General features: G+C 71.7%; 50 protein-coding genes and 1 pseudogene (2 of these 51 only partly in view). 31 read left to right on the top strand and 20 right to left on the bottom strand.

Annotated elements, in window-relative coordinates; translation table 11 throughout:
* The 3 genes from ACIRR9_RS28675 to ACIRR9_RS28665 form a co-directional block, all read right to left on the bottom strand.
* Positions 1 to 826, bottom strand: partial view of a carbohydrate ABC transporter permease gene (locus ACIRR9_RS28675; RefSeq protein ID WP_403757442.1) — the 5' portion only. Its footprint begins 59 nt before the window's first position; only the first 826 of its 885 coding nucleotides appear in the window; its start codon is at positions 824 to 826; its stop codon lies beyond the left edge, outside the window.
* A 1-nt stretch (position 827) separates the two neighbouring features.
* Positions 828 to 2219 (bottom strand): ABC transporter substrate-binding protein, encoded by a 1392-nt coding sequence (locus ACIRR9_RS28670; protein WP_403757439.1) that lies wholly within the window; start codon positions 2217 to 2219, stop codon positions 828 to 830.
* A 266-nt stretch (positions 2220 to 2485) separates the two neighbouring features.
* Entirely contained in the window at positions 2486 to 3595 is a 1110-nt protein-coding gene (locus ACIRR9_RS28665; protein WP_403757436.1) for a LacI family DNA-binding transcriptional regulator, read from the bottom strand.
* Positions 3596 to 4051: 456 nt separating this feature from the next.
* Here ACIRR9_RS28665 and ACIRR9_RS28660 point away from each other — a divergent pair, with 456 nt between their 5' ends.
* The 5 genes from ACIRR9_RS28660 (at position 4052) to ACIRR9_RS28640 (ending at position 9819) form a co-directional block, all read left to right on the top strand.
* Positions 4052 to 4861: an SGNH/GDSL hydrolase family protein gene (locus ACIRR9_RS28660; protein WP_403757433.1), complete on the top strand. Its 810-nt coding sequence runs from the start codon at positions 4052 to 4054 to the stop codon at positions 4859 to 4861.
* A 198-nt stretch (positions 4862 to 5059) separates the two neighbouring features.
* A complete protein-coding gene (locus tag ACIRR9_RS28655; RefSeq protein ID WP_403757431.1) occupies positions 5060 to 7303 on the top strand; it encodes an MMPL family transporter in 2244 nt (747 codons plus the stop codon).
* A gap of 115 nt (positions 7304 to 7418) precedes the next feature.
* Positions 7419 to 8621 (top strand): sensor histidine kinase, encoded by a 1203-nt coding sequence (locus ACIRR9_RS28650; protein ID WP_403757428.1) that lies wholly within the window; start codon positions 7419 to 7421, stop codon positions 8619 to 8621.
* Positions 8618 to 9301, top strand: coding sequence for a response regulator (locus ACIRR9_RS28645; protein ID WP_403256316.1), 684 nt, complete (start codon positions 8618 to 8620; stop codon positions 9299 to 9301). Before ACIRR9_RS28650 ends, ACIRR9_RS28645 begins: the two co-directional genes overlap by 4 nt.
* Before the next feature lie 161 nt (positions 9302 to 9462).
* Entirely contained in the window at positions 9463 to 9819 is a 357-nt protein-coding gene (locus tag ACIRR9_RS28640) for a 5-carboxymethyl-2-hydroxymuconate Delta-isomerase (RefSeq protein ID WP_403757425.1), read from the top strand.
* A 48-nt stretch (positions 9820 to 9867) separates the two neighbouring features.
* Here the strand turns inward: ACIRR9_RS28640 and ACIRR9_RS28635 are convergent, their stop codons facing one another.
* Positions 9868 to 10806 carry a LysR family transcriptional regulator gene (locus tag ACIRR9_RS28635; RefSeq protein ID WP_403757422.1) on the bottom strand — a complete coding sequence of 313 codons (939 nt, stop codon included), beginning with the start codon at positions 10804 to 10806 and terminating at the stop codon, positions 9868 to 9870.
* 156 nt (positions 10807 to 10962) lie between these two features.
* Here ACIRR9_RS28635 and ACIRR9_RS28630 point away from each other — a divergent pair, with 156 nt between their 5' ends.
* Complete coding sequence (locus ACIRR9_RS28630; RefSeq protein ID WP_403757419.1) at positions 10963 to 11493, top strand: SRPBCC family protein; 531 nt, start codon at positions 10963 to 10965, stop codon at positions 11491 to 11493.
* 74 nt (positions 11494 to 11567) lie between these two features.
* Positions 11568 to 12518 (top strand): NAD(P)-dependent oxidoreductase, encoded by a 951-nt coding sequence (locus tag ACIRR9_RS28625; RefSeq protein WP_403757416.1) that lies wholly within the window; start codon positions 11568 to 11570, stop codon positions 12516 to 12518.
* 46 nt (positions 12519 to 12564) lie between these two features.
* Here ACIRR9_RS28625 and ACIRR9_RS28620 read toward each other — a convergent pair whose 3' ends face one another.
* Positions 12565 to 13410 (bottom strand): GNAT family N-acetyltransferase, encoded by an 846-nt coding sequence (locus ACIRR9_RS28620; RefSeq protein WP_403757413.1) that lies wholly within the window; start codon positions 13408 to 13410, stop codon positions 12565 to 12567.
* 401 nt (positions 13411 to 13811) lie between these two features.
* Here ACIRR9_RS28620 and ACIRR9_RS28615 point away from each other — a divergent pair, with 401 nt between their 5' ends.
* The 4 genes from ACIRR9_RS28615 to ACIRR9_RS28600 all read left to right on the top strand — a co-directional run bounded on the left by ACIRR9_RS28615 (position 13812) and on the right by ACIRR9_RS28600 (position 17551).
* Positions 13812 to 14504, top strand: a complete 693-nt coding sequence (locus ACIRR9_RS28615) for a DUF6230 family protein (RefSeq protein ID WP_403757410.1) — start codon at positions 13812 to 13814, stop codon at positions 14502 to 14504.
* A gap of 84 nt (positions 14505 to 14588) precedes the next feature.
* The gene (locus tag ACIRR9_RS28610; RefSeq protein WP_403757407.1) at positions 14589 to 15110 is read left to right on the top strand and encodes a DUF6114 domain-containing protein; all 522 of its coding nucleotides are present in this window, start codon (positions 14589 to 14591) and stop codon (positions 15108 to 15110) included.
* A 535-nt stretch (positions 15111 to 15645) separates the two neighbouring features.
* On the top strand, positions 15646 to 16203 hold the full coding sequence (locus ACIRR9_RS28605; protein ID WP_403757404.1) for a hypothetical protein: 558 nt from the start codon (positions 15646 to 15648) through the stop codon (positions 16201 to 16203).
* Between the two features lie 73 nt (positions 16204 to 16276).
* On the top strand, positions 16277 to 17551 hold the full coding sequence (locus ACIRR9_RS28600; RefSeq protein WP_403757401.1) for a Rieske 2Fe-2S domain-containing protein: 1275 nt from the start codon (positions 16277 to 16279) through the stop codon (positions 17549 to 17551).
* Positions 17552 to 17563: 12 nt separating this feature from the next.
* Here the strand turns inward: ACIRR9_RS28600 and ACIRR9_RS28595 are convergent.
* Positions 17564 to 17953 (bottom strand): annotated as a pseudogene (locus ACIRR9_RS28595) (flavin reductase family protein); the annotation flags it as partial.
* A 90-nt stretch (positions 17954 to 18043) separates the two neighbouring features.
* The gene (locus ACIRR9_RS28590; protein WP_403757398.1) at positions 18044 to 18694 is read right to left on the bottom strand and encodes a TetR/AcrR family transcriptional regulator; all 651 of its coding nucleotides are present in this window, start codon (positions 18692 to 18694) and stop codon (positions 18044 to 18046) included.
* A gap of 92 nt (positions 18695 to 18786) precedes the next feature.
* Here ACIRR9_RS28590 and ACIRR9_RS28585 point away from each other — a divergent pair, with 92 nt between their 5' ends.
* Together ACIRR9_RS28585 and ACIRR9_RS28580 are read left to right on the top strand one after the other, a co-directional pair.
* A complete protein-coding gene (locus ACIRR9_RS28585; protein ID WP_403757395.1) occupies positions 18787 to 19077 on the top strand; it encodes a WhiB family transcriptional regulator in 291 nt (96 codons plus the stop codon).
* A 193-nt stretch (positions 19078 to 19270) separates the two neighbouring features.
* Positions 19271 to 19726: an RpiB/LacA/LacB family sugar-phosphate isomerase gene (locus ACIRR9_RS28580; protein ID WP_403757392.1), complete on the top strand. Its 456-nt coding sequence runs from the start codon at positions 19271 to 19273 to the stop codon at positions 19724 to 19726.
* A 3-nt stretch (positions 19727 to 19729) separates the two neighbouring features.
* On the opposite strand, the gene ACIRR9_RS28575 is transcribed toward ACIRR9_RS28580, so the two are convergent.
* Positions 19730 to 20095 (bottom strand): DUF6479 family protein, encoded by a 366-nt coding sequence (locus tag ACIRR9_RS28575; RefSeq protein WP_260327580.1) that lies wholly within the window; start codon positions 20093 to 20095, stop codon positions 19730 to 19732.
* A 134-nt stretch (positions 20096 to 20229) separates the two neighbouring features.
* Here ACIRR9_RS28575 and ACIRR9_RS28570 point away from each other — a divergent pair, with 134 nt between their 5' ends.
* The gene (locus tag ACIRR9_RS28570; protein WP_403757495.1) at positions 20230 to 20592 is read left to right on the top strand and encodes a ferredoxin; all 363 of its coding nucleotides are present in this window, start codon (positions 20230 to 20232) and stop codon (positions 20590 to 20592) included.
* 60 nt (positions 20593 to 20652) lie between these two features.
* Here ACIRR9_RS28570 and ACIRR9_RS28565 read toward each other — a convergent pair whose 3' ends face one another.
* A complete protein-coding gene (locus ACIRR9_RS28565; protein ID WP_403757389.1) occupies positions 20653 to 21972 on the bottom strand; it encodes a PP2C family protein-serine/threonine phosphatase in 1320 nt (439 codons plus the stop codon).
* 186 nt (positions 21973 to 22158) lie between these two features.
* Here ACIRR9_RS28565 and ACIRR9_RS28560 point away from each other — a divergent pair, with 186 nt between their 5' ends.
* Positions 22159 to 22974 carry an SAM-dependent methyltransferase gene (locus tag ACIRR9_RS28560; protein ID WP_403757386.1) on the top strand — a complete coding sequence of 272 codons (816 nt, stop codon included), beginning with the start codon at positions 22159 to 22161 and terminating at the stop codon, positions 22972 to 22974.
* A 120-nt stretch (positions 22975 to 23094) separates the two neighbouring features.
* Here the strand turns inward: ACIRR9_RS28560 and ACIRR9_RS28555 are convergent, their stop codons facing one another.
* Positions 23095 to 24300, bottom strand: a complete 1206-nt coding sequence (locus tag ACIRR9_RS28555; RefSeq protein ID WP_403757383.1) for an acyl-CoA dehydrogenase family protein — start codon at positions 24298 to 24300, stop codon at positions 23095 to 23097.
* A gap of 151 nt (positions 24301 to 24451) precedes the next feature.
* On the opposite strand from ACIRR9_RS28555, the gene ACIRR9_RS28550 reads away from it, so the two are divergent.
* The 3 genes from ACIRR9_RS28550 to ACIRR9_RS28540 all read left to right on the top strand — a co-directional run bounded on the left by ACIRR9_RS28550 (position 24452) and on the right by ACIRR9_RS28540 (position 26922).
* Complete coding sequence (locus ACIRR9_RS28550) at positions 24452 to 25072, top strand: hypothetical protein (RefSeq protein ID WP_403757380.1); 621 nt, start codon at positions 24452 to 24454, stop codon at positions 25070 to 25072.
* Entirely contained in the window at positions 25063 to 25434 is a 372-nt protein-coding gene (locus ACIRR9_RS28545; RefSeq protein ID WP_403757377.1) for a helix-turn-helix domain-containing protein, read from the top strand. The genes ACIRR9_RS28550 and ACIRR9_RS28545 overlap by 10 nt, the downstream gene beginning before the upstream one ends.
* Positions 25435 to 25716: 282 nt before the next feature.
* A complete protein-coding gene (locus ACIRR9_RS28540) occupies positions 25717 to 26922 on the top strand; it encodes a cytochrome P450 (protein ID WP_403757375.1) in 1206 nt (401 codons plus the stop codon).
* A 15-nt stretch (positions 26923 to 26937) separates the two neighbouring features.
* Here ACIRR9_RS28540 and ACIRR9_RS28535 read toward each other — a convergent pair whose 3' ends face one another.
* Complete coding sequence (locus tag ACIRR9_RS28535; RefSeq protein ID WP_403757372.1) at positions 26938 to 28320, bottom strand: glutamate decarboxylase; 1383 nt, start codon at positions 28318 to 28320, stop codon at positions 26938 to 26940.
* A 336-nt stretch (positions 28321 to 28656) separates the two neighbouring features.
* On the opposite strand from ACIRR9_RS28535, the gene ACIRR9_RS28530 reads away from it, so the two are divergent.
* The 7 genes from ACIRR9_RS28530 to ACIRR9_RS28500 all read left to right on the top strand — a co-directional run bounded on the left by ACIRR9_RS28530 (position 28657) and on the right by ACIRR9_RS28500 (position 37782).
* Positions 28657 to 29178 (top strand): cupin domain-containing protein, encoded by a 522-nt coding sequence (locus tag ACIRR9_RS28530; protein WP_403757369.1) that lies wholly within the window; start codon positions 28657 to 28659, stop codon positions 29176 to 29178.
* 17 nt (positions 29179 to 29195) lie between these two features.
* The gene (locus ACIRR9_RS28525) at positions 29196 to 29975 is read left to right on the top strand and encodes an SDR family NAD(P)-dependent oxidoreductase (protein ID WP_403757366.1); all 780 of its coding nucleotides are present in this window, start codon (positions 29196 to 29198) and stop codon (positions 29973 to 29975) included.
* A gap of 270 nt (positions 29976 to 30245) precedes the next feature.
* The gene (locus tag ACIRR9_RS28520; RefSeq protein WP_403757363.1) at positions 30246 to 31553 is read left to right on the top strand and encodes a hypothetical protein; all 1308 of its coding nucleotides are present in this window, start codon (positions 30246 to 30248) and stop codon (positions 31551 to 31553) included.
* A gap of 129 nt (positions 31554 to 31682) precedes the next feature.
* On the top strand, positions 31683 to 32861 hold the full coding sequence (locus ACIRR9_RS28515; RefSeq protein WP_365340843.1) for an acyl-CoA dehydrogenase family protein: 1179 nt from the start codon (positions 31683 to 31685) through the stop codon (positions 32859 to 32861).
* 9 nt (positions 32862 to 32870) lie between these two features.
* Complete coding sequence (locus ACIRR9_RS28510) at positions 32871 to 33716, top strand: oxygenase MpaB family protein (protein ID WP_403757360.1); 846 nt, start codon at positions 32871 to 32873, stop codon at positions 33714 to 33716.
* Between the two features lie 107 nt (positions 33717 to 33823).
* On the top strand, positions 33824 to 36055 hold the full coding sequence (locus ACIRR9_RS28505; RefSeq protein WP_403757357.1) for a tetratricopeptide repeat protein: 2232 nt from the start codon (positions 33824 to 33826) through the stop codon (positions 36053 to 36055).
* 155 nt (positions 36056 to 36210) lie between these two features.
* Positions 36211 to 37782 (top strand): phytoene desaturase family protein, encoded by a 1572-nt coding sequence (locus ACIRR9_RS28500; protein ID WP_403757354.1) that lies wholly within the window; start codon positions 36211 to 36213, stop codon positions 37780 to 37782.
* Between the two features lie 11 nt (positions 37783 to 37793).
* Here ACIRR9_RS28500 and ACIRR9_RS28495 read toward each other — a convergent pair whose 3' ends face one another.
* Genes ACIRR9_RS28495 through ACIRR9_RS28485 form a run of 3 tightly spaced genes read right to left on the bottom strand, consistent with a single transcriptional unit; the run spans position 37794 to position 38740 of the window.
* Complete coding sequence (locus tag ACIRR9_RS28495; protein WP_403757351.1) at positions 37794 to 38105, bottom strand: hypothetical protein; 312 nt, start codon at positions 38103 to 38105, stop codon at positions 37794 to 37796.
* Between the two features lie 36 nt (positions 38106 to 38141).
* Positions 38142 to 38396: a HEAT repeat domain-containing protein gene (locus ACIRR9_RS28490; RefSeq protein WP_403757349.1), complete on the bottom strand. Its 255-nt coding sequence runs from the start codon at positions 38394 to 38396 to the stop codon at positions 38142 to 38144.
* Positions 38336 to 38740, bottom strand: coding sequence for a HEAT repeat domain-containing protein (locus ACIRR9_RS28485; protein ID WP_403757346.1), 405 nt, complete (start codon positions 38738 to 38740; stop codon positions 38336 to 38338). The genes ACIRR9_RS28490 and ACIRR9_RS28485 overlap by 61 nt, the downstream gene beginning before the upstream one ends.
* A gap of 179 nt (positions 38741 to 38919) precedes the next feature.
* On the opposite strand from ACIRR9_RS28485, the gene ACIRR9_RS28480 reads away from it, so the two are divergent.
* Both ACIRR9_RS28480 and ACIRR9_RS28475 read left to right on the top strand, forming a co-directional pair.
* Positions 38920 to 40029, top strand: a complete 1110-nt coding sequence (locus ACIRR9_RS28480) for a nitronate monooxygenase (protein ID WP_403757343.1) — start codon at positions 38920 to 38922, stop codon at positions 40027 to 40029.
* A complete protein-coding gene (locus tag ACIRR9_RS28475) occupies positions 40026 to 41579 on the top strand; it encodes an acyl-CoA synthetase (protein WP_403757340.1) in 1554 nt (517 codons plus the stop codon). Before ACIRR9_RS28480 ends, ACIRR9_RS28475 begins: the two co-directional genes overlap by 4 nt.
* Positions 41580 to 41615: 36 nt before the next feature.
* Here ACIRR9_RS28475 and ACIRR9_RS28470 read toward each other — a convergent pair whose 3' ends face one another.
* The 4 genes from ACIRR9_RS28470 to ACIRR9_RS28455 all read right to left on the bottom strand — a co-directional run bounded on the left by ACIRR9_RS28470 (position 41616) and on the right by ACIRR9_RS28455 (position 49750).
* Entirely contained in the window at positions 41616 to 44525 is a 2910-nt protein-coding gene (locus tag ACIRR9_RS28470) for an ATP-binding protein (RefSeq protein WP_403757337.1), read from the bottom strand.
* 179 nt (positions 44526 to 44704) lie between these two features.
* Positions 44705 to 45721: a (-)-alpha-amorphene synthase gene (locus tag ACIRR9_RS28465; RefSeq protein WP_403757334.1), complete on the bottom strand. Its 1017-nt coding sequence runs from the start codon at positions 45719 to 45721 to the stop codon at positions 44705 to 44707.
* Positions 45696 to 47135: a cytochrome P450 gene (locus tag ACIRR9_RS28460; protein WP_403757331.1), complete on the bottom strand. Its 1440-nt coding sequence runs from the start codon at positions 47133 to 47135 to the stop codon at positions 45696 to 45698. Before ACIRR9_RS28460 ends, ACIRR9_RS28465 begins: the two co-directional genes overlap by 26 nt.
* A gap of 206 nt (positions 47136 to 47341) precedes the next feature.
* Entirely contained in the window at positions 47342 to 49750 is a 2409-nt protein-coding gene (locus ACIRR9_RS28455) for a penicillin acylase family protein (protein WP_403757328.1), read from the bottom strand.
* A 107-nt stretch (positions 49751 to 49857) separates the two neighbouring features.
* Between ACIRR9_RS28455 and ACIRR9_RS28450 the strand changes: the two genes are divergently transcribed.
* The 4 genes from ACIRR9_RS28450 (at position 49858) to ACIRR9_RS28435 (ending at position 54632) form a co-directional block, all read left to right on the top strand.
* Positions 49858 to 51360 carry an acyl-CoA synthetase gene (locus ACIRR9_RS28450; RefSeq protein ID WP_403757326.1) on the top strand — a complete coding sequence of 501 codons (1503 nt, stop codon included), beginning with the start codon at positions 49858 to 49860 and terminating at the stop codon, positions 51358 to 51360.
* Between the two features lie 67 nt (positions 51361 to 51427).
* Positions 51428 to 52984: a metallophosphoesterase gene (locus ACIRR9_RS28445; protein WP_403757323.1), complete on the top strand. Its 1557-nt coding sequence runs from the start codon at positions 51428 to 51430 to the stop codon at positions 52982 to 52984.
* Positions 52985 to 52993: 9 nt separating this feature from the next.
* A complete protein-coding gene (locus ACIRR9_RS28440) occupies positions 52994 to 53713 on the top strand; it encodes a class I SAM-dependent methyltransferase (protein WP_403757320.1) in 720 nt (239 codons plus the stop codon).
* Between the two features lie 82 nt (positions 53714 to 53795).
* The gene (locus tag ACIRR9_RS28435; protein ID WP_403757317.1) at positions 53796 to 54632 is read left to right on the top strand and encodes an alpha/beta fold hydrolase; all 837 of its coding nucleotides are present in this window, start codon (positions 53796 to 53798) and stop codon (positions 54630 to 54632) included.
* A 7-nt stretch (positions 54633 to 54639) separates the two neighbouring features.
* On the opposite strand, the gene ACIRR9_RS28430 is transcribed toward ACIRR9_RS28435, so the two are convergent.
* On the bottom strand, positions 54640 to 56310 hold the full coding sequence (locus ACIRR9_RS28430; RefSeq protein ID WP_403757314.1) for a sulfatase: 1671 nt from the start codon (positions 56308 to 56310) through the stop codon (positions 54640 to 54642).
* 131 nt (positions 56311 to 56441) lie between these two features.
* On the bottom strand, positions 56442 to 57175 hold the 3' portion of the coding sequence (locus ACIRR9_RS28425; protein ID WP_403757492.1) for a sulfatase. 1132 nt of this gene lie beyond the right edge of the window; 734 of the gene's 1866 nt are visible here — the last part of the coding sequence; the start codon falls outside the window, past its right edge; the stop codon is at positions 56442 to 56444.

Genomic DNA, 57175 nt, shown 5'->3' with positions numbered 1-57175 from the left:
CGATGACGAGACCGATGAGGAAGGACACCGTCGCCGCGTAGTTGACCTGCTGGCCGGTGAACGCGAGGGAGTAGGCGTACAGGTTGGCGGTGTAGGAGCTGCTGATGACGTCCGGGGCGATCTTCATCAGCAGGTTGGGTTCGTTGAACAGCTGGAAGCTGCCGATCACGGAGAAGAGCAGCGTGAGCAGGAGCGCCGGCCGCAGCGCGGGCAGTTTCACCGACCAGGCGACACGCCAGGCGCCGGCGCCGTCCACCGCCGCGGCCTCGTACAGCTCCTGTGGGATCGTGCGCAGGGCCGCGTACAGGATGATCATGTTGTAGCCCACGAACTCCCAGGTCACGATGTTCGCCAGGCTGCCGAGCATCCAGCCGTCGCTGAGGAAGTGCGGGGCCGGCAGGTCCAGTTTCCGGCTCAGCTGGGCGAACGGGCCGAAGTCCGGCCCGTAGAGATAGCCCCACATCAGCGCGGCGACCACGCTGGGCACGGCGTACGGCACGAAGATGCCCAGCCGGATCACCCGCGCCAGCCGCAGCAGACCGCTGTCCAGCGCGAGCGCGAACAGCAGCGAGAGCAGCAGCATCACCGGCACCTGGATCACGAAGAACAGCGTCACCCGGCCTACTCCGTGCAGGAGTTGGGGATCGCCCAGGGCCTGTGTGTAGTTGTCGAGGCCGACGAACACCGTCCCGCCGATCAGACGGCTCTGGAACAGGCTGAGATAGGCGGCGTAGCCGAGCGGGGCGAGGAAGAGCAGCAGGAACAGCGTCAGGAACGGGGCGACGAACAGCGGCCCGGCCGCCCGCTGACGGCGGGTGCCGGCCATCTCAACTCCCCTTGACCGTGAAGCCCTGGCTCTTGGCGTACGTCGTCAGCCGCGACTGCCAACTGCCCAGAGCGCGCACGGTGTCGGTGTGGTCCGCGAGGGACTTGCCGACCGTCTCGGTCCAGTCGGTCGCCGCCTGGTCGAGGAACGGGGGCCACTGGAAAGAGGAGTTGACCGTGGAGCTGATGTCGGCGAAGACCTGGTTGACCTTCTGGCCGCCGTAGAACGACGGGGCGTCTCCGGTGAACGACGCGTCCGTGAGCAGGGCTTTGGTGGCGGGGAAGAAGAACTGCTCGGTGGCGAACATCCTCGCGCTGTCCGGGTCGCTGTTGAGGAACTGTGCGAACACCGCCGCGGCGATGGGGTTCTTGGTGGAGCGGACGACCGCGGTGGTGGAGCCGCCCCAGTTGCCCGAGCTGGGCTTGGCGGCGTCCCACTGCGGCAGCGGGGCCGCCCGCCACTTGCCCGCCGTGGCCTTGGCCGAGCCGGACAGGAACACCGGGCCCCAGGCGGCGGTGATCCAGGTGGCGTACCTGCCCTTGTTGAGGGCCGCGTACCAGGAGTCGGTGAAGTCCGGCTCGACGCCGATGACCCCTTCCTTCGCGAGCCCGCCCCAGTAGGCGCCGAGCTTCTGCGAGACGGTGTCGTCGACGCTGATGGTGATGTCGCTCCTGCCGGAGGTGACATAGGGCTTGGCGCCCGCCTGCCAGAGCAGTCCGTGCCAGGCGGCGACCTGGTTGGCGGCGAGGTTCGTGAGATAGACGTCCGGGTCGGCCTTGTGGAGCTTGCGCGCGGCGGCCGCGAACTCGTCCCAGGTGCCCGGGACTTCGATGCCGTGCTTCTCGAAGATGTCGTGCCGGTACAGCATGCCCATCGGGCCGGTGTCCTGCGGTATCGCCCAGATCTCACCGCCGCTGCCGCTGATCTGCCCCCAGGTCCAGTCGACGAACGTGGACTTGAGCGCCGAGGCGCCGTACGGCCGCAGATCCAGCAGGCTGTTGGTGATGGTGAAGGTCGGGATGGCCTGGTACTCGATCTGGACCATGTCCGGTGCCCCGCTGCCGGCCTTCAGCGCCGTACGCAGCTTGGTGTACTGGGGCGTGCCCTGACCGGCGTTGACGATCTTGACCTTGACGGCCGGGTACTTCTTCTCGAAGAGCGCGACCTCCTTGGCGATGTTAGGGACCCAGGTCCAGAACGTCAGCTCGGTCGGGGTCTTCATGGCCTTGTCGATGTCGGCCTGGCTGACCGGCTTGGCCGAGGCGGAGGAGCCGCCGGAGTCACCGCCGCCGCAGGCGGTGAGGGCGGCGCCGAGGGACAGGGCGCCGGAGGTGGCGAGGAAGAGCCGACGGCTCATGGGGGAAGGGCTGGACGCGGACGTGATTCTGGGCATGGTGAACTCCCGCCGATGGCGAAGTTGGCGGCACGCCTGGCTAGGGCGTGCGGTGCTGAGGAGGGGGAGAAGCGAGTGCAGGCGCACAGGCCCGACTCGGGCCCACTGGGATCAGGGGCGGCTCTGGGGCGCCGGTGCGATGGAGGCGCGCGCAGGGAAGGGTGCGGGTGCGCGATCAGTCCCGCGGCGGTACGGCATGGGTACGGCGGCTGGTGCGGGGATCGCGTGACAGTCGTGAGCTGTCGTCGTACGGGCTGAGCGGTGGGTCAGTCGGCTGCGGGCACACCTCCTTTCGCGGCATCCGGTGTCGTGCCGTGCCGGCCACGAGCCGATCGCGGTGGTGGCGCGGTCGAGGCGCGGGCGATCAGGTCGACCGGCGGGCCGCTCGACGGCAGGGGATCCGCCGTCGGGTTCTCGATGGCGTGCACCAGGCGCTTGAGACCCTCCTGCGCCACGGCGTCGAAGGGCTGACGCACCGTGGTGAGCGGGGGAGTCACATAGGCGGCGACCGGGATGTCGTCGAAGCCGACCACGCTGACGTCCTCCGGCACCCGCCGGCCGGCCTCCGTCAGGGCCCGGATCAGACCGATCGCCATGTCGTCGTTGGCGGAGAAGACCGCGGTGACCCGGTCGTCCGCGGCGAACCTCTGTCCCGCCGCGTACCCGGACGCGGCCGACCAGTCGCCCTCGGCGACCGCGGGTACCTCCCTGTCCTCTGCGGTCAGGGCGGCCCGCCAGCCTTCCAGGCGGTCCCGGGCGGCGTACCAGCGCTGCGGTCCGGCGAGGTGATGGACCGTCGTATGGCCGAGGGCCAGCAGGTGTTCGGTGGCGGTCCGGGCCATCAGGTCCGCCCCGTCCCCCGCGGTCAGCACGGTGGGCGCGGTGACCGGGGGCGGTGGGCCCAACACGAGGACCGGAACGTCGATCTGCAGAAGGACGTCCTCGCCGTCCGTCTGCTCGTCGATGGGTTCGGAGATGACGATGCCGTCCACGCCCTGGTCGAGGAGCGAGTCCACGGCGCCGGAGATGCCGGCCGGGTCGCCCTCCACCGTGTTGACCACGCGCAGGGCGTAGCCCGTGTCGCGGACGACCCGCTCGACGCCCATGAGCAGCGAGGCGGGGCCGTACAGAGCCGTGCCGAGCGTCACCACGCCGATCGAGCGGGTGCGTCCGGAGGCCAGCGCCCGGGCGGCGTTGTTGCGCCGGTAGCCGAGCTGTTCCGCGGCGTGGAGAACGCGCCGGCGCACGTCCTCGGAGACATAGGGCTCGTCGTTGAAGACCCTGGAGACGGTCTTCTGCGAGACACCGGCCAGCCGGGCCACGTCCACACTGCGCGGCGCGGCGGTGCTCCTGCCGCGTCCCGTCCCTGGTGCCATGGCGTCTCCCGGTGACCGCTTGATCTAGGGCAATCATGTCATGCGCCGTCCCGCTGACTGCGCTGTCATGTCTGCGAAGTCATGTCTACGCAGTCAGAGGGCGGACGTCAAGGGTCCGGACACCGGTTGTGCGGGCGGGCCGGGCCTGCTGAAACCGCGGTAGCCACTGCTCGATCCGCAGTAGGCCCTGCTCGATCCGCAGGAGGACCCCGCGCCGGCCCGTACTGCGCTGCGAGTCCGCCGGTTGCCAACAGCGGGACGACGACGGGACATGCGCTGCCCGGAGAGCCTGGAGCGGTATCGCAGACCGGCAGAAGACGGGACACGCGGATGAGGATGCGTACAGGATTCGGGCTGGCGGCGGTGGCCTCGTGCACAGCGATCGCCGCAGCCGTGACCGTCGGCAGGGACGGCGGCGGTTCGCCATCGAGGCTCGCACCGCCGAAAGGACCGTACGTGGCGCTCGGCGACTCCTACACGGCCGGCCCGAAGATCCCCGACCAGCACGGGCGGCCCGCGGGCTGCGAGCGCTCCGACCGGAACTACCCCGCGCTGGTCGCCGCCGGACTCGGCCTGCGGGCGGCCGAGTTCCGGGACGTCAGCTGCAGCGGCGCCGTCATGGCCGATCTGTCCGCGCCGCAGTCGACGGACCACGGCGTCAACCCCGCCCAGTTCTCGGCCCTGACCACCGCGACACGACTGGTCACCCTCGGCATCGGCGGCAACGACATCGGCTTCGGCTCCCTGATCACGACCTGCGTCCAGAGCGGCGTCAAGTACCAGCTGGAGAAGCGGATCGGGGACGGCACCGCCGACCGGGCGCCGTGCCGCGGCCGGTACGTGTCCGACGGCACCGACGAGGTCGAGGAGAAGATCGAGGCGGCCGGCGGTCGGCTGACCGGCGTGCTGGACGACATCAGGCGCCGCGCGCCGGGGGCTCGGATCTTCGTCGTCGGGTATCCGGCGATCCTGCCCGCAGAAGGAACCGACTGTACGGCGATGGGCCTGGCCCCCGGCGATGTGGACTTCCTGCGGGAGAAGGAACGGCAGCTCAACGCCGTGCTCCGGGACAAGGCACGGGCCGCCGGTGCCGGCTACGTCGACACCTACGCGCCCTCCACGGGCCGTGACGCCTGCGCGGACCCCGACGTGCGTTGGGTCGAGCCGCTGGTGCCCGCGGCCCCGGCCGCCCCGGCACACCCCAACGAGCGAGGCGAGCGCGGGATGGCCGACGCGGTGCTCCGCACGGTCGGGGCGGCGGACTGAGGTGCGCCCCGCACAGCCGTACCGAGGCGGGCGTAGTAGTACCGGCGCACGATTCGGGGGCCCGGACGCGTACTGCGGTTTCAGTAATCCGTCCTCCGGATTCAGTAGCCGACAGTGCCAGTAGCCGCACGACGACGGGAGGGCCCTCGCCGCGACAGCCTGGGTGACCAAGCGAGATCGGATGTGGAGTTCCCTGACGTGGCTACTTTTCTCTATCGACTGGGCCGACTGGCCTTCCGGCGGCGCGGGTACGTCGCCCTGCTCTGGGTGGCGGTCCTGGCCGCCGTAGGACTCGGCGCGCTGCAGGCGCCGGGCGCCTCCGACGAGGGGTTCTCGACGCCGGGCATCGAGTCCCAGAAGGCGTTCGACCTGATGCAGGAGCGCTTCCCCGGCGCGGCGGCCGACGGCGCCACCGCGCGCGTCGTCTTCGTGGCCCCGCACGGGCAGAAGGTCACCGCCACCGCGAACAAGAAGGCGATCGAGGAGACGGTGCGGGCCCTGGGCGAGGGCACCCAGGTGGCCGGGGTCGCGGACCCCTTCACCGCGAAGGCGGTCAGCAAGGACGGCTCCACGGCCTACGCCACCGTCACCTACAAGGTGAAGTCCTCGGACCTCACCGACGCCACCCGGACGGCGCTGGCGGACGCCGCCGGCCAGGCGCGCGACGCGGGCCTCACGGTCGAGGCCGGTGGTTCCGCCATGGACAGCGGCGCCGGAGCCGGCGGAGCCGCCGAGGTCATCGGCATCGCGGTGGCGGCCGTCGTGCTGCTGATCACGTTCGGTTCCCTGGCGGCCGCCGGGCTGCCGCTGCTGACCGCGCTCCTCGGCGTCGGCCTCAGCATGTTCACGATCACCCTGCTGTCCCACACCCTCGGCCTGTCCACCAGCACCGGCACCCTGGCGATGATGCTGGGCCTCGCCGTGGGCATCGACTACGCCCTCTTCGTCGTCTCCCGCTACCGGGAGGAACGCGCCAACGGCCACGCCCCGGAGGAGGCGGTCGGGCTCGCGGTCGGCACGGCGGGCTCGGCGGTGGTCTTCGCGGGTCTCACCGTGGTCATCGCCCTGGCCGGACTGTCCGTCGTCGGGATCCCGATGCTGACCAAGATGGGCCTGACGGCCGCCGGTGCCGTGGTCGTTGCCGTCGTCGTCGCGCTGACCGCCGTCCCTGCCCTGCTCGGGTTCTGGCCGAACGCCGTGCTGGCGGGCGCCGTGCGCAAGGGAGCAGGCCGCCGCGGGCTCTTCCGTTCCGGGAAGGCGGCGCCCGCGGCCGACAACCGGGGCACCCGCTGGGCCCGCTTCGTGCTGCGCCGCCCGGTGCCCGTGCTGCTCCTCGGCGTCGTGGGCCTCGGCGCCCTCGCCGTGCCGATGACCCAGTTGCAGCTCGGCATGCCGGGAGACGAGGCCAAGTCCACGTCCACCACCGAGCGCCGCGCCTACGACGCCCTCGCCGAGGGCTTCGGCCCCGGGTTCAACGGCCCGCTCACCATCGTCGTGGACGCCAAGGGCGCCGCCGACCCCAAGAGCGCGGTCGGCACGATCGGCGAGAAGATCGCCGGCACACAGGGAATCGTCTCGGTCTCCCGGCCGCACTTCAACAAGGCCGGCGACACGGCGGTGTTCACCGCCACACCGTCCACCAGCCCCACCGACGACCGGACCAAGACCCTCGTCAAGACGATCCGCGGCGAACGCCCGGCCGTGGAGTCGGGGACCGGCGCGACCTTCGAGGTCACCGGCAGCACCGCGCTGAACATCGACATCGCCGGCAAGGTCCAGTCCGCGCTGGTGCCCTACCTCGTCACCGTCGTCGGTCTCGCCGTCGTCCTGCTGCTGGTGGTCTTCCGGTCCCTGCTCGTCCCCCTCAAGGCGGCCCTCGGCTTCCTGCTCTCGGTCCTCGCGGCCCTCGGCGCGGTCGTCCTGGTCTTCCAGCAGGGGCACGCGGCCGGACTGTTCGGGGTGGACCAGACCGGGCCGATCATGAGCCTGATGCCGATCTTCCTGGTGGGCATCGTGTTCGGCCTGGCCATGGACTACGAGGTCTTCCTCGTCTCCCGGATGCGGGAGTCGTACGTCCATGGCGAATCGGCGAAGGAGGCGGTGGTCTCCGGGTTCCGGCACAGCGCCCGGGTCGTCGTGGCCGCCGCCCTGATCATGATCGCGGTCTTCTCCGGGTTCATCGGCGAGAGCGACTCCATGATCAAGATGATCGGGTTCGGCCTGGCCACCGCCGTACTCCTGGACGCCTTCGTCGTGCGGATGGCGATCGTGCCCGCGGTCCTCGCCCTGCTCGGGGACCGGGCCTGGTGGCTGCCGAAGTGGCTGGACCGGCTGCTGCCCCGGGTGGACATCGAGGGCGAGGCCCTCAGCCGGCGCCCGGCCGCCACGGCGGCCGGCGACCCGGATCCGACCGCGGGCGAGCCGGTCGAGGCACGCCTCTGACCGCTCCCTCCAGCCCCTGCGGGCCGCCCGTGGCGCAGGTCACGGGCGGCCCGCAGGGGCGTTCCACCGCGCACGTCGTCCACCATGGACCCAGGCCCACCGACCGGAGAGAGACATGACCACCAGCTTGGAGCGCGGGACGGGGCGCTTCCGCCGCGTCATGGACGTGGCCACGGCGCTGGCGCTGATCGGCTGTGCGACCCTCGGCGCCATGCTCCGTTTCCCTGGTTTCGACCAACCGCGGGAGCAGCGGCCCGCCATCGCCCTCGCGGCCGTCACCTGCCTCGCCCTGCTGCAGGCACGCGACCACCCGCGCGCGGCCGCCACCGTGGCCATGGGCTGCGCGGCGGCCACCTTCGCCCAGGGTTATCTGCCCACCCCCCTGCTGCTGGCCCCCCTCATGCTGGCCCTGTACTGGGTGGCGGCCCGGACCGACCGGTGGACCGCGCGGATGTTCGGTCTGGCGGCCATGGCCGTGGTGGTGATCACCGCCATGCTCGACAACCCCACGACCGACATGCTGCTGCTGCGCACGGTCGGCCCCGTCCTGTGGCTGCTGCTGCCCATCGTCGGCGGCAGCAGTGCCCGCCTGCGCGCGGCCTACCTGGAGTCCGTGCAGGCCAGGGCCGTGTACGCCGAACGCACCCGCGAGGAGGAGGCCCGGCTGCGGGTCGCCGAGGAGCGGATGCGGATCGCCCGTGAACTGCACGACGTCGTCGCCCACCACATGGCCGTCGCCAACGCCCAGGCCGGCACCGCCCGCCACCTCGCACCCACCCGGCCCGAGCAGGCCCAGAAGCTGCTCGACGAGCTGACGGTCACCACGTCCTCGGCACTGATCGAACTCCGGGCCACGGTCGGAGTGCTGCGGCAGTCCGGCGACCGGGACGGCGAGTCGCTGGAGCCCGCACCCGGCCTCGACCGGCTGCCCGAGCTGGTCTCGACGTACGCGAGTGCCGGTCTCGACGTCACCGTCACCACGGAGGGCGAACCCCGTCCCCTGTCCCCGGGCGTGGACCTGACGGCGTACCGGATCATCCAGGAAGCGCTCACCAACGTCACCAAGCACGGCGCCGGCCGGGACGCCGACGTCCGGCTCACCTACGGCCGGTCCCGGCTGGTCATCTCGGTCACCAACGACGGCACCCCCGCCGCCCCGGCACCCGACAGCGGTTACGGCCTCATGGGCATGCGCGAGCGGGCCCACTCCGTCGGCGGTGACCTGCGGGCCGGCCCCCGTCCCGAGGGCGGCTTCGAAGTCAGCACCGCCCTGCCTCTGCACTCCCTCGCACCGGAAGAACTGGAGGCCGCCCCGTGAGCATCCGCGTCCTGCTCGCCGACGACCAGGCCCTGCTGCGCGGCACGTTCCGGCTGCTGATCGACTCCTGCGCGGACCTGGAGGTGGTCGCCGAGGCCGCCGACGGCCAGGAGGCGGTGGACCTCGCCCGCACCCACCGCCCCGACATCGTCCTGATGGACATCCGCATGCCCGGCACGGACGGCCTGGCCGCCACCGCCGCCATCTGCGCCGACCCCGAGCTGTCCGGCACCCGGGTCCTCGTCCTCACCATGTACGAGACCGACGAGTACGTGGCCCAGGCGCTGCGCGTGGGCGCCAGTGGTTTCCTCGGCAAGTACGTCACCACCGACACCCTCCTCGCCGGCATCCGCACCGTCGCCGCCGGAGAGGCCCTCCTCTCACCGGGCGCCACCCGCGCCCTCATCGCCCGTTTCCTCGCCGGCCCGGCCCCCGGCGCCCTGTTGGTGCCCCCGGAGCGCCTCGACGACCTCACCCCCCGGGAACGGGAGGTCACCGCGCTCGCCGCCCGCGGCAGGTCCAACGACGAGATCGCCGGGGAGCTCGTCCTGAGCGTGCTGACCGTGCGCAGCCACATCCAGCGCGCCCTGACGAAACTCGGCGCCCGCGACCGCGCCCAGCTCGTCGTCATCGCCTACCAGACCGGACTCGTACGCCCCGAGTCGCGGCGGGCCGTCTGACGGGAGGACCGGGGAGGACCGGCGAGGGCCGGGGAGGACCGGGGAGGACGGGGGAGGACCGGGGAGGACCGGGGAGGGCCGGGGAGGACCGGGGAGGACCGGGGAGGACCGAACGCACACCGCGGTCGGTTAGTGGATCGAGGGCTGATACAACTATCTGCGTGCCTCACCTCACCGTCGACCACTCCCCGGGCCTCGCCGACCTCCTCGACCTGCGGGTCTTCGCGTCGGAACTGCACCGTACGGTGCTCGACGGCAGCGGTTCGACGGGTACGTGCAAGACCCTGTTCCGGGAGGCGGCCGCGGCCCGTGTGGGGCATCGGCACGGCGGCGAGGCGGCCTTCGTGCATGTGGAGGTGGGCCTGCTCCCCGGGCGCTCCGACGGACTCAAGGCCCAACTGTCCGAGGACGTGCTGGCCCTGCTGGAGAAACACCTGAGCATGAGCACGACGGATGCGGTGACCTGCTCCGTGCAGGTCCGCGACCTGGCCGGCTCCTACCGCCTGCGGACCTTCTGAACGCACTCGTCCATTCTCGACGCACCCACCGGGGACCGACGTCCCGCCTCACCAGCCGCGGGCGGCCGCACGGAGGTGTTCGCGGACGCGGGCGACATCCGGGTTGGTGTCGGAACCCGGCCGCTGGACCAGGAAGAGGGTGTTCAGCGGGGGCTCCTCCGGTGCGTGGAGCCGGACCAGGCGGCCGGAGTCCAGGTACTCCTGGCAGAGCGAACGGGGCAGCACGCTGTAGCCGGCCCCGGCGTTGACCGCCGACAGTACGGCATAGAGGTTCGGCACGGTGACCGCGGCCTGGGCGGTGAGCTGCCTGCCGAAGACCGTCCGCCAGTAGCGCCGCACGATCGGCAGGTCCTCCGCGTAGGTGACCAGCGGGACCTCGCGGAGGGCGGCGCACACGTCGTCGCCGGCTGCCCGTTCCGCCCATCCGGGGCTCGCGACGAGGACGTACTCCTCGTCGGCCAGCGGCGTCGACGGAAGTGATCCGCCGCGGGGCCGGCGTGTCGCGATCACCAGGTCGTGCCGTCCCGAGCGCATCTCCTCCAGCAGGGGCTCGGGGAGCCCCTGGGCGACCCGCAGCCGGACACCGTCGGCGATCAGCGGGACCAAGGCGGGCAGCACCCGGACGCACAGCAGCTCCGAGGGACCCGCCAGGTGCACCGGCGCGGTCCGCCCGGCGAGCGGACCGCTGCCGCCTTCGAGCGAGGCGAGCGCGTCGAGGGGCGCCGCGACCTGACCGGCCAGCTCGTCGGCGAGCGGAGTGGGTTCGACCCCGCGCGGCAGCCGTGTGAACAATTCCCGTCCCGTCTGCTGCTCCAGCGAACGGATCTGCGCGGTCACGGTCGGCTGTGAGAGCCCCAGCAGCGGAGCCGCCGCCGTGAAGGAGCCGGAACGGTAGACGGCCAGGAAGGTGCGCAGCAGGTTCAGGTCGGCGTGCGACGGAAGCTGCCGGCCGAGGCGCTCCGCCGCACCGACGGCGGGGTTCTCCATGGGGGCCAGCGTACCCGCCGTCGATATCGGACTCCCGATGGGAGAGATCGACGCTCCTATTGGTGTCCCGATGGGAGCGGCACCTACCGTCGAGGATGTCACCGAGCGGTTCCAGGAGCTCTCCCGACACCGCACCCCACCGTAAGGACACCCCCCTTGACCACCCAGAACGCGATCAACTGGCCCGAGCGGTATCTGCCCGGCACCGGCGACAACTTCGTCTCCAACGAGGTCGTCGTCAGCGGCGTCACCGCCGGCCGGGTCTGGCGCTACCTCACGGACACCTCCACCTGGGAGTCGTACTACGACAACGTCGCCGACATCTCCTTCCCGCAGGGCGGCCCCAGGCTGAAGGACGGGGACGTCTTCAGCTTCGGCACCTTCGGCTTTCCACCCCTCGACGCCCGTGTCGTCGAGTACCAGGAGCCCGCGGACGGTGTGCCGGGCCGCCTCTCCTGGACGGCGAAGCAGGACGGCGGGCCCGAGGAGCGGCTCGATGTGCTGCACGCCTGGCTCGTCGAGGACCTGCCCGGCGGCCGGGTGCGCGTTCTCACCCAGGAGACCCAGCTCGGCGAACCGGCCGCGGCTCTGGCCCAGGAGCGCCCCAACCCCATGCTCAACGGGCATCAGGCCTGGCTGGACGGCCTGATCCATGCCGCCTCCGGACGCCTCGGCACCGACGCCTGAATCCGTCCGTCCGGCTCGGCCCCGTACAGTGCCGGTGGTCCCCAACCGCCCCACGACGACCGGGAGTCACGACGATGAGGCAAGCGACCGACGCCCCGTGGTCCGGGGAGATCGGCTTCGTCGGACTGGGCGTCATGGGGCAGCCCATGGCGCTCAATCTCGCCCGGGCCGGTATCCCGCTCGTCGTGTGGAACCGGACGGCCGAGCGGTCGGAGCCGCTGCGCGCGGCCGGGGCCAGGGTCGCGGAGAGCGTCGACGAGGTCTTCGCACGGGCGCGTGTCGTGATCGTCATGCTCGTCGACGAGGCGGTGACGGACGCGGTCCTCGGCCGGGGCGGCCCGACGTTCGGGAAGCTGGTCGCCGGCCGGATCCTCGTGTCGACGGGGTCGACGGCACCGGAGTACGCGCGCGGGCTCGCCGCCGATGTGCTCGCCGCCGGCGGCCGTTTCGTCGAGGCGCCGGTCTCCGGGTCGCGCAAGCCGGCCGAGGCGGGCGAACTGGTCGCCATGCTCGGCGGTGACCCCGACACGGTGGAAGAGGTACGGCCACTGCTCGCCCCGATGTGCCGGGAGATCGTCCACTGCGGCCCGGCCGGGTCGGGCGTGCTGATGAAACTGGCCGTGAACCTCTATCTGACGACGACGATCGCGGCGCTGGCCGAGGCCGTCCACTTCGCCCGGCGGCAGGGCCTGGACCTGGAGACCTTCCGGGCCGTCGTCGACTCCGGCCAGCTGGGCAGTGGCATCACCCGGGTCAAGGTCCCGATGCTCGCGGCGCACGACTTCACGGTCCAGGCCGCCACCTCGGACGCGTACGCCAGCACCCGTCTCATCGCCGAAGCGGCCCGTGCGGCCGGTATCGCCACCCCGCTCCTCGACCTGAGCAGCGGCCTCTACGGCGAGAGCGTCCGGCTGGGCAACGGCCGCCTCGACATGTCCTCGGTCCTCACCGCGATCGAGGCCCGGACCGACACCGCTCCGGAGCCGCCCCGGACCGACACCGCACCGGGACCGGCCGACGACTAGGTTCCGGGGCGTGTGGGTGTCGGTGAGCACAGGCACGCCGGTGGGCTCACGATCGCGCGGGTTGATCGGCGATCAGCAGGGTGGTGCCGGCGGGACGGAAGCCCAGGCGTGCGTAGATGCGGGCGACGGTGTCGTCCGCATACGCCAGGAAGACGGTGCTCACCCCGTGGTCGCGAGCGTGGCCGACCAGGGCCGTGGTGACAGCGGCGGCCAGGCCCCGGCGGCGGGCGCTGGGAAGGGTGCCGATACCGCCGATCTCGGTGGTGCCCTTCGCCGGGTGGTAGTGACCCACGGCCAGCGGAGCGCCGTCCGAGGAGAGGGCGGCGACGAGCGTCTTGTGCCCGGCGCGGATGACGGGGCGGACCGCTGCCACGGTGCCGTCCTCGACCAGTTCCCGGGCCGCCGCCGACAGTTCCCCGGGGCCCGTCGATCCCACCGCGGTGCCCTCCTCGGCGAAGGCCAGGCGGGGCAGGGCGAGGGCAGCGGGCAACGCGGGATCGTCAGCCGTCAGCGCACGGAGCGTCACACCGTCGGACAACGGCCGCTGATCCGCCGGGCGGTCACGGTCCAGGACCATCAGCGGGCGTTCCGCCACCGGCAGGCCGACGGCCTCGATACGGGCGCGCAGCGTCGGCGCCGTCTCGGCCAGCCACTCGAAAGCCGTCGGCACACCGAGTTCCCGCTGGCGGGCCCGCACCCGGGCGACGTCGGTGTCGGCGATGGCGGCGGATCCCCCGGCGACGGGTCGAGCATGGCTGGGACCGCCGTAGTACGGGGTACCCGGCTTGTTCCGCACGAACAGCCTTAAGGAACCGAAGTCTTCGGCATCGGAGAACAGCAACGGCACGGTGGCGTAGTACTGGTCGATACGGTCACGCAGCGAATCGCTCATGTGGCGCATCCGACCACGCGAGCATGGCGCACCGCACCCGAGATTCCCCGGCGGCGGCCAGGCGCACGGGGCGCTTGCCACGCCGTGTGGTGCGAATTCTCGGTCAACTCATTATCCGGTTTTCCGGAAGAATGCGCCGAGATATGGGTGACAGTGAAATCCCATAATTACTTCCGGCTGTCCTGACCGTCATTTTCCGAGGGTCACCCGGCCGGTGATACCGCATGCGCACAGTGGCCTGATAGGTCATCCGGGCGGCTTCGTACGAGAACGGCGGCGCCGGGCTTGCGGAGCGTCCCGGAGTGTCCGATGCTCGACCCATCGCCGTTCAACGGAACGGATGGGCAGTTCGGCAGATATCCAGGAACGATCGCGGTGCGAAACTCGAGTACGGCCGGGCCGTGAACCGACGGGCCGGAGGCGAAAGCGTCGCCTGCCGTTCGACTCCCTGCGCGAAGCCCTGCCGAACTAGGAGTTGGAAAATGCGAAGGACGCGCTGGAGGCGTTTTGCCGTCATTCTGACCCCGAGTGTCGCCGTCGCCGCTGCCCTGACCACGGCCGTGGCCCAGGGCGCTCTCGCGGCATCGTTCTTCATCTCCGGTGACACATTCAAGATCGCCGCAGATTCCCTGACGGGCAGGGGCATGAGCATCTACGGCATGGTGAACGTGACACGGCAGGGCAAGCTCGTGCCGGTCGCCGTCACCGGTGTGAGGTCCGCGAGGATCGACGCACTGTGTCTGTCGATCCTCTTCCCGATCCCCGTACTCGGCCCCTACACCCTGCGACTGACCGGCGACCGCGACCGTCCCGCCACCACGCAGAACATGTTCTTCGACGTCAGCCTGCTCAAGGCCGCCGAGGCGGAGCTGAACAACCTGGACATCGGCGTCGCCGCCGGATCGCTCACCTCGGGCGAAGTGTCCCCCGGTGACCGGCACTCGAAATTCTTCGATCCGGACAGCATCGCGATGCAGGGCACGTCCATCACACTGAACAATCTCCGCGTCAAAAGCGTCGCGGCTTCCTTGGGCTCTCTCGATCTGCCCGGCGCACAGCTGTCATTGAGGTCGGGCGTCGACGAATGCTTCTGACGCCCCGTGCAAGTACCGACTCTCCCCACCGGCCGTTCCCACCGGCCTGTTCCGGCACACCCGAAGACTAGTGAGCCCTCTTACATGAGAAACCCGACCGTGCCGGCCCAGTGGCATGACGCCCTCTCCCGTACGGGACAGAGATTCCGCAGCTGGCGCGACACACGTCCCTTCTGGGCGGGCCTGAGCACTCTGTCAGCGGGGCTGCCGATCATGTACTTCCCCTACGCTCACCTGACGTGGGGCAGTGTCACTTTGGCGCTGTCCACCACCGCCGGGGCCGCATCACTGGTCATCGGCATCCTCCTCGGCGTTCTCGGCCTCCTTCTGTGGTTTCAGCCCAACGCGCGCATCTTCGCGGGAATCGCCGCGATCCTGCTGTCCTTGATCGCCTTGCCGCTCGCCAACTTCGGTGGCCTTTTCCTCGGTACGCTGCCCGGCCTGATCGGCGGCTCCCTCGCCTGCGCCTGGACGGCGGACGGCAGCAACTCCTCGCACGGGAATCCCGTGGCCGCCAGCCAGGAGGCCGCCACGGCCGGGCACGACGGCCACGGCCCGACTCTCTTCCCGGCAGCACCCGGGGACGGCGGACAGCATGCCCGGTGACCGCTCCGGCGTCCCGCCCCACGACGGCATGCCGGCCGCGATGAGCACGCCCATGGCACCCACCTCCAGAACACGCGCCGCATTTCCCGGGGTTCCCCGCCAGGTCGGGCACCTGTTGCTGCTGGGCTCGCTGCCTGTCGCGCTCCTGGCGATGGCGGCCGTGCCGCCGACAACGGGACCCGCGACGGCAGGCCCCTCAGTACCGAGCGCACATCAGAACGTCACGTCCGCAACGGACGCCGGGCAGGTTCCCTGTCCGTCCCGGAGCCGCCCCGAGGCCGGGCCCGCGGGGCAGCCGGCAACGACACCCCTGCCCCCGGAACCGGGCACGGACCACCCCCGACAGACGAACGCACCACTCCTGCCCGGCCAGCGAGCCGAGACCCCGACGTCGCAGACACAGGCCCCGCCCACCGCCGGCCCAGACCCGGCACCTCGTCGTCCCGCCGCGGACGACACGACCGCTTCCCCTGCCGACAAGCCCTCCCGCTCTCCCTCCTGCTGCCGCACAGGTCCGCCGTACGAGCGGGACCGGGTGTCCACCGCTCCCGGACGGCCCGGGTCCCCCCGCCGCGGCGACCGCGTCCTCCGTACCACCCCCGCGCCCCCGACCGGCCGTACTCCGGTTCTCGCGGCCGAGGGAACCTGGACCCTCACCTCGCGGCGGCTGGTACTCCGTGACGCACAGTTCCAGGGTGTGGTCACCGTCAGGACAGCGGCGGGAGCGAAGCGACTGCTCAAGTTCAGGGTCCGCTCGCTGCAAGCGGCCGACCTCGACCTGACGGTCCGAAGAGGGCGCTCCACATGGCACCTGAAGGCGGGCGCCGGCACCGTCACCACTACCGGGAGCCCGACGACGCTGTACACGGAGAAACTGGTCGGCAGAGCCATTGGCCTGGGCCGCCGGACTGCCGTGCCCCGCCGACGGGTCGTCATCAGCCCGAGCTCCGTTCCGTGGTGGCTCACCGCCCGGGCCCCGGCCGCCCGGAACGCCCGCTGTCGAACGGTCACCATCGAGGGGGCCGTCCTCTACCGGATCCGTCTGACCGGCGGAAGCCTGAAGATGCCGAGGCCACGCCTCACGACGACGTAGCCGCACGCCACCACCACCGACCCGGCTTCGCCGTGGGCGCCGGCCGGGGCGCCGGGGGATCTAGCATCACCCCATGCGCTTACGACGGAGTCATGACAAGGCGGCGGTGCCGCTCGCCGCCCTTCCCCGCGACCCCCGGGCCGACACGTACCCGATGCCGGCCGTGCCCCACGGCTGGTACGCGGTGCTCCGCTCCGCCGAACTGCGCCAGGGCAAGGTCGTCAGCCTGCACTACTTCGGCCGGGCGCTGATCGCCTTCCGCGGGACCGACGGGCAGGCGGCCGTGCGGGACGCCCACTGTCCCCACTACGGCGCACACCTGGGTGCCGGCGGGAAGGTCGTCGACGGCACGGTGGAGTGCCCCTTCCACGGCTGGCGGTTCGCGGCCGACGGCCGCTGCGTCGAGGCGCCGTTCGCCGTCCGCACCCCCAAGGTCTCCCTCGGCGGTCTCCCGGTGCGCGAGCACAGCGGTCTCGTCTTCGTGTACGCCGGACCCGGCGCCCCGGCCTGGGAGGTCCCCGAGATCCCGGAGACCACCTCCCGCGAGTTCGCCTCTCCCGTCGACGACACCTGCCGGGCCCGCATCCACATCCAGGAGATGCGCGAGAACATCGTCGACGAGTCCCACTTCCACTTCATCCACGGCCAGGCCGAACCCCCCGTCCAGGACTGGCGGGTGGACGGCCCGTTCGCCGAGGTGCGCGGCCGGATCCGGCGGCGGGTCCTCGGCCGGGACATCGACAACACCTTCGACGCCTTCATGTACGGCCCCGGTGTGATGGTCGTCCGCACCCACGGCCCGGTCCTCTCCGTGACCGCCGTGGCCCTCAGCACCCCCGTCGACGACCGCACCAGCGAACTCCGCATGCTCTACTACCTGCGCAAACCGGCCCGCGCCCGGTTCCTGGCCCCGGCGCTCAAACTCGTCTTCCGTGCGGAAGCCCTCGGCGAGGTCCGTGAGGAGGTCCACATCTGGGACCACAAGATCCACCAGCCCCGCCCGGTCCTCCTCCCTCACGAACAGGGCATACGCCAACTGCGCCGCTGGTACGCCCAGTTCTATCCACCACAGACACCCCCGGTCGTTCCCGCCGCAGACCACCCCGTGCGTCCGGGTTCGGCTCACGATGTGGAAGGGGCCGGTGAGGCCGGCGCAGCGCAACCCCGGTCACCCGGCGCTGGGCTCCTCGTAGGGGATGCGGTTCAAGTGCAGGACCTTCCCCAGAGCACCCCGTTCGTCACCGCCGAGTTCGGTGAGCGGACGCAGCAGTTCGCCCGCGGGGCGACCGCCGACAAGGCAGTCCTCGTCGATGGCGGCATGGAGCACCCGTCCGAAGACCAGGGTTGAGTTGCCCATGCGCAGCGTGGTGTGCGATCGGCACTCCAACGCCACATGGGCGGCGGCGACTCCGGACGGGCGTACGCACCTGCCGGCTTCGCGCTCGATGCCCGCGATGTCGAATTCGCCGACCGAGCGGGGGAAGTCGGTGGCAGTGGCGTTGATCTGCCGCAGGAGCGGTTCGGACGAGAAGTTCACGACGAACTCCCCGGTGTCCTCGACGTTGCGCAGTGAGTCCTTCCGGCCGATCGAGGTGAACTGGACGATCGGGGGATCGGTGCTGGCGATGCTGAAGAAGGAGTGCGGTGCCAGGTTCTCGGTGAGTCCGTCAGGAGTGATCGTGGACACCCAGGCGATGGGCCTCGGAATGACGACCGATGTCAGGAACCTGTAGAAGTCCGCGCCGCTCATTGCCTCGGGAGCGTATTCCACACGCATGATTGCCTCTCAGGGACTGTCGCGGCCGATGCTCGCGCCGCCGGCGGCGCGCCCCGCGCGGTATCAGTGGACCTGTGCGGCGTCGGGCGTCCGGGTGCCGGGCTGTTCGGCCGGTTCCGGGGGAGCGGGCAGCCCTCGGCTCAGCAGGTCCACGGCCTCGGTCACCAGGGTGACCATGGCCGGTCCGGAGTCCGGCTCCCAGCAGCTGATGGCCGCCTGCTGGGCCGCGAAGACCGCGGCGGCGGTCGTCCGCACATAGAGGTGGCACTCCGGCAGGCCGGTGCGTGCCGCCACCGCGCGGGTCACCGCGTCCTCCACGGCACGGTTGGTCAGGGTGATCCGGGGAGCGAGCTCCGGACGTTCACGCAGCAGGAGCACGCGCTCCAGCCAGATCCTGCCGGTGGCGAGCTCGCCGAGCCGTGCGACGAAGACCGCCCTGATCGCTTCCAACGGCGTTTCCTGCGGAGGGCGGGCGGTGATCCGCTCCTCGATCAACGCGGGTGTCCCCTCCTCCAGCATGAAGGCGGCCTCGTCCTTGGAGGAGAAGTAGTTGAAGAAGGTGCGGGGGGAGACCCCGGCATCGGCGCAGATGCTCTCCACGGTGACGGCTTCCGGGCCGTGAAGACGGAAGAGGGCCACCGCGGAACTCTGCAGCGCCCGGTGCGTCGCTCGTTTCTTGCGCTCGCGCAGCCCGTCGGGGCGGTCGCTCTCCATGGTTTCGTCGCACCTCCGTGAGCCGGCGGCCGGGAGGTTACTTACTACAGTACTGCAAAAATGCAGTACTGCAAGATTCTAGGGAGTGAGCCATGGTTGCCTCGCACCGCCCGCTCGTCCCGTTCTGGGACTGGCAGCGCCACGCGCTCTGCCGGGGCATGGACGTCTCCCTGTTCTACTCGCCGTCGGGGGAGCGCGGTGAGCGAAGGCGTGCCCGGGAGGAGAAGGCTCGGGCGGTCTGCATGAACTGTCCGGTGCGTGAGGACTGCGCACGGACCGCCCTGCACAGGGGCGAGCGGTACGGGATGTGGGGCGGCCTCACGGAACAGGAGCGCCAGGAGGCATGGACCCGGCGCCAGGGCCGGCCCATGCGGGCCGCCTGACGCGGACCCGCGCCGTCCGCGCCTCGTACGCGGCACCACGGGTCTCCGCCTGGGGCACCACGTGGTCCACGACCGGGGTCGGGCGCCCCTTCCCGGTCAGGCCGGTGACGGACCGCAGGCCGGACCGGTCCGGTCCGGTTCGACGGCGGAGAACACACCGCGCGCCCGAGCGTGTCGCGTAACGTGAAGCGGTATGAAGGTCTCCGTCTCCGCCGACATGGACGAACCTGTCGCGCGCCTCCTCGTCGAGGAACTGCTGCGCCGCGGCCACGAGGTGCGCACGTACGGCGCGCTGGAACCCGGGGCCGACCCGCAGTGGGCGGTCTGCTCGGAGGAGGCCGCTCAGGACGTGGCCGCCGGCACCGCCGACCTGGCGGTCGTGTGCTGCTGGACCGGCACCGGCGCCTCGATCGCCGCGAACAAGGTGCCCGGCGTGCGCGCCGCACTGTGCGCGGACGCCTACACCGCCGACGGCGCCCGCCGCTGGAACGACGCCAACGTCCTCGCCCTCAGCCTGCGCCTGACCTCGCCGGCGGTGCTCAAGGAGATCCTCGACGCCTGGTTCGCTGCCACGCCGAGCCAGGACGCCGAGGATCTCGGGAATGTGGCCCACGTCGGGCGCCTCGACGCGGGCCGGGGGACTGTCTAAGGGTCAGTGGGCGCCGAGCCCGCCGCCGCCGAACGAGCCGCTGGATCCCTTGCTCCAGCGTGGCCGGTCCTTGGACGCGCTCGGCCTGGTCTGCTGGTTGCTCAGCTCGTACGGGGTGAGCGGACGACCGCCCTTGGGGATCCGGGGGATCTCCTCCGACTCCCGGTTCTCCAGGACCTCGTGCACCGCGCCTTCCGGAGGCAGGTGGGGCTGTTCCTCCGGACGCGGCCGGTCGGACTCGCGGTACTTGACCCGGTTGCCCAGCCAGAAGCCCCCGGCCAGCATCGCCAGCACGGCCACGGCCACCACGAAGAGCGCCAGACTCATCAGGCCGCTGGGAGCGGCCAGCTGCATCGATACCGTATTCATAGCAAGGGGATACCCCGCCCAGAACGGTATGAACCGGACACTCTTGGTGTGGGGCCGCTGACGGCGGGTGACCCGAAAGGGTCCCCGTGTTTGCCGCACCCGCTCCCGGCTACCCGGGCCGGGTGGCACAGCGGATGACCCAGCAGGAGCTGTACGGGTTTCTCGAAGACCGGTTCGAATGTGCTCGGGCCTGCGCGGAGTGCGCCCGGGTCTGTGCGCTGCGCGTGAGCACCCTGGACCCGGACGCGGGGACGGAGCGCGAACAGGTGCGGCGCACCGGCATCGTGTGCTCCGAGGTGTGCGAGGCGACCTGCAGAGCGCTGACGGAGGGCGACGAGCAGGACGCGGACATTCTGCGGAAAGAGCTCGAATGGTGCCGGGTGATCTGCCTCAACTGTGCCCAGGCCTTCGGATCCCGCCCCGAGACCGAGAAGAGCGCGGCATCCTGCCGGGCGTGTGCCGCTGCGTGCACCGACTTCATCGCGGCACTCGGCTGAGCCCCGGGACCGGCCGGGACACGCCGGCGGCGGCCCGGCGTGAGAGACGGACATGGGGGATCAGCCCCGGGCGGGTGTCAGTTCGGCGAGCAGCAGTGTCCGGTCGTCCGCGCCGGTCGGGTCGGAGGGGGCGTCCAGCAGGTGCCGGCACAGTGCGGGCAGTACTTCCTCGCCCTCGGCGTCCGGGAACCCGGCGGCGGCCGCGTCCAGGGTGCCGGCGAGGCGGGCGATCTGATGGTCGATGTCCGTGTCGCGGGACTCGACCAGGCCGTCGCTGTAGAGCACCAGCAGAGCCTGCGCCGGCACGGTGAGTTCGGTCGCCTCGTAGCGGCCCGTGCCCAGCCCCAGGGGCAGGCCCGCCTCGGCCAGCTGGACCGGTGCCGTCCTGCCGTCGGGCCCGCGCAGCAGCGGGGGCGGATGCCCCGCTCCCACCAGGGTGCAGATGCCCTGCCGGGCGTCCCACTCGGCGTAGATGCAGGTGGCGAACGAGGCTCCGGGAGTCTCGCAGGCGAGCGCGTCGAGCCGTCGTACGAGCTCGGCCGCCGGGATGTCGAAGCCGGCCAGCGTCCGTACGGCGGTGCGGAGCTGGAGCATCGCCACGGCGGACTCCGGGCCGTGGCCCATGGCGTCCCCGACGATCAGACTGACCCGGTCGCCCGGCCGCCGCAGCACGTCGTACCAGTCGCCGCCGATGACGGTGTCCGGCCCGGCCGACAGCGAACCGTGGGCGACCCGGCAGCCCTCGAACCGCTGGAGCGTGCCGGTGGGCAGGCTGTTGCGGATGGCGAGCGTGGTGCGCCGCTCGTGCTCGTACCGGCGGGCGTTGTCCAGGGCCACGGAGGCCTGCGCCGCCAGCGCCTCGACGGCCGTCACCTCGGCGGGCAGGAACGGCGCCCGGTCCGGCCCGCGGGTGCAGGCGACGAACCCGATCGTCACCTCCCGCAGCCGCAGCGGCACGACGAGGAAGGAAGCCGTGCGCAGCAGTTCGTCGATGCGTATGTCGCCGCCGCCGGAGGCTCGCAGCCGCTCGGAGGTGTGCGCGTCTATGGCGTCGAGCAACTGCGCCTGTCCGGAGGCGAGCGCGCGGGCGTACGGCGTCCCGCGCGGGAAGACGATCACCTCGCCGGCCGGCAGCACGCCCTCCCAGTCCTCGCGCGCGTCCGATCCCACGCGCAGTGCCAGCCGGTGCGCCTCGATCCGGGGCGGGTCGGGGTTGGCGGGCGCGTGCTCGCCGCGACGCCAGCGCTCCAGCAGATAGACCGATGCAGCGTCGGCGAGCGCGGGCGCCAGCGCGTGCACGAACTGGGTACCGGTCAGCCGCAGGTCGAGCGCGGAGCCGATGGCGTCGGCGGCCGGGGAGAGGAGCGTCCGGCGCGACACGGGCCGTGCGGCCGGGGGTGCCCCGTGTGAGGGCGGAGCACCGAGGGTGCTGCGCGGTTCGTTCCGCAGGGCGTTGCCTTTCGGGCGTGGGGGGACACTGCTGCACGGCGGTTCAGCGGGACGCCGCGCGGCGGCTGACAACTATATGATGATGGCGCGTCAAAATCCGTGCATCGAAAGGATGTTGTGGTGTCCGACAGCGCAGGTCCCCTTTCCGCGGCCCAGCCCGACAAGGCGAGCGTTGCCCGGATGTACGACGCCATGCTGGGTGGAGAGCACAACTTCGCCATAGACCGGGAGGCGGTGGCCGCCGTCACGGCCATCGTCCCGCAGGTGCGCACCCTGGCCCGCGCCAACCGTGACTTCCTCGGCCGGACGGTGCGCTTCCTCGTCGAGTCCGGGGTACGGCAGTTCATCGACCTCGGCTCGGGCATCCCCACCCAGGGCAACGTCCACGAGGTGGCGCAGGCGGTGAGTCCGGGAGCCCGGGTGGTGTACGTCGACAACGACCCCGTGGCCGTGGCGCACAGCACGTCCCTGTTGTCCGGCAACCCGGACGCGGACATCGTCGACGCCGACATCCGGCGGCCGGCCGACATCCTCGGCTCACCGCGGGTGGGCAAGCTGATCGACTTCGATCAGCCCGTCGCCGTACTGATGAACGCGATCCTGCACTTCGTCACGGACGAGGAGGACCCGGCCGCTGTCGTCACCGCGTTCCGGGACGCCCTGCCCGAGGGCAGCTGGCTGGCGATGTCCCATGCGACGAACCAGGACCGCCCCGACGCGGCCGCCGCGGTGGGGCAGCTGTACCGGTCCCGGGCCACCTCCCCGGTGACCGCCCGCTCCTACGACGAGATCCTCTCCTTCTTCACCGGATTCGACCTCGTGGAACCGGGCCTGGTCCACATCCCGCTGTGGCGCCCGGCCCCGGGCGAGAAACTTCCGGACGATCCGTCGGAGTTCCAGGGGTACGTGGGAGTGGGCCGCAAGAACGCGTAGCCGGCGGCCGGGAGCACGTCCCGTACAACGCGGTGCGTCCCGGCTCGTCGACCGGGCAGGCCGACGGACCGGGACGACAGGCAGGGGCGAGCGGCCTGTCGGAGGCCGCCCACCGCGGCGTCAGATGATGAACGTGGGCTGTGCGTCGATGCCCAGCAGGCTGCGGCCGTAGATCTCCCGGCCCAGGTCGGGGTTGACCACGCCGTGGCGGGAGGCGGTGCCCAGGTCGCGCCAGATCCGCTGGAGCGGGCTGGCCAGGGCGAAGGCGCTCGCGCCGGACACCGAGACGAGCCGGTCCACCGCCTCGCGGCTGCGGATCGCGGCGACGGCCGTGTCCATACGCACCCTGGCCCGCTCCGCCACGGTGAGCTGCCGGGCCTCGGCGGCGGCATGGTCGAGGTCGTCCGCGGCCCGGTAGGCGTGCAGCTGCGCGGTGTCGACGAGGGAAGCGGCGTCGGCGACGGCGAGCTGCACGCTCGGCGAGTCGGCGAGGCGCTCGTACACGGTCAGGGACATGGGCTTGCGGGCCGCGGTGGCGAGGGCCAGGTCCAGGGCGGCCCGGGCCATGCCCAGCATCGGGGCGACGACCGTGAGGGCGAGCATCGAGGCGACCGCGACCGCGCTCCGGGGCTCGCCCACGTGTCGGCCGGCATAGGCGCCGGCCAGCACACCGCCCATGTCGAGCGTCCGGTGGGCCGGCACCCGCACCCCGTCGGCGACGACGGTGTTGCTGCCGGTGCCCACCATGCCCGCCACCCGCCAGGTGTCCTCGACCGTCACTTCCTCGACCGGGACCAGGGCGATCAGCGGCGGCCGGTCCGGGGCGCCCGGGGCGATCGCCAGGGCCACCCAGCGGGCGTGGTCGATGCCCGAGGCCCAGCCCCACCGGCCCGACACGACGAGATCGCCGTCCTCGGTGGTGACTCCGCCGCCCGACGGGGTCAGCGACGAGGCGACCGCGGCATCGGGGTTTCGCCCCCAGACCTCGTCACGGGCCCGGTCGTCCATCAGCGACGCGACCAGGCTGCCCCCGGTGTAGATCATCGCGATCCAGGCGGCGGAGGCGTCGCCGAGGGCCAGTTCGGCCGTCACCTCCATGCTCGTACGCACACCGGCCCCGAAGCCGCCGAAGGCGCGGGGCGTACCGAGGCGGAACATGCCCGCCTCACGCAGGGCATGTGCCGCGTCGTCCGACACCCGGCGCAACCGTTCGCCCTCCTCGGCCTGCCCGGCGAGAATGGGGACGAGCTTTCCGGCCGCCGCCGTCAACTCGGCGCGGACGCCGGCCTCATCGGCCGACGAGGGGGAGAACAGGGGCAGGTTCACGACAGGGCTCCACAGAGGCGCGGGAAACGGTGACAGACACGGGGGCATGCCCGGCCGAACCGGCCGGAAGACACCCATCGGGTCGGCAGCAGACCAGGAACGGCAGGGCGGGCACCGGAAGGAACATCGGTGCCACGACGGGGGGACACGAGTGACACGGACGGAGACCACCCGCACGGCCGCATCGCGCCAGCGGGCCGTCATCGACATACCGCCGCACCATCCGCGCCGGCAGGACCTGCTGCACGAGCAGTGGCAGCGCCGTCTCGGCCACCTCGCCCACGTGGGACGGCTGCGGCTGCCCGCCGACCGCACCGCCGGCGTCCACCGCACCCGCGTCGAACGCCGGATGGTCGGCGAGGCCGCCGTCAGCCGGCAGTTCAGCGACCCCATCGAGGGCACCTCGGGCAGCGGCGTCGCCGACTGCCGGGCCGACCTCGTCGCCGTCCACGTGGTCAACAGCGGCAGCCTCCGCATCGAGGACAGCGGCCGCCGAGCCGACCTCGGCCCCGGCACCGTGTGCGTGCGCGACCTGCACGCCTCCTGGCAGTTCGCGTACACGGCACCGACCGACTGCCGGGTGCTCATCCTGCCCAGGGCCGCCCTGCTCGACCATCTGCACCGCACCCGGCTGCCCGCCCTGACCGTCGCCCCGCCACGACCCCGGAGTCCCGGCTGCTGCTCGCCCACCTCGACACCGCGTGGTCCCTCGCGGAGCGACTCGGCCAGGAGGGGACCCACGCGGCGGGCGCGGCGCCGGCCGTGCTGCTGACCGGACTGATCCGGACCCACGCCCCCGCCGCCCCACCACCGTCACCGCGGGCCGCGGCCACGGCATACGCCGACAGCCGGCTACGGGATCCCGGCCTGACCCCGGCCGCCATCGCCCGGGCCCTGAACGTCTCCGTCCGCACCCTCCACCGGGCTTTCGCCGACGACGGCGAGACCGTCATGGCCCAGATCCGCCGGCGCCGGCTCGAAGGCGCCCGCCGTGAACTCGGCCTCCCCGGCAGCCCGTACACCGTCGCCGACGTCGCGGCACGCTGGCAGATCGTCGACGCCGGCCACTTCCGCCGGGCCCATCGCGCCGCGTACGGACACTCCCCGGGACGACGAGGAGCCGAGGACACCTGACACGGCCGCCGGGGTGGGGTGGGCGCGGCGCGGGCGGTGTTGTCGGGGGTGCGATGCGGTGTGATCGGTGTGGCCGGGGGTGCCGGAGGCGGGGCGGGAACCGGTGCGGGCGCAGATGGCCAGGGTGCACGGTGTTGTCGGGGGTGGGGTGCGCCCTGGCCGGTGTCGGCGGGGTGGCGTGCGGTCCGCTCGGTGTCGTCGAGGGCAGGGAACGGCGCGGTCGGTGTCATCGAGGGCGGGGAACGGCGCGGTCGTGGTCGTCGTCTGTCTAGGGTGTGGGGCATGGACGCCAGTACAACGCCCCCCGCCCCGGCCGTCGTTGACCCCGCGGAGCTGCTCGCCGACCCGTACGCCGGGTACGCGCGGCTCCGGGAGGCCGGGCCCGTGCACCGCGTCGCCGGGACCGACGGGCTGCCGGCCTGGCTGGTCACCCGGTACGAGGACGTGCGCCAGGCCCTCGCCGACCCGCGGCTCTCCCTCGACAAGGCCCATGCGAAACCCGGTGGCTACCGCGGGCTCGCACTGCCGCCAGCACTTGACGCCAACCTGCTGAACATGGACCCGCCGGACCACACCCGCGTCCGGCGCCTGGTCTCCCAGGCGTTCACCCCACGCCGTATCGCCCTGCTGCGCGAACCGGTCCGGCGGACCGCCGACACGCTGCTCGACGCCGTCGCACCCCTCGGCCGGACCGACCTGATCGCCGCCTACGCCGCGCCGCTTCCCGTCGCCGTGATCTGCGAACTGCTGGGCGTGGCCGAGGCGGACCGGCCGGACTTCCGGTCCTGGACCGACACCCTCGTCATCCCCGACCCGGCGCATCCGGAGCGGGCCAAGGAAGCGGTCGGGGCGCTGCTCGCGTTCTTCGCCCGGCTGCTCGCCGGCAAGCGCGCCGAGCCCGCCGACGACCTCCTCTCCGCCATGATCGCCGTACGGGACGAGGAAGACCGGCTCACCGAGGACGAGTTGATGTCCCTGGCCTTCCTCATCCTGTTCGCCGGGTACGAGAACACCGTCCACCTCATCGGCAACGCCACCCTGGCGCTGCTCCTGAACCCCTCCCAACTGGCCGCGCTGCGGGCCGATCCCACCCGGATCGGCGCGGCCGTGGAGGAACTGGCCCGCTACGACGGCCCCGCCCCGCTCGCCATCCGCCGCTTCCCCACGGAGGACGTCACCATCGGCGGGGTCACCGTCCCGGCAGGAGAGACCGTGCTGCTGTCCCTGGCGGCCGCCCACCGCGACCCGCGCCGCTTCCCCGAGCCCGACCGGCTGGACATCGGCCGTGACGCCACCGGGCACCTGGCGCTGGGCCACGGCATCCACTACTGCCTCGGTGCCCCGCTCGCCCGCCTGGAGACCGAGATCGCCCTCGCCGCGCTCCTGGAACGCCTGCCCGGTCTGGAACTCGACGTCCCCGCCGCAGAGTTGGACTGGCGCCCGTCGATGCGTACCCGCGGGCTCCGCGCTCTTCCCGTACGCTACTGAGGGGCCGGGCCGCCGTCAGACGGCGGCCAGGGGCTTGGTCACCGGCGCGGGCACGGGCCGGCCGGGGTGGAGCTGCCTGGTGACCTCCGTCAGGTCGGCGATGAACATGCCCGCGAGTTCGGCGGTGAATCCGGTGCGGACCACCAGACGCAGCACGGAGACGTCCTGGCAGGGCGCGGGGAAGGTGTAGGCGGGCAGATGCCAGCCCCGGGCGCGCATCGCCTGGGAGATCTCGAAGACCGTCGGGCCCTCGGTGCCGGGGGCCAGCCGGAAGGCGAAGGCGGGCAGTTCGGAGCCGTCCGTGACCAGCTCGTAGGGCGGGATCCCCTGGATGCGGGTGGCGAGGGCACGGGCCGTCGTACGGCTCTGGACGGCCAGGTTCCGCAGCCCGTCGAAGCCGTACCGCAGGAAGCTGTAGTACTGCGCGACGACATGTGCGCCCGGACGGGAGAAGTTCAGGGTGAAGCTGGGGGAGCGGCCGCCCAGGTAGTCGACCTCGAAGACCAGGTCGTCGGGGAGGGCTTCGGCGTCACGCCACAGGGCCCAGCCCAGTCCGGGGAACACATGCCCGTACTTGTGCCCCGAGGTGTTGATGGAGGCGACGCGTTCGAGCTGGAAGTCCCACATCAGGCCCGGGTCGAGGAAGGGCGCCACCAGGGCGCCGGACGCGCCGTCGACGTGCACGGGGATGTCGGTGCCGGTGGCGGCCTGGTAGCCGTCCAGGGCCATGCAGATGTCGGCGACGGGCTCGTAGGAGCCGTCGAAGGTGGAGCCGAGGACGGTCACGACGCCGATGGTGTTGTCGTCGCAGTACGCGGTGAGCGTGTCGGGCGTGAGGTGGTAGCGGCCGGGCTCCATCGGGACGTAACGCGGCTCCACCTCGAAGTAGTTGGCGAACTTCTTCCAGCACACCTGGACGTTCGCGCCCATCACGAGGTTCGGACGCCCGGTGTCCTTGCCCTGTGCCCGCCGTCGGTCCTGCCAGCGGCGCTTGAGCGCGAGGCCGCCGAGCATGGCCGCCTCGCTGGAGCCGGTGGTGGAGCAGCCGCGGACCCGCTCCGGGCGCGGCGCGTGCCAGAGCCTGGCGAGCATCCGCACACAGCGCTCCTCCATCGCGGTGATCTGCGGGTACTCGGCGCGGTCCGCGAGGTTCTTCTCCGCGGTCTCCGCCATCAACTGCCGTGCCTCCGGCTCCATCCAGGTCGTCACGAAGGTGGCGAGGTTGAGCCGGGCGTTGCCGTCGAGCATCAGCTCGTCGCGCACCCGCCGCAGGATCAGGCCGGGCGACGACGCCGACTCCGGCAGCTCGTCGACCGGCAGCAGGAGGTCGGTGGCGGCGGGAGTGGTCAGGGTGTCGAACTCGGTCACGGGCATGACGTCGGTATTCGGGATGGGCATGCGTGCCTCGGTGCTTTCTGGTGCGTGTGGCCCCCGTGCACTTCGACGCTAGATCGCCGCGCGGTCCGACATGTCTGCCGATTACACCGATCCGGTGACCGGTTTGCGCACTGATGAACTGAATTTTCCCTCGCGTATACGGGCCCGTGCCGCGCCGCGGATGTCGGGGAGCCGACGGCCCGGTCGTGCGTCGATGCCTGGCATCGCGGATGCGTATTTCCGCCGCACCGCCGGGTTGCCTAGCGTGACATGAGTTCCGGGTCGACTCAATGACCCGGAGGAGTCCCGGGGAGTCCCGCGGGAGTCCCGGAAGAATCCCGGAAGAGGAGCGCCTTCATGAGCCAGCCGCCGCGCCGGATCGTCACCGGTCACGACGAGACGGGCGTCTCCGTGTTCCTCTCCGACGGCCCGCCGCCCGTCATCCGTACCGCTCCCGACGGCGCCGCCTTCTACGAGATGTGGAACACGGACTCGGTACCGGCGGCCATCGCGGCGGACGAGCCCGAGCCGACGGAGCGCGACCTGACCGTGCCGCCCGCCCCGGGCGGCACCAAGATCCGCGTCAACGAGTTCCCGCCGGGCTGTGTCTCCCCGACGCACCGGACCCAGACCGTGGACTACGGCATCGTCCTGGACGGCGAGGTCGTGCTCGTCCTCGACGACTCCGAGCGGGTGCTGCGCGCCGGGGACGTGGTGATCCAGCGCGGCACCGACCACCGCTGGGAGAACCGCACCGACACGGTGGCTCGGATGGCGTTCATCCTCGTGGACGGTGTCTTCAGCGAACCCCTGCTCAAGGTACTGGGTACCGAGGTGCTCGGCTCCCTGCTCGGCAGCCCGCTGGCCACCGACCAGTGACACCCACGGAGCCGGCCGTGTCCGCGGGCAGGCGGCTGGCGGGCAAGGTGGCCCTGATCTCGGGAACGGCCCGTGGCCAGGGCCGGGCGGCCGCGCTGCGCTTCGCGGCCGAGGGCGCCCTCGTCGTCGGCGGCGACCTGCTGCACGAGGAGGCCCTGGAGACCCAGCGGCTCGTCACGGAGGCGGGCGGCACCGCTCTCACCCCCGCCCGCCTGGACGCCACCGACGAGGACTCCGTCCGGGCCTGGGCGGAGGCGGCGGTGAACGCCTTCGGCGGCATCGACATCCTCTACGCCAACGCCGGCGCCGTCCGCTTCGGAGCGGTCGACACCCAGCCGTACGCCGACTTCGGCTTCACCATGCGCGCCGAACTGGACTCCGTATGGCTCGCCGCGCATGTCGCCTGGCCGCAGCTGGTCCGCAGCCAGGGCTGTGTCCTCACCGTCGGCTCGACCGCCGGGCTGACCGGGTCGCTCACCAACCGGCGCACCGCGCACTCGGCCTCGAAGGGCGCCGTCATCGCCCTGACCCGGCAACTCGCCGCCGAGGGAGCCCCGCACGGCGTCCGCGCCAACTGCATCAGCCCCGGAATGATCGACACCGAGGGCTCCCGCGGCGACCTGCTCGCCGCCGACCACCCCATGCGGACCATCGCCCGCCACATCCCCCTCGGCCGCGTAGGCCGCCCCGACGAGGTCGTCAACGCGGCCGTCTTCCTCGCCTCCGCCGAGGCCTCCTACATCACCGGCGCGAACCTCGTCGTCGACGGCGGCTGGTCGGCCGTTCTCCCTGGCTGAACGGCCCGTTCCGAACCCGGTATGGCAGCCATACCGGAGCTCGATCCACCCGTCGCGTCAGCTTCGTTGACCCTGACCGTCGCTCCGGGGGAGTCTCCAGCAGTCCGCCGAACCGCCGTCCGGCACACCAGCCGGCCCGGCCCGGCGGCGGCGCATCCGGCTGTCCTCAGCCGGGCCCGCAGGCCTCCCGCACCCGTGTTCCGCCGCCGCACTCGCAGCCGTACGCAAGGCCGCTGTCGGGCCCGTCCCCAACTCTCCGGAAGGGCACACATGTTGGCACCCCGCACCCCGTCCCGGACGTCCCGGACGTCCCGGACCTCCCAGAGACTCGCCCTGGCCGCCGTACCCGCTGTCTCCCTGCTGCTGCTCGGCCTCACCACCGCCCCAGCGTCGGCCGGTACGGCACGCGGCGCGGACTGCGGGCCCGCCGCGGACGGTGCCTCGGCGTACGCGCAGAGCTCGGGCACGGTCCACGAGGACCGCGCCGCGTTCGCGTCCGCCACCAGCGACGAGTCGGCGGTCCTGGTCACCGGCGGTGAGTTGTTCCTGCGGCACTCCACCGTCGCCAAGACCGGCGACAGCTCCAGCGCCCAGTCCAGCAGCTTCACCGGCCTCAACGCCGGCGTCCTGGTGAACAACGGCGGCGCCGCGCACCTGGAGCACACCTCCGTGACCACCAACGGGCTGGGCGCGAACGGGGTGTTCGCCACCGGCTCGACCAGCGTCCTGACCATGACCGGCTGTTCGATCACCACGACCGGCCAGGGCGCGCACGGTGCCGACGCCACGCACGGCGCCACCCTCTCGCTGCGGGACGTCGACGTCTCCACCCACGGTGCCAGCTCCTCCGCCATCGCCACCGATCAGGGCGGCGGCACCGTCGACGTCCGCGGCGGACACATCGTCGGCGACGGCGAACGCACCGCCGGCATCTACTCCACCGGCGACATCACCGTGCACGGCGCCGATGTGACCTCGGTCCAGGACAAGGGCGGTGTCATCGACGGCGCCAACTCCATCACCCTCGACCACGCCCGGCTCACCGGCGCGCTCGGCGGCTTCATGCTCTGGAACACCCTGCCGTTCCGCGAGGGGATCGACACGGTCAAGGTCGACGGCGGCGCGGTGACCGCCGAGTCCGGTGACCTCTTCTACGTCACCAACACCGAGTCCGACATCACCGTCAGCGACGGCGCCCGGCTGGTGCACCCGGAAGGTGCCCTGGTCGACGCGGACAGGGCGAGTGTCGTCCGCTTCACCGGTGAACATGTCCGCCTCCACGGCGACATCACGGCAAGCTCCGACAGCTCCGTCACCGCCACCCTCGAGGACGGCGCGGCCCTCACCGGCACGATCACCCATGCCGCGCTGGCGCTCGACCCGGGCGGCCACTGGACCGTGACCGGCGACTCGGCCCTGACCTCCCTCACCGGCGCGGAGATCCACGGCGACCGGATCACCGGCATCACCGGCAACGGCCACACCGTCACCTACGACGCCTCCCTGGCCGCCAACAGCGCCCTGGGCGGCCTCACCTACCGACTGGCGGGCGGCGGCGTCCTGACTCCGGCGGCCTGAGAGAGGTGTGTGAACCGGCCCGTCGCCGACACCGGACCGGTTCACGCACCCGCACCGCCATTCCCAATTTCTGGAACACGTTCTACGGTGTGCGCCGTCAGGACCGCCCTTGGGGAGCCTGGAGGCGCCGTGCACCTCGACCACACGCCCGAGCAGCAGCGGCTGCGCACCGAACTGCGCGCCTACTTCGCCGGCCTGGTGCCGGACAACGCCTACGCCCGCTACGCCGATCCGGCCGCGCAGAAGCGCTTCTACCGTGAGACCGTGCGGCGCCTCGGCACGGACGGCTGGCTCGGCGTGGGCTGGCCGAAGGAGTACGGCGGGCGCGGTCTGACCGCGATGGAACAGTTCATCTTCTTCGACGAGGCCGCCCAGGCGGGCGTACCGCTTCCGCTGATGGCGCTGAACACCGTCGGCCCGACGATCATGCGGTACGGCACGGACGAGCAGAAGTCGTACTTCCTGCCCCGCATCCTCTCCGGCGAGATCGACTTCGCCATCGGCTACAGCGAGCCCGACGCCGGCACCGACCTCGCCGCCCTGAAGACCAGGGCCGTCCGCGACGGCGACGAGTACGTGGTCGACGGCCAGAAGATCTGGACCACCAACGGCGACACCGCCGACTGGGTCTGGCTCGCCACCCGCACCGACCCCGAGGCCCCGCCCCACAAGGGCATCACCATGCTCCTGGTGCCGACCTCCGACCCCGGCTACTCCTGCACGGTGATCAATACCCTCGCCTCGCACGACACCACCGCCAGCTACTACGAGAACATCCGCGTCCCCGTCTCCCGCCGGGTCGGCGAGGAGAACCAGGGCTGGCGGCTGATCACCAACCAGCTCAACCACGAGCGGGTCACCCTCGCCGCCCACGGCACCATGGCGATCCGCGCCCTGCACGACGTGCAGCGCTGGGCCATGGAGACCAAGCTCGCCGACGGCCGCCGGGTGGTCGACCTGCCCTGGGTGCGCCGACGCCTCGCACAGACCCACACCCGCCTCGACGCCATGAAACTGTTGAACTGGCAGATGGTCACCGCCGTCCAGGAAGGCACCCTCACCCCGCAGGACGCCTCCGCCGTCAAGGTCTACGGCTCCGAGGCCCGCCGCGACGCCTACGCCTGGCTGATGGAGATCGCCGGCGCGGCGGGCCCGCTGAAGGAGGGCTCGGCCGGTGCGGTCCTCCACGGCGACCTGGAACGCGGGTACCGCTCGGCGGTCATCTTCACCTTCGGCGGCGGCAACAACGAGATCCAGCGGGAGATCATCTCCTGGATCGGACTGGGGATGCCGCGGGTACGGCGTTAGTCTGCGGTCATGGGCGGCGACCCCGGGCTGTTCACCCCGGCTTCCGTGACCTGGCAGCTGCACGGCGACCCCATGATGTGGGTCGCCGGTGTCCGAGCGCTGTATCTCCAGGCCCTGCACCCGCGCGCGGTGCGCGGGGTGATGGAGAACTCGGACTTCCGGCGGGACGCCTGGGGCCGGCTGATGCGGACCGCGAACTTCGTCGGCACGACGACCTACGGCACCGCCGAGGCCGCCGAACGGGCCGGAGCCCGCATCCGGAAGATCCACTGCATGCTGGGCGCGACCGACCCGGACTCCGGCGAGCGGTACGGAGTGGACGAACCCGAGCTGCTGCTGTGGGTGCACTGCGCCGAGATCGACTCCTATCTGCAGGTCGTCCGCCGCTCCGGCTTCCCGCTCACCGACGCCCAGGCCGACCGCTACATCGCCGAACACCGCGTCAGCGCCCGCCTGGTGGGCCTCGACCCGGCCGCCGTACCGGGGGACCAGAAGGAGATGGCCGCCTACTTCGATGAGGTACGGCCCCGACTCGCCGCCGGAGCCGACGCACGCGTGGTGGACGACTTCCTGCTCCGCCCGCCGACGCACCCGCTCCTGATACCGGCGCGCGAGGTGCTGTGGCGGCGCGTGGCCCGGCTGGCGTACGCCTCGCTGCCGCCGTACGCCCACGAGCTGTACGGCAGATCCGCCCCCGAACCCGCCGTCGTCACCCGCCGACTGCGGGCCACCGGCACCCTGCTGCGCTGTGTTCCCGCACGTCTGCGCTGGCAACTCCCGCCCAAACACATCCTGCGCGCCATGGCGAGGCTCGGCCCGGACGCGCGCCCGGCGCCGTACAAAGTCGGGCTATAGGGCGCCATAATGGACGAGCCGGGGGTGTGCGGCACGGCGCGGCCACGCTGTGCCGGTGACCCCCGGGGGAGCGCGGGGCTGGAGGCGACGGGGGGCGGCGGCGCGCGATGGCTGACAGCAGGCTGGTCCAGGGGCGGTACCGGCTGCTCGATCTGATCGGGCGGGGCGGGATGGGCGAGGTGTGGCGGGCCCGCGACGAGTCCCTCGGCCGGCAGGTCGCCGTGAAGTGCCTCAAGCCACTCGGCCCGCACCACGACCAGACCTTCACCCGTGTGCTGCGGGAGCGGTTCCGCCGCGAGGCGAGAGTGGCCGCCTCCCTGTCCCATCGCGGGGTGACCGTCGTCCATGACTTCGGCGAGCACGACGGCATCCTCTTCCTGGTGATGGAACTGCTCAGCGGCCGCAACCTCAGCCAGCTCCTGGAGGAGAACAAGCACCATCCGCTGCCCGTCGGCGACGTCGTCGACATCGCCGAGCAGGTCACCGCCGCCCTCGCCTACACCCACCAGCAGGGCGTCGTGCACCGGGACCTGAAACCGGCCAACATCATGCGGCTCACCGACGGCACGGTGAAGCTCTGCGACTTCGGCATCGCCCGCCTCGGCCACGACATCGGCATCACCTCCCGGCTGACCGGCACCGGCATCGCCATGGGCACCCCGCACTACATGTCCCCCGAACAGATCGGCGGCACCGAGGTCGACCAGCGCAGCGACCTGTACTCGCTGGGCTGCGTGCTGTACGAGATCGCCACCGGGACACCGCCGTTCGACCTCGGTGACGCCTGGGCGATCCTCGTCGGCCACCGCGACACCCCGCCCGCCCCGCCCCGCGACCACCGCCCCGAACTGCCCGGCTGGTTCGAGAAGGTCGTGCTCGACCTGCTGGCGAAACGGCCGGACCAACGCCCTTACGACGCGAGGGAGTTGGGGCGCCGGATCACCCTCGGGCGTACCACCCCCACCTACGTCCCCACCGTCGTCACCGCACAGCCCCGGCTCCGGCCCGCGGAACCGGCGTCCCGCGAGGGCCGGCTGCCCTCCTGGACCCGGGGCATGTCGACGGGCCACAAGGCGACGGGCGCCCTCCTGCGCGCCACCCCGCCCGACCCGGGTGCCGGGCTCACCGGAGAGTGGACCGCCCGCCCGGCCACCGCCGCCGAACCCCCGCCGGAACGCACCGCCCCCTCCCCGGAGACCGTCACCGCCCTCGCCGGCCGCCACAACGCCGGGCTCAGCCTCGGCCGCCTCGGGCGCTGGGCCGAGGCCGGAGTGGTGCACCGCGGCGTCGCCGCCGAACGCGCCCGGCTCCTCGGCCCGGACCACCCCGACACCCTGGCCAGCCGCTACGAGATCGCCTTCACCCTCAGCCGCACCGGCCGCGCCGCCGACGCCCTGCGCGAGTACACCGAGGTCGCCCGTGCCAGAGCGCGCGTGCTCGGCGCCGACCACCCGGAAACCCTCGCCGCCCGCCAGGAAATGGCCTATGTCCTGGGTCAGTTGGGGTGCCACTTCGATGCCCACCAGGTGTACGCGGCCGTACTCGCCGTCCGGCAGCGGCTGATGGGCCCGGACCATCCGGACACCCTGCGCTGCCGCCACAACCTCGCCTTCAACCTCAGCAGGCTGGGCCGACTCGAGGACTCGTACCGGATGGCCCACGACGTGGCCGTCGCCCGCGCCCGGGTCCTCGGCCCGCAGCACCCCGACACTCTGGTCACCCGCTACGAAGTCGCCTACGCGCTCGGACAGTTGGGACGCTGGGAGGAGGCCCTGGGCACCTACCGGGAGGTCGCCGAGGCCCGCGCCCGCGCCCTCGGCCCCGACCACCCGGACACCCTCGCCGCCCGCTACGAGGTCGGCATCAGCCTCGGCCGCCTCGGCCGCAGCACGGAGGCGCTCGCCCTCTACCGCACCCTGATCGACGACCGTACCCGCGTCCAGGGCCCCGCCCACCCCGAGACCCTGCGCGCCCGCCACGGCCTCGGCGTCAACCTCGGCCGGCTCGGCCGCTGGGAGGAGGCCCTCGCGGAGTCCCGCGACGTGTGCGCCATCCGTGAACGGGTCCTGGGCGCCGACCACCCCGACACACTGGTCAGCCGACGCGAGGTCGCGGTGAGCCTGGGCTGGCTGGGCCGCTGGGCGGACGCACTGACCGAGTACCGCCGGGTGGCGACGGCGCGCGAGAGGGTCCTGGGCGCGGACCATCCGGACACCCTCGCCAGCCGGAACGACGAGGCACACTGCCTGGAGCAACTGGGGAGGGGCGCCGAGGCGGTGGAGCTGTACCGCCGAGTGGCGGTACTGCGCCAACAGCGGGCTTCCGGCGGACGGCTCTGAAACGCGCCCCTCAGGGGCGCGGGGCTGAGACATCTGCGGCTCCGCCGCGTGGGCGCGACAAGCCCGCACTCACCCGCACATGCAATACGGCCCTCCCCGCGGAACGAACCGGCACGCCTCTTACCCACCTAGATCATCATGTGTTACGAAGAACCATGCCCCCTGCCACCGAAGCCCCCCGCACCTACGACGCCGTCATCGTCGGCGGCGGCCACAACGGCCTCGTCGCGGCCGCCTATCTGGCCAGGGCAGGCCGCTCCGTACTCGTGTTGGAGCGGCTCGGCCGAACCGGCGGCGCCGCCGTCTCGACCCGCCCCTTCGCCGGTGTCGACGCGCGGCTGTCGCGCTACTCCTACCTGGTCAGCCTGTTGCCACGGAAGATCGTCCGCGACCTCGGCCTGGACTTCCGCGTCCGCGGCCGCACCATCTCGTCGTACACCCCGGTGGAGCGCGACGGCCGGCCGACCGGACTGCTGGTCGGCGGCGGCGAACGGCGCATCCGCGAGGCCTTCGAACGGCTGACCGGGGGCAAGACGGAGTACCAGGCGTGGCGGCGGTTCTACGCCATGACCGGCAAGGTCGCCGAGCGGGTCTTCCCGACCCTCACCGAGCCGCTGCCCTCGCGCGAGGAACTGCGCCGCCGTATCGACGACGAGGCGGCGTGGCGGGCGCTGTTCGAGGAGCCGATCGGGGTCGCGATCGAGGAGAACTTCGCGGACGACCTGGTGCGCGGGGTCGTCCTCACGGACGCGCTGATCGGCACCTTCGCCACCGCCCACGACGCCTCGCTGCGCCAGAACCGCTGCTTCCTCTACCACGTCATCGGCGGCGGCACCGGCGCCTGGGACGTACCGGTCGGCGGCATGGGCGCCCTCACCGACGCGCTGGCCGCGGCCGCGCGCTCGGCGGGCGCGGAGATCGCCACCGGGCACGAGGCGGTGCGGATCGAGACGGACGGCCGCAGCGCCGAGGTCGCCTACCGCACAGCCGACGGCGAGGGCGTCGCCGCAGCCCGGCACGTCCTGGTCAACGCCGCCCCGCAGGAGCTCGCCGCGCTCACCGGCGGCCCGGCCCCGGAGCCCGCCGAGGGCGCCCAGCTCAAGGTGAACATGCTGCTGAAGCGGCTGCCCAGGCTGCGCGACACCGCCGTCGACCCGCGCGAGGCGTTCTCCGGTACCTTCCACATCGCCGAGGGCTACGGCCAACTGGCCGTCGCCCACGCCGAGGCCTCGGCCGGCCGGCTCCCCACCGCCCCGCCCGCGGAGATCTACTGCCACTCCCTGACCGACCCCACGATCCTCGGCCGTGACCTGGTCGCCCGCGGCTACCAGACCCTCACCCTCTTCGGCCTGCACACCCCCGCGCGGCTCTTCACCGCCGACAACGATGCCGTACGCGCGGAGCTCCTCAAGTCCACCCTCGCCCAACTCGACGCCCACCTCGCCGAACCGCTGGCCGACTGCCTCGCCCTTGACGCCGACGGCCGCCCCTGCATCGAGGCGAAGACCCCCCTGGACCTCGAACACGACCTCCGTCTCCCCGGCGGGAACATCTTCCACCGCGACCTCTCCTGGCCCTACGCCCAGGAGACCAGCGGCCGCTGGGGCGTCGAAACCCCCCACGCCAACGTCCTGCTGTGCGGGGCGGGCGCGGTGCGCGGGGGAGGGGTGAGCGGGGTACCGGGGCACAACGCGGCGATGGCGGTGCTGGAGGGGACGGGCGGCTGAGGCACCGGGGGTCAGGAGGCGCGGGGTTCGGTCCAGGACAGGCTGAGCGGGTGGCGAGCGGCCAACTCCTCGCACCCGCGGCGGACTTCGTCGACCGGCAGCCGTACCGCGGCGGCGTATGCGGCCAGGGCGCCTTCCTCGATCTCTGCGGCGGGGTCGATTCCCGGGGCGAGACCGTCCAGGTCATCGGACAACAGCATCCTGTCGACCACGTGACGCTCCAAGCGGGCGAGGGACCACAGCGCCGAGCGCCGGGCGTCCTCCTCCGCGCCGCGCATGGCCTCCTGGAGGGCATCGCGGTACGTGGGGTCGCCGAGTGCCACCAGTGCGGCCGGGAGGATGGAACCCGGCGGGAAGGACTACTCCTCCTGCAGTTCCAGAAGCGGCCCCACTGCACGGGGATCGCGGATTCGGACCAGGGCTTCGACCACGTCCGTGTCGGGCTCACCGTTCGCGCCGAGCAGTGTCCTCAGCAGGGGGTCGACGGCCAGCGGGTCGCCGAGCAGCCCCAGGGCCTCGACGACCGGCGAGCGCAGCAAGCCGCCGTCGTCGCTCAGGACGGCCAGGAGAGGTTCCACCGCCCGGCGGTCCCCCAGAAGACCCAGGGCCTCCACGACGGTCGCCCCGTGCCGCGGCTCTCGACGGCCATCAGGGCCAGCATGTCGAGCAGAGGTCCCACGGCTGCGGGATCACCGTGTCTGCCCAGAGCCCGGACCACGGAAAGACGTGACTCGCCGTCGGAGCGGGACAACAGGTCGAGCAGCGGCTGCACGGTTCCCGGAGCGCGGAGGTCCGCCAGGGCCCACAGAACGTCCCGACGGGGTGTGCCATCGCTGCTGAGGAGGAATTCCACCAGGGGTTCCAGGGCCCTGGCATCACCGATGGAACCGAGGGCGTGGACCACTTTGGCGTCGGGCTCGCCGTCGGGGCCGGCCAGGACGGCGGGCAGGGGATCCACCGCCCATCGATACGGCCGTACGGCCACGTTCGGTGAGACGCCGGTCGGTCGGCCCGCACCCGCGCCTGTGACCGGCCGCCCGGGCGTGACCCTCGGTCAATCATGGCGCACACCGAGAAATCTGACGGAGCATCAGAAAATGTCTTCCGTCGGCCGCCCGGCTGCGGCATCCTGCGCCCATGCAGACGGAGCTGAGCAAGACCCTGGGAGTCGAGCACGCCGTCTTCGGCTTCACGCCGTTTCCCGCCGTGGCCGCGGCCATCAGCCGGGCCGGCGGCTTCGGAGTGCTCGGCGCGGTCCGCTACACCGCCCCCGACGACCTCAAACGCGACCTCGACTGGATCGAGGCGCATGTCGACGGCAAGCCGTACGGGCTCGATGTCGTCATGCCCGCCAAGAAGGTCGAGGGCGTCAGCGAGGCCGACGTCGAGGCGATGATCCCGGAAGGGCACCGGCAGTTCGTCCGGGACACCCTCGCCAAGTACGGCGTGCCCGAGCTCGCCGAGGGCGAGGCGTCCGGATGGCGCATCACCGGGTGGATGGAGCAGGTCGCCCGCACCCAGCTCGACGTCGCCTTCGACTACCCGATCAGGCTGCTCGCCAACGCCCTCGGCTCCCCGCCCGCCGATGTCATCGCCCGCGCCCACGACCGGAACGTCCTGGTCGCCGCGCTCGCGGGCAGCGCCCGGCACGCCGTGAAGCACAAGGACGCGGGCATCGACATCGTGGTGGCACAGGGCTACGAGGCGGGCGGGCACACCGGTGAGATCGCCACCATGGTCCTCACCCCGGAGGTCGTCGACGCCGTCGCCCCGCTGCCCGTGCTCGCGGCGGGCGGGATCGGCGGCGGGCAGCAGGCGGCCGCCGCGCTCGCCCTCGGCGCCCAGGGCGTCTGGCTGGGCTCCCTCTGGCTGACCTGCACCGAGGCCGACCTCTCCTCACCCGCCGTGACCCGCAAACTCCTCGCCGCCGGCTCCGGCGACACGGTCCGCTCCCGCGCCCTGACCGGGAAACCGGCCCGCCAGCTGCGCACCGAGTGGACCGACGCCTGGGACGCCGCGGACGGCCCCGGCACCCTCCCCATGCCGCTCCAGGGCCTGCTCGTCGCCGAGGCCCTCACCCGCATCCAGAAGTACGAGGTCGAGCCCCTGCTCGGCACCCCTGTCGGCCAGATCGTCGGCCGCATGACCGCCGAACGCAGCGTCCAGGCCGTCTTCGACGACCTCACCCGCGGCTTCGAGCAGGCCGTCGACCGCATCAACCGCATCGCCGGAAGGAGCGGCAAGTGACCAGCACGCCCCCCGCCGGATTCTGGGCCCAGGCCACCCTCGACCCCGACCGCACGGTGCTCGTCGCCCCCGACGGTGAGGAGTGGACCGCCGGACGCCTGCTCGCGGCCACCAACCGCCTCGTCCACGGACTGCGCGCCGCCGGGCTGGAACGCGGCGACGCCTTCGCGGTCGTCCTGCCCAACGGCGTCGAGTTCTTCACCGCCTACCTGGCCGCCAGCCAGGCCGGCTTCTACCTCGTCCCCGTCAACCACCACTTCGTCGGCCCGGAGATCGGCTGGATCGTCGCCGACTCGGGGGCGAAGGTCCTCATCGCCCACGAACGGTTCGCGGGCCCGGCCCGGCACGCCGCCGACGAGGCCGGCCTCCCGGCCACCCACCGGTACGCGATCGGCGAGGTCGAGGGCTTCCGGCCGTACGCCGGACTCCTCGACGGACAACCCGAGTCCGCGCCCGCCGACCGCGAGCTCGGCTGGGTCATGAACTACACCTCAGGTACGACGGGACGCCCCCGTGGCATCCGCCGCCCGCTGCCCGGGAAGCTCCCCGAGGAGGCCTACCTCGGCGGCTTCCTCGGCATCTTCGGCATCCGGCCGTTCGGCGACAACGTCCACCTCGTCTGCTCACCGCTCTACCACACGGCCGTACTGCAGTTCGCGGGAGCGTCACTCCACATAGGCCACCGCCTGGTCCTGATGGACAAGTGGACCCCCGAGGAGATGCTCCGCCTGATCGACGCACACCAGTGCACCCACACCCATATGGTCCCGACCCAGTTCCACCGTCTGCTCGCCCTCCCCGAGGATGTGCGCGCACGCTATGACGTCTCCTCCATGCGACACGCCATCCACGGCGCCGCACCCTGCCCGGACCATGTCAAGCGGGCGATGCTCGACTGGTGGGGCCCCAGTGTCGAGGAGTACTACGCGGCCAGCGAGGGCGGCGGCGCCTTCGCCACCGCCGAGGACTGGCTGAAGAAACCCGGCACGGTCGGAAAGGCCTGGCCCATCAGCGAACTCGCGGTCTTCGACGACGACGGCAACCGGCTGCCGCCCGGCGAACTCGGCACCGTCTACATGAAGATGAACACCGGCGGTTTCTCCTACCACAAGGACGAGGCCAAGACGAGGAACAACCGCATCGGCGACTTCTTCACCGTCGGCGACCTCGGCTACCTCGACGAGGACGGCTACCTCTTCCTCCGCGACCGCAAGATCGACATGATCATCTCGGGCGGGGTCAACATCTACCCCGCCGAGATCGAGTCCGCGCTCCTCTCCCACCCCGCCGTCGCCGACGCCGCCGCCTTCGGCATCCCGCACGACGACTGGGGCGAGGAGGTCAAGGCCGTGGTCGAACCCGCCCCCGGACACGAGCCGGGACCGGACCTCGCCGCCGCCCTGCTCGCCCACTGCGCCGAGCGGCTGGCGGGATACAAATGCCCCAAGACCGTCGACTTCATCACCGAGATGCCCCGCGACCCCAACGGCAAGCTGTACAAGCGGCGGCTGCGGGACCCCTACTGGCAGGGGCGCACCCGGCCGGTGTGACCGCGTCCCGCGTCCTCATGACCGCGTCCCGCGTCCTCAGGGACGCGGGCGTTGACGGGTCTCCAGGAACCCGGCGAGGCCGGCGGCGTCCGTGCCGATCTTGCGGTAGACACGGGACAACAACTGCCGCACCCCCTGCTCGGTGAGGTGCAGCTCCTTGGCGACCACCGCCACCGGGAGCCCCTGGACGGTCAGTTCGGCGGTGCGGAGTTCCGGCGCGGTCAGCGTGTCCACCTGCACATAACGCAGCGGCAGCGGACGCAGTCCGGCCGCCGAGAGCTCCTCCCTGGCCCGGGCGGCGAGCGCCTCGGCGCCGCAGTGGACGGCTCCTTCCAGGCCCTGGTAGAGCCGGTCGGCGGCCTCCTGCAGCCGGCCGTTGCGGGACAGCGCGGCGCCGTGGCCGATCTGGGCGCGGGCGAGCTCATAGGCGGCCGGGGACTGTTCCAGGTGGCCGACGGCCTCCGCGTACAGGCCGACCGCGGCCGTCCCACCGGTCACCTCGGCGAGCGTGTGCAGAGCCTGACCGACGGTGGCGGCGGCACCGAAGTCCCGGGCCCGCCGCACGGCGTCCTGGGCATGTCCGACCGCCTCGTCCCGGGCGGTCGGGGCGAGCGCGGAGGCGAGCCGCAGCTGCCACGGGCACCAGGCCGGATTGCGCCAGCCCCGCCCGTCCAGCCACTCCCCGACCGCGGCCAGCAGCCGGGCCGCCTCGGCGTGCCGTCCCTCCGCGAGGAGGAGTTCGGCGTAGACGGTGCGGGGGTCGGGGTAGATGACGGTGTTGAGGGCTGTCTCGTCGAAGTGGTGCTCGTCGGCGAGTGAGCGTGCCTCCGTGACACGCCCGCGGGCCAGCAGGGTCTTGATGAGGATGCTCACGCCGAACCACTCGGCGGCCACGACCCCGTCCACCTTGTCGGCGATGCGCAGACCTTCCCGTACGGCGTTCTCGGCTTCGGCGAGCCAGCCGCGGCGGTAGCGGATGTAACCGGCGATGGTCTGGCCGAAGGCCAGGTGGGAGCCGTGCCACCCCTTGGCCACGCATTCGGCGATACCTTGGTTGAACAGCTCCTCGGCCCGTTGCGGCTGATCGCCGTACATGAAGACCAGGGCGACGGAAAGGGGTACCTCGAATCCCCGGTTCTCGTCGGTCCAGCTCATACCACCGCGCAGGGCCTTCTCGGCGTACGCGAGGGCGGTCTGCCTCGGTTCGCCGCGCATGGCGGCGTCCCAGGCCCGCAGCCCCAGGATGTAGCGCTCCTCCAGACTGCGGCCGGGCAACTGCTCGGCCAGACGCGCCAGCGTCCGAGAACGGGCCGGGGAGTCGCGGTCGTCGGAACGCACCATGCTCCAGACGAACTGATCGGCCTGCATGCGGAGTTTGACGCGAGGATTCGTGGCCTTCCGCGCTTCTTCGGCGGCCACGGTCACGGCCTCCGCCAACTTGTCGGTATGGGCCAGAGCCGTCGTCAGCCGGTAGACGACGGAGGCACGCAGATCGGGGTCGACGTCGGGCTGTGCCAGCGCCTGGCGCAGATGTCTCACCGTGGCGGTGGGCTCGATCAGGAACGTGGCACACGCGAGTTCGTGAAGGACCGCGGCATGGTCCTCGGGCAGCGGCGGCTCCTGCAGCGCGCGGGCCAGCAGCCGGCGGGCCGCGTCGGTGGCCCCGGCACGCAGGTATTCGCGAGCGGCCTCGCGCAGACAGGCGACCGTTTCGGGACGGTCCTCGCACGGGACTTCCAGCAGATGCCGCGCGGCTGCGGTGGGGCCGTACCCCGCGGCCAGGAGGGCCTGCGCGGCGGTGTTGTGCAAACCGGTCCGGAAACCCGTGCGGATGGACCGGTAGATCGTCGTGGTGATGAGCGGGTGTACGAATTCGAGCTCGCCCTCGGGGCCGTGGCCGTTGGCCAGGATCCGGGCCGCGCGCAACTTCTCGGTCGCCTCGGCGACGGCCTCGTCGCCGAGCACCGAGATGGTCGCCGCGAGTTGCGGCGAGAAGGGTGAGCCCAGCACAGCAGCGGTGTGCGCGAAGCGGACGGTCGCGGTTCCGAGCCGTTCCAGACGCTCGATCAGCCCCGGGCCCTTGATCGCCGCGGCAAGCTCGCGCATGGCCGGCAGGTCGTCGTCGGTGCCGGTCAGCCTCCGCTCGGCGAGTCCGATGGCGAGCTCCACCGCCTCGAAGGGGCTCCCGCCGGAGGCCGACCAGCATTCCTTGCAGAACCGGTCCTCCGCCGCCTCCCCGATCTCGTTCCTGACGATCTGCGCCACTCCCTCGGTGGTGAGCAGAGCCAGGTTGTGGGGGCGGTCCCCATGGTCGCCCATGAGCGCACGGAGTCCGCCGGCCTCGGCGGGCAGCTCGTCGGGCCGGTAGGCGACCACGATCAGCAGGGGGAGGTCGTCGACGCGCGGTGCGAAGGAGGCGAGCCAGGTCAGTGACTCGGCGTCCGTCCAGTGCAGGTCGTCCACGAGCAGGACGACGGGAGCCTTCTTCACCGTGAGGCGCGTCATGACCCAGTCGAGACCTTCGCGCACACCGGTCGGATCCGGCGCGGGAGCGGGTCCCTTCGCCTCGAGACTGAGCACGCCGGCGACGGTGTCGTACCAACTTCCCAGGAAGGCGTGGAGCTCCGCCTCGTCCATCCTCGCCAGTGACGGCTGCATCAACTGGCGTACCACGCGGAACGCCGAACCCTGTTCCGCCTCGCCACCACGGCCCGACAGCACGGTGAATCCGTGTGCCGCGGCCCGGGCACGTGCTTCCGTGACGAGTGCTGTCTTGCCCAATCCGGCCGACCCGGTGAAGGCGAGCAGTCCCTTGCGCCTTGCTCGCGGCGTGCCGTCCGCGGTGCGTCGCAGCTCCTGGAACGCGGCATCGAGGGCATGGAGTTCCCCTCGGCGTTCGATCAACGTCTCCTGGTCCGTGATCGGTTGCCGCAGCTCCGTTGCCATGAGCCGTACCGCTTTCTGTCGTTCGGCCTACGGGACAGCCGAGCGTACGCCCCGTCGAGGTGCGATAGGCCGGATTGAGCACTATAGGGTGAATCATCAACTGACAGATGGGAGAATGCCTGCTCGCTGGGTACGAGGACCTGGATGGACACCTCCGGTGGAGGTTTACTGCGGAGTCCTTATGGCACGGCAGGTATTGAGGTCACATCCGAGTAGCGCGGCACGGTGCGGGACCACTGGTAGCACCCGCGGATCCAGCCGATCATTCCTTCGATGTAACCGACACCGGCTACGCTCAACTCCGGTTCGATGGTCCGGTACAGCCTCAGGAACTCTTCGATCGTGCCGTTGACCCGCTGGACGGCAAGGAAGACGGCAGCCTGGAGAGAACACTGGTGTTCGCGTTGATAGGCCAGGGCCAGGTTGATCATTTCGCCCGCACGCCGTTCCTTCACCGCGGAGAACAGGTCGGCCGTCCACACGGCCGCGTCGGCCGACAGCCGGGTGAGCCGCTCCACGGCGGGGTGGTGGAGTTCGGCAAGGGGTATCTCGTGCGGCTGGGCGGCCTCGTACAACGGGTAGAACGGCTCGACTCCGGCGGTCAGTGACCGTATGGAGGTGCAGTCTCCCCGCCGCAAGGGGAAGGGCTGCGCCTGCGCCACCGCTTCGTACAGCAGGCCGTGCACGTATTCACGGCTCTTCCAGGCCCAGCGCGCGGCCTGTGCGGGTGTGCACCGTTCCCGGACCTGCCGGTGGAGGTCGGCCAGGGCCGCTCCGAGCGGGGTGCTGGGCGGCCGGTCGTCCCGCAGGATCGCGACGCTCTCGCACAGCATCGGCACCAGCCTGCCGGGAGAGTACCGGCCGACGTCCTCCGCACGGTCGTCGAAGACGAACTGATAGGCGATCTGATTGGCCACGATCTGGAGGAGCCCCGAGTCGACGGCGGCGCTGGTGCAGGACGCGAGCTCGGCGGGGCGGGTACGGGCGATCATCGTCGCCACGCCCGGTTCGTCGGTCAGCCCCCACGCCCTCAGCCACGCGTCGACACCGGCCGCGGCCTCGGATTCATGAGGATTGCGGGCGAACGGGAACGGCATGGTGAGGTGGGCGTCGATCAGATCCCTGAGATCGGAGACCTGGGATGCGTCCAGGACGCCGACCGCGCTTTCCTCATGTGTTGTCGACAACGTGACCACCTGCCGTTCGGGGGTGTGAAGTGCCGTGCGTGGGACGGGCTTCGCAGACCATGACCAGTGATCGAGGCCCCAGGGTGATCGCGGGCCGCGGTATCCGCTCGACGTACCCGGGCAGATGGCGCAGGCGCCGGCGCCCGGCGATGGTCGCGAGCGCCAGGGTGGCCTCCACCATGGCGAACTCGTCGCCGACGCATTTGCGGTTGCCCGCGGAGAACGGCATCATCGCGCGGCGCTGCTCGGCGGTGAGCCGCCCGGGCGACCAGCGGTCGGGGTCGAAGCGCTCGGGATCGGGGAACGAGGCCGGATCGTGGTGCAGGAGGTAGGGGCTGTAGAGCACGGTGGCCCCCTCGGGCAGCCGGCGTCCGGCGAGTTCCGTCTCCCTGGTGGTGACGCGGGTGAAGAGCCAGCCGGGCGACGAGTGACGCAGCGTCTCGGAGACGACGGACCGGGTGTAGCCGAGGTGCGGCAGATCGGCGGGTCCGGGCCGGCGGCCGTCGGCGAGGACGGTGTCCAGTTCGGCGTGCAGCCGGCGCTCGGCCTCCGGATGGCGGGCCAGCAGGCTGAACGCCGAGGCCAGGCAGAGCGCCGTGGTCTCGGCGCCCGCCAGCAGCAGCGTGATCAGGTGGTCGTGGATCTCCTGGTCCGTGATCGCCGTCGGACCGCTCTCGCCGCGCGCCGCCGCCAGCAGTGTTCCCAGTACGTCGTCGCGGTCGTAGCGGATGTCGCCGTCGTCGCCCCGGCGGCGCTCGGCGATCGCCGTGTCGATGACGGCGTGCAGACGGGCGAGGGCGCGCCGGTAGCGGCGGTTGGCGGGGGTGGGGAGGCGGAACAGGGCGTCGATCGGTACGACGGTGCGGACGAAGAGGCCGCGGACCACGTCGGAGAGACAGTTCCGCACCTCGGCGGCCGTCGCGTCGTCCAGCGAGTCGGAGAACAGGACCCGGCTGATCACACGGGTCGTGAGGGTCATCATCGCCTCGGTGACAGGAACGGCCCGCCCCGTCCGCCACCCCTCGCACACCGCCTCGGCCTCCTCGGCGACGAGGTCCGTGTACACGGAGACATGGGAGGAACGGAAGGCGGGCTGCAGCAGTCGGCGCTTGTCCCGGTGCGTCGCCTGGCGGCAGGTGACGAGTCCGTCGCCCATCAGGTTCCCCAGCCTGTCGTACAGCGGGCCCCCCTTGTCGAAGGTGTGCGGATCCATGAGCACCTCGTGGGCCAGCTCCGGGCGGCACACCATCCAGGCACGCTGGGGGCCCAGCCGTATCTCGACCAGATCCCCGTGCGCGGGCAAAGAATTCAGAAACGCCAGCGGTCGGCGATATAAGGCGATAGCGTGACCGAGAAGAGGGAATATGCCGGGAGCAGTACCTGTCGTCCACGTTCGTTTTTGTTCAGGCGCAGCACGGTGCATGGAAACCTCCTGCCCACTGCGAGACGTGTCCTGCCCAGTTGACCGGCATTCGGTTTCCAGAAGGCTTTCCCCAAAGGGGCGCACGGGGGCACGTTGAAGCACATGTCACGTTCGGTGAACGACCATTGATGCATATCGCATCGACTGTGATTTTCTCGTACCCCACGAGTGTGGTCCCGCCCCATATGACGCGGGACCACATAGGCTCAGTGTTCGTGCACGCGAACCGTTTTCAACGCGGGTGACGACAGGACGTCCTTCTCGCAGAACCGCGCGGTCACCCATTTCTCGCCCGAGAACAGCGGGGTCTGGTCGCTGTAGTGGGGCGAGTTCGGGTTCGAGGACTGGGAGTACGTCAGCAGGGTGCGGGCCACCGGGCAGCCACTGCCGTCCCAGCCCACCGCCTGGATGTGGCTGGAGCCGAACGACACGTCGGTGTAGCCGCCCTGCGCCGCGTTCCACACCGGCTCGATCTTGTTCCACACACCCAGCGCCTCCGTACCGCCCGGCACCGGGTTCCGTTGGCCGTTCCGTACGACGAACTGGTGGTCGCCGAGCGGGGAGTCCAGCGGGATGCCCGCGGTGCGCAACTCGGCGACGGCGTCGGCGAGGGCCGTGGCGAAGCCGGGCGCCGTGGTGTCGAGCGTGTTCGGGGTGTGCACCGGGTCGGCCGCCGAGAACGGCACCTTCCAGAGCCGGGCGGGCGAGACCGCAGCTGTCAGCTTCCGCCAGAAACGGTCGAAGAGCAGAGCGCCGCGACTGCCGGTGTCCATGGTGCGGTCCCAGGCCGCGAGCACCGGGCAGGCCGCCGAGACGTCGACCACCGTGCCGTCGCTGCCCTTGGCCGTCCTGCCCGGCAGCACGGCGCACGCCTTCGCCGCGTCGGCCGCCGCCAGGGCACCGGCGGGCACCCGGTTCGAGAACTCCTGGTCCTGGAGGTCCCGGACGGTCAGCCCGCCCCGTTTCGCCATCGCCGTCACGTCCTCGATCGCACCCCGGGTCCGCAGCCCGCGTGGCGTCCCGACCGTGCCGAAGATCCGCTCGTACCCGGTGAGCGGCCGGTCCAGGTTGGTCAGCCAGGCGCTGTCGTTGGAGTTCTCCGCGTACGGGGCGTCCTTGAGGGTGGGCATGCGGGAGGGCCCGAAGATGCCGGGCTGGACGGCGTCGGCGTCACTGCCCGGCGCGCAGTCGGACCGCGAGCCGTCGAGGACCGCGAGCCCCGCCTGCGGATAGGTGATCCTGCCCAGGTCGGTGGAGCAACGCGCCGCGAGCTCGTCGGTGATCCGGGGCAGTACCTGCGACTGGGTGTAGAGGGTGTGCCCGGCGGAGTCCGCAGCGATCGTGTTCACCCACGGGAGCCCCTGATGCCTGTCGAGGGACGCGAGGACGTCCGCCGTGGAGCGCGCCTTGCCGAAGCCGAGCGAGGTGTCGGCGAACCGGAAGTTCGCGGCGTTGGGGTCGCTGAAGGCGTACGCCGTCGTGGTGGTCCAGGGCAGCGGCGGATCACCGTCCGGGTCGGCGACCACCGGGCCGTACCGCGTCCACCACTGGCTGCGGGTGACGGGAGCGCCGCCCCTGACCGCGACCGTCACCGTCCGCCTGGTCATCCGCTCCGGTCTGCCGTCCACCAGATACACGGTGGGGTCGGACGGATCGAGTGTCAGCCGGGTCAGGTCGAAGGGGACACCGGTCGAGACGGTGTGGCTCCACGCCACACGGGAGTTGTAGCCGATGGCGATGGTCGGCGTGCCGAGCAGTGACGCACCGGCGACGTTCAGCTCGCCCGGGATGGTCTGCTGCGACTGCCAGAACCGGCGTCCGCCCTGCCACGGGTAGTGCGGATTGCCCAGCAGCAGACCACGGCCGTTGGCGGTGGTGGCACCGCTGAACGCGACCGCGTTCGATCCCATGTCGGCCGTGCCGGACCGCGTCTGTACGGCCCTGACCAGAGCCTCGGCGTCGATTCCCCGCCCGGGCGCCGTGGCGCCGGTGGGTGGCGCCGCGCCGGTGATCTCGTCCACGGCACCGCCCTGGCCGCCGAGCACGGAGAGGGCGTAGTAACGGGTGGCCACGTCCAGCGTGCTGATGGGCCGCACCCAGGCGGCACCCCGGCAGGCCGGGTCGGTGATCCGGTTTTGCGCCAGCCAGGCGTCGTACCCGGCGGCGAAGCCCCGCATCAGGTCCTTCACCTGCCGGCTCGGGCCCAGCGGAGCCGGTTCGGCGAGCAGCTTCGCCACGGTGCCCGACCGGCGTACACCACGGAAGTACAGGTCGCTGGAGAGGTTGTCGCCGGCAGAGGAGAGCGAGAAGTCGGTGGCCGCGGTCGGGCCGAGGAAACGCGAGCGGTCGCCGCGTACCGTCAGGAAGCCGTCGGCGAGGGTGCAGACCTGGTCGGCGGCCTGCGCCCAGCCGGTGCCGAAGCCGAGGTCCGCGTAGTCCTTGGCGAGGATGTGCGGGATGCCGTACTCGGTGTAGCGGATGACGGCGGACAGACCGCCGTGCGACGGCCGGTCCTGATGACTTCGCGACCCGGCCGCCGCGGCCGGTAACGCGGCCGATGCGGTGAGCAGCGCGACGGCTGTGACGAACAGCCGTCTCACACGGGTGGTGCGCATCTGTGCCTCCCAACGTCGTTGAGGGAAGAGGAAGTTGAGCGCGGGCGCGGGCGTGCGGTTCCGGTGGTGCTTGACCTGCCCCGCCCGGGGACCGAGGATCATGAGTCATGACGCAGGGACAGGGCAGCACGGTTGACGGGGTGCTGCGGCGCAGCGCCCGGCGTACCCCCGCACGGGTGGCGGTGGAGTACGGCGAGCGCCGGTGGACGTACGAGGAACTCGACGACGCCGTCTCACGGGCGGCGACCGTCCTGCTCGGCCAGGGCCTCGAACGCGGCGACCGGGTCGGCGCCTACGGCCACAACTCCGACGCCTACCTGATCGCCTTCCTCGCCTGCGCCCGGGCCGGCCTGGTGCACGTCCCCGTCAACCAGAACCTGACCGGCGACGACCTCGCGTACATCCTCGGCCAGTCGGGCAGCGCACTGGTGCTCGCCGACCCGGACCTCACCGGCCGACTTCCCGACGGGCCACGGGTGTTGCCGCTGCGGGACGCCGACGGCTCGCTCCTCGCCCGACTCGCGGACGCGTCGCCGTACGACGGACCCGAACCGCGGACCGAGGAACTGGTCCAGCTGCTCTACACCTCGGGGACCACCGCGCTGCCCAAGGGCGCGATGATGACCCACCGGGCGCTGGTGCACGAGTACCTGAGCGCGATCGCCGCCCTCGACCTCAGCGCCGGGGACCGGCCCGCACACGCGCTGCCGCTCTACCACTCCGCCCAGATGCATGTGTTCCTGCTGCCGTACCTGGCGGTCGGGGCCACGAACATCATCCTGGACGGGCCCGACGGAGACACCCTCTTCGACCTGGTCGAGACCGGCCGCGCGGACAGCCTGTTCGCGCCGCCCACGGTGTGGATCGGGCTGTCCAACCGGCCCGACTTCGCGACCCGCGACCTCGGCGGGCTGCGCAAGGCGTACTACGGGGCGTCGGTCATGCCGGTACCGGTTCTCGAGCGGCTGCGCGAACGGCTCCCGAAACTCGCCCTGTTCAACTGTTTCGGGCAGAGCGAGATCGGGCCGCTGGCCACCGTGCTCGCGCCCGAGGAGCACAAGGGACGGCTGGACTCCTGCGGCCGTACCGTGCTGTTCGTCGAGGCACGCGTGGTCGGCGAGGACGGCCAGGACGTGCCCGACGGCACACCCGGCGAGATCGTCTACCGCTCACCGCAACTGTGCGAGGGCTACTGGGAGAAGCCCGAGGAGACCGAAGAGGCCTTCCGGGACGGCTGGTTCCACTCCGGTGACCTGGCGGTCCGCGACGCCGACGGCTACTTCACGATCGTCGACCGGGTGAAGGACGTCATCAACTCCGGTGGTGTGCTGGTCGCTTCACGGCAGGTCGAGGACGCCCTCTACACCCATGAGGCGGTCGCCGAGGCCGCCGTGATCGGCCTGCCCGACGAGCAGTGGATCGAGATGGTCACGGCGGTCGTCGTGCCGCGCGGCGAGGCCGACGAGGCCCGGCTGATCGCCCATGTCAAGGAGACCCTGCCCGGTTTCAAGGCACCCAAGCGGGTCCTGTTCGTGGACGCCCTGCCCCGCAACGCCAGCGGGAAGATCCTCAAGCGCGAGCTGCGGGACCGGTTCGGCCCCTCCTCGTGAGGAGCCAAGAAGTCCGGTTCCATACCGTGTGCGGCTTCCGGTTCCACCTCCGCCGTTCACCGGGGGCGTGCACATAGCAGACATGCGCTGCTGCCTCCCCGTCCCCCTCGGCGCACTCGCGGGCATACCCGGCCCCAGCGAGGTGCTGCGCTCCGGTCTCCTGCTCGCCCCCGCCCTGCTCCGCTCCGCACTCCCCACCGCCCGCCCCCGGCACCCCCGCTCCCTCGCCGCCGTCCACCTGGAACTGGTCACCCTCACCGAGGACCGCGCCGTCATCGCCTGGCACACCGCCCAGCCCGGCACCGACGACGGCACCGGCCGTATGCTGCCCGCCGTCACCGAGGGCGAGGTCCGCTACGGCACCCACCCCGCCCGCCTCAACCGCACCGCGGGCGACGACCGGCCCACCGCCCACCACCACATCGAGCTCACCGGCCTGGAACCCGGGCAGACGTACTACTACCAGGCCCACTCCAGGGGCGTGCCCGCCACCCCCACCGCGCTGCACCTGGTGCGCGGCAACGCGGCCGGCACCTCCCGGCACGGCCTCGGCTCGCCCGGCGGCCCCTACTCCTTCACCACCCCACAGCCCCCGCCCGGCCGCCACCTCCTGTCCCTCGCCCTCTGCAACGACCTGCACATCGGCGAGACCGTCGCCGGTCTGGTGGCCGGCGTCGCCTTCCTGCGCGGAGTGGCACAACGGGCGGGGCTCGCCCCGTACCCCGAGCTCATGAGCCGCGCCGTGGTGGACGAGGCCCGCCGCCGCGGAGCCCAGCTGCTGCTGGCCGCCGGCGACCTTTCCGCCGGTGGCGGACCGCGCGACCTGGCGGAGGCCAGACGCATCCTGGACGGCTTCGGCACCCATGCACGGGACTACTTCGTCGTACGGGGCAACCACGACCGGGGCTCGCGGGACGGCGACGCCTTCCACCGGGTGTTCGGCGGGCAGGACCGTCCCGACTGGTTCGAGCACGACGTGGGCGGACTGCGGATCATCGGCCTCGACACCTACGACAAGCGCGGCAACGGCGGCGACGCCGGCGGCCTCGGCGCCGAGCAGCTGTCCTGGTTCCGGAGCCGCCTGCGCGCCCACAGGGAACAGCCCACCGTCGTCTTCGGACACCATCCGCTCACCGTCAGGGACGCCCTCTTCCCGGTGAGCCCCGGACAGCGCCTGGGCCGCCGCCAGGCCCGCGCGATCCTGCGGGCCTATGCCGCCGCCCCGGGTGTGTTCCTCCACCATGTCGGCCACACCCATCGCAACAAGCGCACCCATGTGCCGCTCGCCCCGCAGGTGACCCTGCAGGAGGTCGGCGCCGCCAAGGAGTACCCGGGCGGATTCTTCCTGCTGCGGATCCACTCCGGCGGCTACGCGCTCAACTTCTTCCGGGCACGCGCCGCTGAGGCCCTGGAATGGAACGAGCGCAGCCGCCGGCAGGCCGGGGGACTGTGGCCCTACCACGCGCTCGGCCGCACCGTCGCCGACCGCAACAGCGTGACCGCCCGCGACCTGTCCGGCATCGACCGCCTCGGACCGCAGTCCGCGATGCCCGGTTCGCCCCAAGGGATGACAGCCGCGCCGAACCCGCCGCCGGATGTGGCCCGGGGAACGGCACCTCCGTAGCTTGGGGACATGTCGACCCTGTGGGAACTCATGCACGATTGCATCCCTGGCGACCATGCCCGCCAGGTCACCTCCCGCTACTACCTCGACCAGGCCATGCGCTCCCCACGGGCACCGGACCGGGTGGTCGACCTCGGATGCGGACGGGGCACGTCGGCCGGGCTCTTCCGCAGACACGACTCCGCCGTGCGCTGGGTGGGAGTCGACATCCGTGACTCCCCGGAGGCCGCACAGCACCGGGCCGGAGCCGACACCGTGGTGCACTTCGACGGCGTCAACCTGCCGTTCCGCTCCGACACCGTGCCGCTGGTCTACTCGCACCAGGTCTTCGAGCATGTCGCCCGGCCCAGGGAACTGCTCGCGGAGGTGGGCAGAGTGCTGCGCCCGGGAGGGCTGTTCATCGGCAGCACCTCCCAGTTCGAGCCGTATCACTCCTTCAGCCTGTGGAACTACACGCCGTACGGATTCCGGGTGCTGGTCGAGGCGGCCGGGCTCGCCCTGGAGGAGATCCGGCCCTCGCTCGACGGCGTGACACTGATCATGCGCACCTACCACGGCACACGGATGCGGGAGTACGGCCGGTTCTGGCGCAAGGAGTCGCCGCTCAACACGGAGATCGACACCTGGGCCCGCAAGGGAGGCCGCAAGACGGCCCTGGTGAACCTGCGCAAGCTCACGTTCTGCGGGCAGTTCGCGTTCCGGGTGCGCAAGCCGGGAGCACCTGCCTGACGCCGCGACCGGCCGCCCGACGGCGCGGTCGTCCGCCGAACTCCGTTGCGCCGGCCCGCCACCGTCCCCGACGATCAGCCCCATGCCCACCTTCACCGCATCGGACGGGACCCGCCTCGCCTACCACGTCAGAGGCGAGGGCGAACCGCTCCTCGTGCTGCCGGGCGGGCCCATGCGCGCCTCCGCCTACCTCGGGGACCTCGGCGGACTGACCGCCCACCGCCGGCTGATCCTGCTCGACCTGCGGGGGACCGGAGACTCCGCGCCGCCCGCCGACCCGGCGTCGTACCGCTGCGACCGACTGGTCGACGACGTGGAGATATTGCGCGCCCACATAGGGCTCGACCACATGGACGTACTGTCGCACTCGGCGGGCGCCAGTCTGGCGATCCTGTACGCGGCGGCCCATCCGCACCGGGTGCGCCGGCTCGCGCTGATCACCGGCAACCCCTCGGCCCTGGGCCTGAGGGCCACCCCGGAGGAGCGGCTCGCGGCGGCCCGGCTGCGCGCCGCGGAACCCTGGTACGAGAAGGCGTTCCCCCTGCTGGAGGCATGGCTGACGGGTGCCGGGGACTTCGACGAGGTGTTCCTGCCCTTCTTCCACGGCCGTTGGGACGCCGCCGCCCAGGCCCATGTCGCGGCCACCGAGGAGCAGCCCAACTTCGAGGCCGGCGACCACTACTTCGCCGACGGCGCCTTCACCCCGGACGCCACCCGGGCCGCCCTGCGCGCCCTGACCGCCCCCGTCCTGGTGTACGCCGGCGAACTCGACGGCGGTCCGAGCCCCGACCTGGCCCGGCGTGCCGCCGAGGCCTTCCCGAACGCCGAGGTCACCGTCCAGCCCGGCGCCGCCCACTACCCCTGGCTGGACGACCCCGAGTGGTTCGTCCGCCGTACCGTCGAATTCCTCGACGGCTGAGCCGAGTTCAGGCCCGCGGTCCGAACGCCGTCAGGAAGCGGTCGCGGAACTCGTTCATCGCCCAGATCGGGGCGTCCCCGGCCGGCTTCAGGCCCGGTGTCCAGCCCCAGCCGGCGACCCGGTCCAGGACCTTCGGGTCATGGGCGACGATCGTGATCGGAACGTCCCTGCGCGGGCTGCCCGCCACGACCTCCGGACGCGGCTGGTGGTCGCCGAGGAAGACCAGGACCGTGTCCTTGCCGGCGTAGCGCCGCATGAACCCGAACAGGCTGTGCAGGGAGTACTCGATAGAGGTCCGGTACTCGGTGCGCACCCGCTCGTTGTCCTTCCAGACCTCCGCCGGGTCCTTGCCCTCCTTCTCGATCCGCCCGAAGACCGAGCCGTCGCCCAGGCCTTTCCAGTCGATCATGCGGGGCAGGGGCGCCCAGGGCTGGTGACTGGAGGCAAGGATGATCTCCGCCATGATCGGACGCCGGTTCCTCTTCCCGTACTCCAGACGCTCGAAGGACTGGAGGGTGAACTGGTCCGGGACCGGCGTCCAGCTGAAGTACGGGCCGTGGTAACCGAGATGCGTGGAGTCGTAGCTGCGGTCGAGGCCGAAGAAACCGGCCTCCGGCCAGGCGGTGCGGACGCCCGGGACGACTCCGACCGTGCTCCACGCGCCGGTCTTCCGGAAGTACTTGGCCAGGGTCATCCGGTCGCCGGAGACGAGGTTGCGATAGCGCTGCTGGTTGTCGATCCACAGCCCGGACAGCAGCGTCGCATGGCACATCCAGCTGCCCGCCCCGATCACCGGGGACCGCAGCCAGCCGCTGCGCGCCTCGAACCCGGCCGCCCTGAGGGAGGCGCCGCCCTCCTTGAGCACCGCGCCGACCGGCGGCGCCATCGCCGGGTCCTCGATCGCCGTACGGCCGTAACTCTCGATGAACGTGATGAGCACGTCCTTGCCGCGCAGGCCCGTCAGCAGCCGGTCCGGCGGGGTCTTCGCGAAGGCGTCGACGGCGGCCTCCTTCCGGAAGACGCGTGCGTCCCTGAGCCCGGCGCGGACCGCGTGGAGGCGCTCGTGGACCAGCTGGGCGTCGAGCGTCGAGGCGACGGGGGCACCGCCGACCCGGAGACCGAAGACCGCACAGGTGACCCAGACGACGGCCAGCACCAGGGTGGTACCGCCCGCGGGCGGGCGCCGCTCGGCCATCCGGTCGGCGAGCCGCACCATGGCGAGCGTGCTCAGGGCGAGCACGGCCACGACCAGGAGCACGGCCCCGGCGACGGCGAGCACCTGGCTGCTCCGGCCGAACGAGTCGCGCACGTAGTCCGCCGCGTCGTCCAGCAGGATCCAGTCCAGCACCAGGTCGAAGGGGCGCTGGAGCACCGAGTAGAAGCCCATGTCCAGGCACTTCACCAGCGTCAGCACCCCGAGCCCCCCGCCCGCCGCCACCGCCGTGACGCGCCGCGCCCGTCCGGGCAGCACCAGCAGCACGGCCGCCAGCACGATCCCCTCGGCAGGGAGGCGCAGGAACGCCTTCGGCCCTAGCCGGTCGAGCTGGTTCGGCAGCAGCAGCGCGGCCAGCAGCAGGGCGGCGGCCAGCACCGTCGTCCCCACCGTGACGGTCCGGACGACACGCGGATGCCGCCGCGGCCGAGCAGGGGTGGGGTACGACACCGGAGGTCCTTCCATACGGCCGCCGTAGCTCTGTGTGCACGATCGATGCCATATCGTGCGCACAGAGTACGATCCCCGCACCGCCCCCCGGCGGCGGCACACCCACGCGTCCTACCGGTCGGCGACCGACGGACGCGGCCGGTGGCTCAGGTCCGCGGCCCGTACGCCGTCAGGAAGCGGTCGCGGAACTTGTCCATGGTCCACTCCGGGGCGTTGTCCGCGGGCTTGATCCCCTCCGTCCAGCCCCAGTCGGAGACCCGGTCCAGGACCTTCGGGTCGCGGGCGACGATGGTGACCGGCACGTCCCTGTTGGCGGTGCCTCCTGTGACCGTCGGGACGGGCTGGTGGTCGCCGAGGAAGACGAGGACGGTGTTGTCGTCGCCGTAGCGCTGCATCCACTGGGTCAGGCTGTCCAGCGAGTACTGGATCGCCTTGCGGTACTCGGTCCGCACGCGCTGCGCGCTCTTCCAGACCTCCGTCGGGTTCGTGCCCTCCTTCTTGATCTTGTAGAAGATCTTGCCGTTCCCGAGGTCCTTCCAGCCGATGATGTGGGCGATGGGGGACCAGGGGTTGTGGCTGGAGGCCAGGATGATCTCCGCCATGATCGGGTCACGGTTCTTCTTGCCGTGCTCCAGCTTCTGGAAGGCCTCCAGGCTGAACTGGTCCGGCACCGGCGTCCAGCTGAAGTACGGACCCTCGTAGCCGAGGTGCGTGGAGTCGTAGATGTGGTCGAGGCCGAAGTACTTTCCCTCCGGCCACGCCTTGCGCACACCTGGGACGATGCCGACCGTGCGCCAGGCGCCGGTCTTCTGGAAGTAGCTGGTGAGGGTCGCGCGGTCGCTGGTGGTCAGGGTCCGGTACCGCTCCTGGTTCTTGACCC

This window comes from Streptomyces sp. NPDC101234 (assembly GCF_044767525.1).
Classification (GTDB): domain Bacteria; phylum Actinomycetota; class Actinomycetes; order Streptomycetales; family Streptomycetaceae; genus Streptomyces; species Streptomyces sasae.
The sequence above is the reverse complement of the archived record's forward strand: the minus strand, read 5'-3'. Positions and strand labels throughout refer to the sequence as shown.

Bases quoted from the DNA above. Each gene is read 5' to 3' on its own strand.
- ACIRR9_RS28670 (WP_403757439.1), bottom strand. From the start codon at position 2,219: ATGCCCAGAATCACGTCCGCGTCCAGCCCTTCCCCCATGAGCCGTCGG.
- ACIRR9_RS28665 (WP_403757436.1), bottom strand. From the start codon at position 3,595: ATGGCACCAGGGACGGGACGCGGCAGGAGCACCGCCGCGCCGCGCAGT.
- ACIRR9_RS28650 (WP_403757428.1), top strand. From the start codon at position 7,419: ATGACCACCAGCTTGGAGCGCGGGACGGGGCGCTTCCGCCGCGTCATG.
- ACIRR9_RS28635 (WP_403757422.1), bottom strand. From the start codon at position 10,806: ATGGAGAACCCCGCCGTCGGTGCGGCGGAGCGCCTCGGCCGGCAGCTT.
- ACIRR9_RS28625 (WP_403757416.1), top strand. From the start codon at position 11,568: ATGAGGCAAGCGACCGACGCCCCGTGGTCCGGGGAGATCGGCTTCGTC.
- ACIRR9_RS28620 (WP_403757413.1), bottom strand. From the start codon at position 13,410: ATGAGCGATTCGCTGCGTGACCGTATCGACCAGTACTACGCCACCGTG.
- ACIRR9_RS28610 (WP_403757407.1), top strand. From the start codon at position 14,589: ATGAGAAACCCGACCGTGCCGGCCCAGTGGCATGACGCCCTCTCCCGT.
- ACIRR9_RS28600 (WP_403757401.1), top strand. From the start codon at position 16,277: ATGCGCTTACGACGGAGTCATGACAAGGCGGCGGTGCCGCTCGCCGCC.
- ACIRR9_RS28590 (WP_403757398.1), bottom strand. From the start codon at position 18,694: ATGGAGAGCGACCGCCCCGACGGGCTGCGCGAGCGCAAGAAACGAGCG.
- ACIRR9_RS28585 (WP_403757395.1), top strand. From the start codon at position 18,787: ATGGTTGCCTCGCACCGCCCGCTCGTCCCGTTCTGGGACTGGCAGCGC.
- ACIRR9_RS28580 (WP_403757392.1), top strand. From the start codon at position 19,271: ATGAAGGTCTCCGTCTCCGCCGACATGGACGAACCTGTCGCGCGCCTC.
- ACIRR9_RS28575 (WP_260327580.1), bottom strand. From the start codon at position 20,095: ATGAATACGGTATCGATGCAGCTGGCCGCTCCCAGCGGCCTGATGAGT.
- ACIRR9_RS28570 (WP_403757495.1), top strand. From the start codon at position 20,230: ATGACCCAGCAGGAGCTGTACGGGTTTCTCGAAGACCGGTTCGAATGT.
- ACIRR9_RS28540 (WP_403757375.1), top strand. From the start codon at position 25,717: ATGGACGCCAGTACAACGCCCCCCGCCCCGGCCGTCGTTGACCCCGCG.
- ACIRR9_RS28535 (WP_403757372.1), bottom strand. From the start codon at position 28,320: ATGCCCATCCCGAATACCGACGTCATGCCCGTGACCGAGTTCGACACC.
- ACIRR9_RS28530 (WP_403757369.1), top strand. From the start codon at position 28,657: ATGAGCCAGCCGCCGCGCCGGATCGTCACCGGTCACGACGAGACGGGC.
- ACIRR9_RS28520 (WP_403757363.1), top strand. From the start codon at position 30,246: ATGTTGGCACCCCGCACCCCGTCCCGGACGTCCCGGACGTCCCGGACC.
- ACIRR9_RS28510 (WP_403757360.1), top strand. From the start codon at position 32,871: ATGGGCGGCGACCCCGGGCTGTTCACCCCGGCTTCCGTGACCTGGCAG.
- ACIRR9_RS28505 (WP_403757357.1), top strand. From the start codon at position 33,824: ATGGCTGACAGCAGGCTGGTCCAGGGGCGGTACCGGCTGCTCGATCTG.
- ACIRR9_RS28500 (WP_403757354.1), top strand. From the start codon at position 36,211: ATGCCCCCTGCCACCGAAGCCCCCCGCACCTACGACGCCGTCATCGTC.
- ACIRR9_RS28480 (WP_403757343.1), top strand. From the start codon at position 38,920: ATGCAGACGGAGCTGAGCAAGACCCTGGGAGTCGAGCACGCCGTCTTC.
- ACIRR9_RS28470 (WP_403757337.1), bottom strand. From the start codon at position 44,525: ATGGCAACGGAGCTGCGGCAACCGATCACGGACCAGGAGACGTTGATC.
- ACIRR9_RS28460 (WP_403757331.1), bottom strand. From the start codon at position 47,135: ATGCACCGTGCTGCGCCTGAACAAAAACGAACGTGGACGACAGGTACT.
- ACIRR9_RS28455 (WP_403757328.1), bottom strand. From the start codon at position 49,750: ATGCGCACCACCCGTGTGAGACGGCTGTTCGTCACAGCCGTCGCGCTG.
- ACIRR9_RS28450 (WP_403757326.1), top strand. From the start codon at position 49,858: ATGACGCAGGGACAGGGCAGCACGGTTGACGGGGTGCTGCGGCGCAGC.
- ACIRR9_RS28440 (WP_403757320.1), top strand. From the start codon at position 52,994: ATGTCGACCCTGTGGGAACTCATGCACGATTGCATCCCTGGCGACCAT.
- ACIRR9_RS28435 (WP_403757317.1), top strand. From the start codon at position 53,796: ATGCCCACCTTCACCGCATCGGACGGGACCCGCCTCGCCTACCACGTC.
- ACIRR9_RS28430 (WP_403757314.1), bottom strand. From the start codon at position 56,310: ATGGAAGGACCTCCGGTGTCGTACCCCACCCCTGCTCGGCCGCGGCGG.